Here is a 40,394-nt window from a genome sequence, read left to right as displayed (position 1 = left end):
GTTCCAAGCCCTCCGAAGAGTTCTCATCACTGCCGGGCAGCAAGAAGTAAACTTACACGAACTTGGGTTGTCCCGCAAATTGGCATACTGAAATAACGGTGGAACCCAATGATTTCGCGGTTTCTACGGCGTGTCGGTTTTTGCCGACCAAGCCCCGCTCAATTGGCCTTCACCTATCCAGGAGCCCCGCGCACTCTTCAACGAGGCTCAAACCAATATCTTCAGTTACTCATATTAGTAGATTTGGTTCTCCTCAAGAGGTATTTCCATCATGCGAATGAGCGCGTGCAGCCAGGCTGCGGTTCCTGCTTACTCATGCGCTACAAGCAGAGGGCCTTAACCGTTGCTGCAAACCGTTCTGGCTCGTCCCATTGCGGGCAGTGCCCTGACCGGTCAAAACGGATGAACCGATGCGGGCTCTTCAGTCCATCTGCAAACCGCTCAACCAGACTACCAGGCAGATGACGGTCATATTTGCCGCTGATGAAATAAACAGGAGCGCCAAAAGAGGTCTGCCCGCTGAAATCGACCTGCTCCAGCTCAGCATCCAAGCGCGCCCGTGATTGAGCCACCCCCTTGGCATGGTTGAGCAGACGCGACCAGTTGTAGTAAGGCGAGCGCAGGTAGGTCATAATCCGTTCCAGAGATCCGAACAGCATGGCAACCCCGCCACGAGACAGCAGATCATCGAGCATCAGCACCACGTCGGCAGCCCCGCTCTCTCTGCTGACGACCGAAGCGAGCCGAGAGCCCCAACTCTGCTGCCCCCAATGCCGTCTTAACCGAAGAGCGGCGCGCATGCTGACAACCTGTCCAAGACCGATATAACAGCGAACAAGCGAGGGATACCGCTTCACCATCTCCAGTCCCAGGACGCTACCCCATGAATGACCGATGAGGATCAGGGAATCCTGCCCGTAGGCACGAAGAAGCTCAAGCACGAACTGGTGAACGTCCTCAACCATCGAATCGATGGTCACTACCTCGCCAGGTGCAAAAGGATGGTAGGACAGCCCGCTACCTCGCTGATCCAGGTTGATGAAGCGGAAATCGCGCTCCAAAGCTGCGTTGTAGCGCATGGTCAGCGGGATACAGGCATCGCCCGGACCGCCATGAAGGTAAAGAATGATGGGGGCACAGCGAGGGGCTGGATTCATCGAGAAAACAAAGTGTGCGCCATTGATCTGCGTCCCATATAATCGGGAACTACTGGGAAATACCGCGATGCGACCAGTCATGGAGTCATTTTATCGGCATCTTTTCCGGCCTGTGTTGAATCACGTTCAACAAGCTCAAAACCCGTGGTATAAGTACGCACAGGGCCCGCATATCCGTTGATGCGCTCTATCAGCATGCTGACCGCCACCCGGGCATAGTCGTCAATCAAAGGGTCAATCGTCGTCAAAGCAGGGTTGGAATAGTTTCCCTCTGGGGTGTTGTCAAACCCCACTACCTGAATATCATCTGGAATCGAACGACCTCTTTTTTGGACTTGATGCATCACTCCATAAGCAACCGCATCGTTCAAGCAAATGATTCCATCAACATCGGGATGATCATCCAGAAGGAAATCGGCTGCCTTAATCCCCTCGTCGGTCATCAGGCGTGGCAGGCTGACAATAAGACTGGAATCAACCTCCAGTCCGCGCTCCTCGAAGGCCTGAATATATCCCTTGACTCGGAGTTCCTGGGTTCCTTCCACCGCAGAAAAGACCGATCTGCGACTGTACTTGGCTGGTGCCCCGACCAGAGCCAACCGTCTACAACCCGCGTCAAGAAGCCGTCCCGTCGCAAATCGCTCTGCCTCAGTATTCGGCATGGTGACAAAGTCTGCCTTGCCATATGGGCGATAGTCCCCGGTCATCACCAGAGGGTAGGTCTGCGAGAGCAGAATACCCTTGTCGCGCAAGGGCCGTTCAACGAAGAATATCCATCCATCGGCGGCCAGATGGTAGGTCTCATCGATAATGGTTCGGATACCCGACCCACCCGAGCTATAGGTACTAACTACTACGCCGTATTTACGTTCACGAGCCGTTTCTATCACCTTGTCAGCCAGATAGGCCCCAAAGGGCTGGGTGAAATCGAATATTCCCAGCCCTAGGATGCCTGTTGCTCCTGTCTTGAGCGATCTGGCTGACATGTTGATCTGATAGCCCAATTTGGTCATGGCTGTTTTGACACGTTCCCGGGTCTCGGGACGCATACTGCCTGAATGATTCAACACATTGGAAACGGTCTTTATGGAGACGTTCGCCTCTTTGGCCACATCCTTGATGGTCACTCGTCTCCGCATTGCCGCTCCTTATGGATGCAACGATTACTCCCTATTCGAGAATATACGTGCCCCCCGCCGAAACGGCGAGGGGCACAAGCGGAACATGCGAGGAAGACCTATTCTTTGACGGCACCAGCCGTCAGCCCGCTTACCCAATACTTCTGCAGGAAAAGGAAGGCCAAGACAAGAGGAATGACAGAGATAAAGGCTCCAGAGGTAATCAGGTTCCATACCTGCTCCGACCCTGAGCCCGCATTCGACTTGGCCTGCCACTGGGTCAATCCCACTGTAATCGGGAAAAGCTTGGTATCGGCAAGCACAACTTGCGGAAGAAAATAGTTGTTCCAGCAGTTGACTACGGAAAGCAGGAAAACTGTGGTTATGGCCGGGGTCATGATGGGCAGTGCCACCTGAATGAAGGTCCGGATTTCCCCGGCTCCATCAACCCTGGCCGCCTCCAGCATCTCGTCTGGCAGCGATCCCGTGCAGTACACGCGCATCAGGTATGTGCCGAACGGTGACAGCAGCGAAGGCAACAGAACCGCCCAGAGAGTATCGTTCATTCCTATCTGCGACATCAGAATGAAAGTGGGGATGACCAAGGCAGTCGTCGGAATCATCAGGGCACCCAGCACGATATCGAAATAGGCATTTCTGCCGGCAAACCTGAACTTTGCGAACCCGTAACCGGCCATGACCGAAATAATGGTGGCCCCCAGTCCTCCGACAAAGGCATATAGGAAGGAATTCAGCAGCCATCGCCAATATATGCCCCCTTCGTAGGTGCTGAGCTCCTTGATATTGTCGAAAAGCGCAAAATGCTTGTCGAACCAAAGGGATCCACCCGTACCCATAAACAGTCCGGAATTGGATTTTGTCGCGGCCACAACCAGCCACCACACAGGCATCAGGAAATAGATGATGCATACGATCAACAGAAGATTCGAACCCACGCGATGTGGCTGGGCGATTCTACGAGCCGCATCCTTTTCCTTTAGCATGCTAATCCCCTAACCCAGACTGCTTGCGGGTAACCCGCATGAATATCACACTGAAAATAACGACCAGAAGCCCCAATGCGAATGAGATCGTTGCCGAGTAGTTAATCTGGTTGTAGTTGAAGGCCAATGCCTGGGCATACATATTAGGCGTGTATTCCGGGGGTATGGCCGAGTTGGCATTATTGCGCAACACCATTGGCTCCGTATAGAACTGCAAGGTCCCAATCAACGAAAAGATCGTGACCATGACCAACGAGCTGCTGATCATAGGCGTTTTGATCCGAACAGCTATCTGCAGCTCCGAAGCGCCATCCAACCTAGCGGATTCGTATAGATCATGCGGTATGGCCCTCAGGGCAGAGTAGAGAATTACCATGTAATACCCTGTCCACTGCCATGTGACCATATTGACCAATGCTCCGAATATGCCGTTTGTACTTAAAAAATCCGGTGGTTGACGGCCGAATAAGGCAAAGATCGAAGTAAACGGACCCAGGTTCTTCGAGTAAATGAATCCCCACATCAGCGCCCCAATGACCACCGGGATGGCATAGGGAAGGAAGAACAGAAGCCGGGAAGCAGATGCTAAGCGCGTCATCATGGAATCGATGACCAAGGCTAGAATCAGCGCCAAGCCAAGTTGAATCGGCACCATGACCAACGTATAGATTACGACCCTGCCCATGCCTTTGAGGAATATTGGGTCCGAAAAGGCCCGTCGATAGTTTTCCAGGCCGGTGAAAACACTTCCACGCACTTGCGTGTAGGTGAAAAGGGACACGTAAAAGGCATAAACTAGTGGGACAACCAGAAATACAATAAAAACGATGCCGAAAGGCAACGTGAAGAACCAACCCCACACATTATCCTTGCTCAGCCGGCCACGCCTTTTGGCAGACACATATTTTGCTGACATGATTTATCCTCCCGGGGGGAGTGATCAGCTCCCCCCATGAGATCCGACCAGACTTACTGAGATACCTTGAATCCTTGCTGCTTGGCATAGTCGCTTAGCGTTTGCTGCAAGGAATCCAGGCTCGTTGATACATTCTTCCCGTCTCGGAGAATGGCGGAAAGTGTCTTGGTCTGCTCGTCATTGGCATATGTTTGGAACGGAAGGAATTGATAGCCCTTGTACCCCTGAGCCACCGGAGCAATAATCTTGTTGATCTTTTGGTTGCCGAAGAACGGCTCCTGCCTATCCAAGAAGGCCGCCGAGCCGAGTTTCTTGGTCCATGTAGGATACAGGCCGCTGTCATTGACGGCGATATCCTGAGCGGCATCATCTCCAAAAAGCTCCATGGCCACCTTCGCCGCAGCCTCGGTATGCTTGGTCTGATCAGTCACGGCCATTCCAGAGCCGCCGCAGTTGACATCCGGATCTGACTGGTCCCAAACAGGAGCTTTGGCAATCTGCCATTGCGACCCCTCCTGCACTCCGCTGACACCATTGAGGTATCCAACCAGCCAAGAAGCATGGATGATTGTCGCATAGGAGCCGTCGACGTTCTTCTTATTCCATTCCGCAGTGTCTGTATCGTCCGTCGCAACAATGTCATCCTTGGCTAGTTTCTGCCAGAAGGAGACGACTTTCTTTACCTTGTCGGAATTGATATTGATACCGACATTTTCGGGATCATTTGCCGAGTACTTGAAGACTTTTGCGCCGTTCTGATCGTAATAGGCATAGTTGAATAGCGTGCCATTAGGTTGCCAGTTGCCTATATGCCCTGTGTAACCCTTCTGCTTGAGCTCACGTCCTGCTTGTTCATACTCATCCCAAGTCGTTGGCGGCTTGACCTGATACTTGTCGAAGATATCCTTGCGGTAATACATGACCACAGGACCCACATCCACCGGCACTCCGTAGACTCCTTTAGAACCTCCCAGTTGGACATCCTTCCAAGCGCCTGCTGTGTAATTGCTCCGGATCTTATCTACGCCGAACTTCGACAGATCCACCAAATGCTTTTCCACACCTGACGCGAATTGTGGCATAACCGCATACTCGAGCTGAATTACATCGGGAGCACCAGACTTGGCCTTAATGGTGGTGTTGAACCGAGAGTATGCCTTGGCAGACTGATCGGCGCTGGTCCAGCAGACCTGAAGATCATCATGTGTTTCGTTGAAGTGATCAACCAGCTTGCCGAAAGCAGGATACCAGGCCCATACAGTCACCTTTTCGGCATTGGGCTTTTTAACTGTATTGCGGCATTTGGCAGTATCGTTGGCTTTGGCATCGTTATGCACTTGGGACGCCTCGTTATTGGACGAGCCAGAGGGCGACCCAGGAGAACCGCAAGCTCCTGCCGTCAACGCCATCACAGCTACCAGTACCGACGCACCCATGAGTCGTGCTGTTTTCATCTTTTCTCCTTTTTGAACTGTGCCGTCCACTTCCTTGTTGGGCGGCAAAACTGATTCATGCGAACAACAGCATCGTCCAAGACACAGGAGGAAGCGTGACGCATCCCTGCCTGCCATTGTTTTCGATGACTGCGGTTCTGTTCCGGTAAGGAACCACCCTTTCTTGTTTCTGAGCCGTATTCGCGGCTTGTGAATCATCATCATGGAGGGTAAAGGCTTCAACCTGTGAATATGAGGCACTCTCGCCAAGGTCAACGGTAAATTGATTGTCGCCTTTCGCCGAACGATTGACGACAAACACCGCCAGTGTGCCGTCAGAGCGCTGAACAGCTACAGCATTGACATCGGCCACCGTGCCGTAGAGGTTGGTATGGTGCTCAGAGCTTTCCAGCGGAGCAGACAATACCGTACCGCCTTTGGCATATCGTGCAGCATAAGCAAATGGATAGAAAATCGTCTGCCTCCAGGCATCCCCGCCCGGCTCGGTCATGATGGGAGCTATGACATTTACCAATTGTGCCAAAGAAGCAGACCTAACAACGTCTACATTTTGCAGAAGGGTGATCAGCAGGTCGCCGAAGACAACGGCATCAGTGACAGTATATGTATCCTCAAGAAGGCGGGGTGCGATCGGCCAGTTGTCGATACCCTCTGGATTCTTTGATTTCTCCCCATCCTGATACCACACGTTCCATTCATCAAAGGAGATATAGACCTGATGATCACTATGCCGCTCGGCTTTCACAGAGTTAATCACTGCGGACACATCCCTGATGAAGGAGTTCATATCAACCCCGGAGGCCAGAAAACTCTCCATATCGCCATTGTGAGGCTGGTAATAGGCATGGCAAGAGATGAAATCCACATAATCATAGGTATGTTCCAGCACTGTCCGTTCCCATTTGCCGAACGAGTCCATGGCATGGCTGGAAGAACCGCAGACGACCAAATCCAGATCCGGGTCAAGCTGCTTCATTCCTGCTGCAGTCTTGGCCGCCATCCGGGCATAATCAATCGCATCGCAATGGCCTAGCTGCCAGGGACCGTCCATTTCATTGCCCAAACACCACATACGAATGTTGAAAGGCCGGTCCGCCCCATTCTGGCGTCGCAAATCCGACAGAGCTGTTCCAGAGGGAATGTTGCAGTACTCCAAAAGATCCAAGGCTTCCTGAATCCCCTGTGTCCCCAGGTTCACGGCCTCCATCAGCTCATTGCCGCCGAGTTCGGCAAGCCAGTCCTCCATCTCATGCAGGCCAAACTGGTTGGTTTCAGTTGAATGCCATGCCAAATCTAGCCGACGTGGCCGGCTGGCAGGGTTACCGATTCCGTCTTGCCAGCGGTAGCCTGACACGTAGTTGCCGCCAGGATATCTAATGGTCGAAACGCCCAGTTCCTTGACCAGATCGATGACATCCTGCCTGAATCCGTGACCATCAGCTCTCGGATGGTCAGGTTCGTAGATTCCCGTATATACACACCGACCAAGATGCTCAACGAATGAGCCGAACAGCCTATCATCGACCGCCGCTAACTGATACCTCCCATCCATATGCATACACGACCGTCTCTGACGGGTTTGCGCCATAGATTCCATTCCTCTGCTACCTCCATACCGAATGAAGCGAAACAACGTTGTCTTAAACCCGGGAACCGATGCCAGTGCACCAGCGCCCTGATATTTAATACAACCTTGTACTTCTTAACTGACAATGTACTCTATATACGATTGCCTGACAAATCAAGTATTCTGAACTACTCTTTTCCTAACATACGGTGTTCAACATTTGATTAGCCGCTCAAATGGATACTAACGTTGTATCTATTTATTGCCTGCCGCAGACGCAGTCATCTCGGCGGTAAGATCGCCCCTTCCTTGCGCCCATAATCACTGCCGTATTCTTGAATATGAGAACGTTATCTATATGAAACAGAGCCTCTATAGAAATCCCATGTTTTATAGGTTTTATGACTCGATAGAAGCATATATTTGACGATAGAACGTTTTCACAATATGCTGTTTTTAGTCGCGTCGATGATATGCCAGCGACGGACATTCACCAGGCAGAACCCGCGATTAAAGGGAAGGGGGCCTTGCACATATCAACGCACCCAGCCGATTATGACCTCGCCGTTGAGGATCAGACGGCCAATGCGTGAACAATGTAGTTCTCAGCATCGCTCACTCGGATCCTGAACTATCCGAATCGAGCGATTGCTTTGCATTCCGATGGAAGAAACACATCATGGGAAAATATCAGACACTTATAGCATTAACGGCGAGCGCGGGTTTGCTGATCGGAGCATGCGTTCTGCCAGCGGCCTACGCCGATGAAGCCAAACCAGCACAAGTCCTCAAAGTCGATATGGGCAAGACAACCGGGGACTTCCTCGGCGGAGCCTCAGGAACCCTGTATGGCTTGGGCGACGAAGGATCGCCGACAGATGCTATTCTCGACGGCGCTCGTGTGGAAAATTCCTCACAGAAACCGCCAACGGGCTCCCAACACCCCAGCGGGGACGCACTGGCCTTGGAGCGCCAGTTCTTTGCCAATGGAGGACGAGAACTGGCCGTATACATGCAGGATTATTACCCAGATTGGTCCTATAACCATGGTTCACGCCCGGGAGATGACCGATCATATGTAACCAATGTGCCTGTCAGCGATCCCAGATATGGCACCTACAGCGATCAGTCCAATGGACGTTGGGATTATAGCGAAGTCGTCGAAATCGTCGTCAATAAGATATTGTCCCAATCAGAGCATCCTGACCAATACACCTTCATCCCTTTCAACGAGCCAGACGGAGGCAACTGGTACTACACGGGCGATGATGCCCAGAACCCGCTGTTCAAAACAACTTTCCTGAACGACTGGGACGCAGACTACCAACTGATACAAACCATCTGGCAACAATACAAAACCGGCGAAAAACCAAGCAAGGTGCGCCCCACAGCAGCGCACGCCCGCATAGCCGGCCCTGGGGACTCATCCTTCAGGCAGAATAGATCAGCAGCTTTTCTGCGCCACACCAAGGGAGCGGGAACCCTACCGGATATCTTCGTCTGGCATGAGCTCGGCAAAGAAAGCCTGCAGAACTATCGCACCCACTACGCGAATTACCGTGCTTTGGAACACGACATCGGCGTGCCCGCCAGAAAGATCAACATCACCGAGTACGGAGAGCTACGCGACATGTCCGTACCTGGTCAACTTGTGCAATGGATGAGCATGTTCGAGGACACCAAAGTCCAGGCCGAGACCGCCTACTGGAACTATGCAGGCAACCTATCAGACAATATGGCCAATGCCAATGCTGCCAATGCAGGCTGGTGGCAGTTCAAATGGTATGGAGACCTGAGAGGAGATCAAACTGTTCAGGTGGATTCCGATCACCGCGACAAAATCGACTCGCTCCAAGGCATCGGGGCATTGGATACCGCCAACCATAAGGGAACAGTCTTATACGGAGGCGCCAACGACGAGAACGTCGATCAGGTGAAGAATACCGGCGCCAACATTCCAGTGACCGTGCAACTGACGGGATTAGACAAGGCGGGGTTTGGCTCCACAGTGGATGTCGAAGTGCGCGAGAATGCTTTTACGGGGCCAGATGGCATCGCTGCAACCCCCCGCGTGGTCAATACGCTCTCAAATGCTCAGGTACGCAATGGCACACTCGATGTCACCACGACCAGTGTGGACCGGTATGCCTCATATCAACTCGTCGTCACGCCACACCAGGACCGGTCACTTCGCACAGATGACCAATTGGGCCGAAATCTCCAAGTCACAGAAGCTGAACGGACCAAATTATCCGGCGGCGCCCGTGCTTACGACAAAACACCTTCGGGCAATGGGTGGAGCTACTTCATGACGTCCGGCAACGGTGATGTCGGCAACTTCAAGGATGGGGCCACAGCTGACTGGGAAGTCCATACCCCTGCTGACGGCAAATACAGGCTGCAGGTAATCAGCGGAAACACAGGATTCCCCGGGACTAATAAGGTCAGCGTGGACTCCAAAGCCGTTGGCGAATTGGACTATCACGCCGAACTTGCCATGAAAGATGCCGCGAAATGGCTGTATAGGGGAAGCACTCAGCTGGAGATGAACCTTACTCAAGGACGACACATCATCAGTATCCATGGATCGACGGCCTTGGATAACACCCTTGACAAGTTCCTCCTTTACAGGATTCCCGAGGATCGCGATGGAACCAGCGATGCCGTAGACTACCCGGCTACGCAATTTCGCCTTGCCGGCGGAGCCTCACTCGATTTCTCCAATGAAGGCAGTCGCGGGTTCGCCGAACTTCGATCAGGCCATGCTCATGCCTTCATCCACGGCTGGTCCCAGGGATACCACACGATCAAACTCGTCTATCGGGCCGCCAAAGGAACACCGATTGCCCTGAACATGAATGGAAAAACCCTCCCGGGAATCACTGCCGCCTACTCAGGTCTGCAATCGACCAGTCTTGAGGTGGCACTGAGTGAAGGCATCAACAGTCTGGACCTTTCGGGAACAGGCGTAAGTCTACGCGATGTTCAGGTCGCCGCATCCAAGGATCTGCGTCACTCTGCCATCTCCCTTCAGGCAGAGGATCAACAATTGAACGGCGGGGCGAGCGCGATCACTGAGAATTCGTCCAATGCCGAAAACCACCAATACGTGATCGGCCTGGGAAATCAGTTCACCACTGCTGAAAGCGGCCCAGCCGGATACGGCGATCGCACCCGTGTAGTGGTTGAGAATAGCAACAACAGACCAAAGGTGAATACGCACAATCCCGGCATCATGACCATTCCAGCAGGCACGGTTCCTCGTGGGGACTATATGGTGGCCGTCAGATTCTCCAACGATGCCTTCATCGGCAGGCACGACTATAACCCGCAAATCGTGGACCTCGGACTGCAAATCCGCCAGGGGGATGGCCACGGCCCCGAACTTGCCAGAGGTTCGTTTAGGTATACCTATTCCGACAGCAGCTTCTTGAACCGTTCGCTGCAGGTATCCACGAATGGAGGGGCCCTATCACTGGGGAACTGGGATCCGGCTGGAACAGGCAGAGGCGCTGTCTCCTGGGGAGTGGCACCGAATATCGACTCCCTGATTTTCTACCCTGAAATCATCGGGACGCCGACATCTGAAGACCTAGAGTCCCACCCATCAGAACCAGGTTCAGTCACCATCCATGCCCCCGGTCTGGCTCAGGGCCGAATGACACTGCGTAAGGGCCAGAAATTGCAGTTGACCGCCACAGATTCGCAGAGATCATCTGATGCCGCCATCACCTGGTCCACATCGGATCCGCGCATAGCAACGGTAGACCCCCAAGGCATGCTGTCTGCCCTTGAGGTTGGCAACTGCACGATCACAGCAAGTTCCGGAAGTGCCAGATCGTCCTTCCGTCTTCAGGTGATTCCGGCGACATCCGCAGATGCGTCAACCGCGAACGATTCAAAAGCTAAACCTAGGACGAGCGCGAAAGCAGCAGGACAAAAAGGTCAGGAATTCCGACTTTCATCCACAGGGTCTGCAGTTACGCTCATCCTCCTTACAACCATCGTGCTTGTAGGAACTTCCGTTCTGACTTTCATGATGGTCCAGCATTCTCACGGCAAACAGTCATGACATACTGTGCATACTGTGAGGCCTGGTCGAATTAACGGCTTTCCTGTGGCCATTCCCCATTCCGATAGCCACAGGAAGACCGGTAGCGCCGGCAGACACACTTACAACCCGATAGAAACGACACGCTTAATTGACTCGATAACGTTTTCAAATTACTCTGTGTTTTTAGGGATTGACCTTCGCGGTCATAGGGATATGAACATTCTCCAAGACCACAGAGAGGCGATCAGCAAATAAGCAGGGAAGGTTGTTTGCGGTTATCGGTCACCACGATCTCCACCGACACCCGACTTGGCTGTAATCATATGGCAGAGGACATCATGACACATGACTTTCAATGGGGCAATAATCGTCTATCCTTGTTTTTCCATTGGGATAACGACGCTCCAGTCAGCATAGGTCGGATTACGTCGGATGACGTGGACATGAGGATCGACGACAATCTGCCCCTTGTGGAGATCATGGCCGCTGGCTTCGGTCATTGGATTGCCTGCGAAAGGCTGGTCAGCACTTCAATCGGGGCTGGCATGCGATACGTTTCTCATCATTCTGACAAATCTGAAAACGGTATCAATTCGTTGCACGTACGAATGGAGAACCGTACCGCCGGTCTTCAAGCTGACGTGACCTATCAACTTCCTACAAATCAGACTATGTTTCGGACCTTTGTAACAGTGACCAACATCGGAAACCGCCCGATCAGCCTCGAATCAGTCACCAGCTGGGTCAGTCTGTTCGGATCCACGCCCGGAGAGCAGCAAGATGCAAGCGGCTGGAAACTTCTTCACGGCGCTTTCGCCTGGTTGGGCGAAAACCGCTGGCGCTCTGAAAATACCGAGGATCTCTTCCCTCGGCTCTCTCAGGAGCTGACCGGCAACAATCCACGCAACGAGTACAAAGCAATCTCCACAGGCACCTGGTCAACTGGTCGCCAGGCTCCGCTCGCGGTCCTATGCAACAAGAGCCATACAGCCACTTGGATTTTCCAAGTCGAGCACAACGGAGCTTGGCGATGGGAGGTCGGCGACTATACCGTCGATGGATACATGGCTTTATCCGGACCCACAAATGAAGATCACTCCTGGTCAAAATGCCTTGCGCCGGGACAAACCTTTACATCCGTACCAGCCTCGGTCACTCTGGCCTCTTCCTTTCAATCGGCCTACGATTCCCTGATCGCTTATCGGCGGACTTTCGGCACGCACGTGGCCAAGGACCAACATCCACTAGTGGTTTTCAACGACTACATGAATACCATCAACGGTGACCCGACCACAGAGAAGCTGCTTCCACTGATCGACAGCGCAGCTGAAGTGGGCGCCCAAGTCTTCTGCATCGACTGCGGCTGGTATGACGATTCCGGCGATTGGTGGCCTTCGGTGGGCGAATGGAAACCCTCCACGACGCGCTTCCCAGGGGGATTCGCCGAGGTGATTGATGCCATCGTCTCGCGTGGCATGGTTCCCGGCCTGTGGATGGAACCCGAGGTCGTGGGTGTACGCAGCCCTATCGCCGCCGCACTGCCAAACGCAGCCTTCTTCCAGCGCAATGGTCGACGTGTGGTCGAACAGGACCGTTATCTACTCGACTTCCGAGCTGATGAGGCTCGCAAGTATATGGACTCGGTCATCGACAGGCTTATCGGCGAATTCGGAATCGGCTACTTTAAGTTCGATTACAACGTCTCACCCGGAGCCGGCACCGACAACCAAGCCGATAGCCTGGGAGACGGGCTTCTAGGCCATAATCGGGCCTACTGTGACTGGTTGGATGCCTTGCATGAGCGTTATCCAGATTTGATTCTTGAGAACTGCTCCTCGGGCGGCATGCGCGAAGACTTCATGCAGACCAGTCACTTCCGCGTCCAATCAACTTCGGATCAGCAGGATTATCGTCTCTATCCACCGATCGCAGCATCCTCACCCATGATGACCGTGCCGGAGCAGACGGCCAACTGGGCCTATCCCCAAGCTTCCATGAGCCTGGAGGAGATCGCCTTCAACCTGAACACCAGCATGCTGGGCAGATTTTTCATTTCGGGCTTTCTCAATGCCATGGATGAGGACCAGCGCAACCTGATCGCCCAGGCCGTACAGACCTACAAGCTTCATATACAGCCCATCGTTTCCAGAGCTGTTCCTTTTTGGCCCATGGGACTGCCCGGATGGACAGACAAAGCATTGGCCCTCGGTCTTCGCTATGACCAGAGCGCACTAGTGACGGTGTGGGCTCGAAACCCCGCCGGCAAAGAAAGCAATGTGGTTCTATCCTTGCCTGATTTCGCCGACTCAGCCGTTGACGTTCATACCATCTTCCCCACAGGCGAACGCTTCGCACCATGGAAAATCCTTTGGGACCAGAACAATGCCAAGCTGCGTTTGCAAGCGCCAGAGCGTCGATTCACGTCCCGAACCATATTGATCACAAGAAAGGAGGCCCAAGGTCAAAGTCGTCTTTAAGGAATTACCGGCAGGCGTCAACACCTACAAACCGGGGTTTCCGAGTAGCCATTCATGATGGGCAGAAGGTTCTACGAAGGATCGTGGAACATAGGAAAGGAATTTCAATGAAGATATTCAACACAACACGAGTCGGAGCGGCCATCGCCCTGACGGGTGCAATGGTTTTCTCTCTGGTCGGGTGCTCGAATCCCTCGACTGGCAGCAGTGACAGTGCCGATACAAGCTCTAAGGATTACTGGCCATCGGCAACGCAGAAACTCGACGGGGTTCAGCTGAAAATGTGGGTGGCTCAGAACTCCAACAAGATTCCGCTGAAGGTGGTCTCGAACTTCGAGAAGGCTACGGGTGCCAAAATCGATGTCCAGACCATTCCTGATCCGTACGAGCAGAATGTCCAGACGAAGATCACGACTGGAGATACACCCGACCTGGCCTTCTGGCAGCCCACCAAGTCCATGCTGGCTGGTTTTATCGCCCAAGATAAGCTGCAAAAGCTCGATAATGCACCTTGGGTGAAGAACTACACCCAAGGCATCGCCGATGCAGGTGGCGTGGTGGACGGCACCCGTTATGCGGCTCTTTTCTCCACCCCACCGGTTGAGGGCGTCTTCTACAACAAGGAAGTCTTCAAGAAGGCCGGCATCACCGAGACACCTAAAAACTGGAACGATCTAGTCGAGACTGCCAAGAAGATCAAAGCGGCCAATGTCCCCGGCGTGAACTCCCCCCTGTTCGAAATGGCAGGCTCACAATGGGGTACCCAGTACGCGGTATCCGTCCAACTGGCCGAGGCGGCTCAGAACGGCCTCTGGGACCGCGTCAATACCGGTAAAGAGAAGTTCACCGATAAGACCATTCAGACCGCAGTCGACAACTACAAGCAGCTCTTCGACGAAGGTCTCTACAACAAGGACGCAGGATCGGCCAAGGATACCGATCAGGCTGCGGCTCTCTGGGACGGCAAGACCGGAATGATCATCCAGGTCAATTCGCTGTTCAACGCCGTGGCTGCTCTGGCCAAAAATGATAAACAGGCCTTGGACGAAAGAATCGGATTCTTCCCCATTTCCAAGGATGGGAATGTCGGAACCATCATCCCCGAACAGAACAACGCGCTGGTGGCCTTCAAGAGCAAAGACAGTAAGAAGGAGGCCGCCGCTCGTCAGTTCATTAATTACTGGATGAGCACCGGATACGCAGACTTCGTCAAAGACCAGAAGATCATCTCCGTACTGAAGGGGGTTAAGTCCCCTAATTCGGTTCCTCAAGCCTTGATTGATTCCGCAGCTGCGATCAAGACCGGCGTAGGCTCCATGCAGTCTCTGGCCATAGCCAATCCTGACCTTTACATCAATTTGGCCGATATGGTCAACGGCACGAAGTCGCCCCAGGATGTGACCAAGGCGACCCAGGACCAGTTCGCTCAATTGGCTAAAGCACAGGGGGCCAAGAACTTCTAAAGGCTCCTGTCTTTGTCCTGCTTCCGGCAGCTGCTAGCACCAAGGCAACAGCCGGAAGCGGTCATCATGCACGACATCGGATGGGCATCGGGACCGGCGCTCCTGATCCTGATGCCCATCTCATGGAAGGAAAAGCAGATAAGTATGGTAAACCATGCAACCGAGGGGGTCACACCTCACGGAGGGCGAAGAAGGAACAGATCGGTCACCCCCGTCAATCCCATCAAAACACTTATGAAGCAGAACTACCCGCTGCAATTCGTCATTCCGGCATTTGTGGTTCTGCTGATCTTCTTCTTCATTCCGACGATCATGAATTTCATCTACGCCTTCACCAACTGGTCAGCCTTTGGCAAGACGATTGATTTCAACGGGGTACGCAATTTCGTCGATCTGTTCCGCTCGGGCACCTTGATGCGAGACCTGCGCATCACCCTGGTCTACGCCATTCTCGTAGCTATATTCCAGAACACCTTCGGGTTGATCCTGGCGGTCTTTCTCGAAGAAGACACCCGCCTCAACAGGTTTGCTCGTGTCATGTTCTTCGTTCCAGTCATCATGTCGGCCCTGGCGGTCGGCTACATATGGCAGGCAGTGCTCAAATCTGACGGCGCCCTCAATCAGATACTCTCCTTCTTCCTGGGACGGACAATCGACCTGGCTTGGCTGGGCAACACCACATGGACCATCGTTCTTGTCGCAGCAATCCACGGATGGAAATGGATGGGCTTGTCCATGCTGATCTTCCTGGCCGGACTCAAGACCATCGATTCGGACGTTCTGGAAGCTGCAAGCATTGATGGCGCCAGCAAAAGCCAGATATTCTGGAAGATCAAGTTCCCGCTGCTGGCTCCGGCATTTACTTTCAACGTCGCCACATCACTCCTGGGCTCCATGAACGGCTTCGACATCGTCCAGGCGACTACAGCAGGTGGACCCGGCGGATCCACAGAGATACTGAACATCTTTATTTGGAGAACCTTCGGTCAGGGACTCTACTCGCAGTCGACAACCATGAGCCTGGTTCTGTTTGTCATGGTGATGATCATCGCCATCCCCCTGATCATCTACCTGCGGAGAAGAGAGGCAAAGATCCTATGACATCGGCAACCTACACGCCGGATACGGCCACCCAGGCCCAAAGCAACACAACCATGAACAAGCGATCCAAAGCCGGCACCATCGTCCATGCAGTACTGGTGGTTCTGGTCATGCTGATACTCTTGGGTGTCCCTTTCTGGCTTCTCATTGTTACAGCCGGCAAAAGCCAGGCCGAGGCGATCCGCCCCACGATGAGCCTGCCCAGCCATTGGCAGCTTTTGCAGAACTTCTCGACTGTCATCACCGATGGCAAAATGATCAAGGCTTTCTTCGGATCGGTGATCGTAACGGTGCCCTCGGTCTTCCTGGCTCTCTTGCTGGGCTCCATGGCATCCTGGGTGCTTGCCCGTCGAGCCACCAAGCCAATGACGGTGGTGTATGCCCTTTCCATCTCTGGCCTTGTCCTGCCGCCGGCAGTGGTGACCGTTATGATGCTGCTCAAGATCATCGGCCTATCAGGAACAGCTCTGGGGATGATCGGAGTCTACGTCGGAATCTACCTGTCTACGGTCATCTTCTTCGTCACTGGATTCATCCGGACGATACCGATCTCTCTTGAAGAGGCCGCACGCATGGACGGGGCCAGTCCTATGCGGATATTCTTCACGATCATCCTCCCCCTCCTGGGACCGACGCTCGCCACGGCAACCATTCTGGTCACTCTCTACATCTGGAACGACGTCTTCTACTCGCTCTTCATACTTTCCGGCAAGATGGATCTGCTGCCGCTGAACCTTTACAACGTTGCCTCTGCAGGTCTGTACTTGAACAACTGGCATCTGATCTTCGCCTACATCATTCTGATGAGCCTGCCGCTGCTGATCATCTTCGCACTGGCACAGCGCAAGATCATTTCGGGCATCACCGGTGGAGCAGTGAAGTAGTCCAAAACAAGAGGTCGGACACTGACGGCAAGGCATCAGCATGACGCCGTCTGCGTTCGACCTCCTCATGTACTATGAAGTGGCCGGGAACAGGTCGGCAGTGGAAGTCGGCCAAAAGGACGGACGAACAGATGCCGGTCCGTCAGTCTGATTCTGCGGGTTTGCATTAATCCCATCCGATGGTCAGACATAAGGCGGCATACGGGTATGGGAGTTGCTATGGCTAGGACAGTCGATCACAATAAACCGGCATCAATCAAAGATGTTGCCGTCCTGGCCCAGGTTTCTGTTCCTACTGTTTCCCGGTATCTGAATAGCCCAGAACGGGTCAGCAAGGAAAAACGGGACAGAATCGCCAAGGCAGTGAAGCTTCTGCGCTACCGCCCCAACCCCATTGCTAGAGCCTTGGTCAAGGAACGGACCAAAACCATCGCTGTTCTATCGACGAATACCACCCTGTTCGGCCAATCGCAGACCATCTTCGGCATCGAGGAGAGAGCACAAAAGGCTGGATACACACTGAATATCGGAGTTCTGAGCCCAGAGGCGGGCGAGCAGTCGCGCCAGCGCATCCAATCGATTCTGGACCAGAATCCGGCAGGCATCGTGCTCCTTGATTACGATCAGGTTAGCGACGATGCCTTCGCCTACGTGAACAAGGATCTGCCCATCATCCTCATTGCTGGCAACCGGAAATCGGATGTCACTCAAATTTCCATGCAGGAGCGCGACGGAGGGTATGCGGTAACCTCCTATCTGTTGGGGTTGGGACATAAAACCGTGTATCACGTCAGCATTCCCGGTGGTGCTGGCGGGTACAGCCGCCTGGCCGGTTGGAGATCCGCCTGTGAAGATGCCGGGGTGCCGGCGCCAGCACCCATAAAGGCTGATTGGGATCCTGAGTCCGGCAAGCGCATAGGGTCAGCCTTGGGGCGAAAGCCTGAGGTCACCGCCATTTTCGCCGGCAATGACGAGATCGGCATGGGCATCATCCGAGGCCTCAACGATGTGGGCCGACGAGTGCCCGAAGATGTATCAGTAGCAGGCTTTGACGATCACCCCATTGCCAAGATCTGGAATCCCTCACTGACGACGATCCATCAGGATTTCTTCAAGGCCGGAGAAAAGGCCTTCGACCTATTGAAAACAGAAATTGATGACATCGATCAAGGGCGGGGCAGGACCGATGACTGGAACAGGCTGGTGGAGCTGCCAGGCCACCTGATCGAACGAGAGTCGACCGGAGTTCCTAGATCGTAGTAACACGGGGTATGGGAATCCGTTCCCATAACACCTGCAAATACACGCCGCAAAACAAGTCAGGTTATGCGGCAAATTCGACAGTTCGCGCATGTACAGTCACAGAAACACGTCGTAAATGATTAACTGAAATCGTGGCATAAAGGCGTGTCGATGCAGCTGAAGGTCGCTCGCCCACCCAGGAGGCGGATCACAGTTCAAGCGCTCCGTCTACTTCGTGACCGGCCCATAGTCGTGACCGGGTGAAGCTTCGGCAGAGAACAGAGGAAAGTAGCGAACATGTTCAGTGTCAATCTGAGCGATGTGGTCGCCGTACTCAAGTCGCTGATACCCCAGCTGGTGGTCATCGGCGTCTTTCTGGTACTGGCCCTGCTGATCACGATCGCCGTGAACAAGCACACAGTCAAAAACGTAGCCAACCGTAAAATGATCCACTCCCAGTCCTGGCTGGTGGCCTTCGTGGCTGTCGTTGCAGCCCTGGCAACCATGCTCCTGGGACCCTTGTCCAACCTGATCACCAAGTCCACCAGCAAGCACGAGCTGCAGCCGGCAACCGTTACCGCAGCCCGGAACCTGGCCAAGGACATCCAGCGTGAATCCGTCACCATGCTGCAGAATTCAGATGGGACACTCCCCCTGAAGTCCGACAAGGTCAATGTCTTCGGCTGGGCCTCGACCAACCCCGTCTACGGCGGCACAGGTTCCGGCTCCATGTCGGCAGACAACCCCACCACCAGCCTGCTTGATGGCATCTCCTCAGCCGGTCTAAAGACCAACAAAGAGCTGAGCGACTTCTATACCAAGTACCGTGCAGACCGCCCCAAGGTCGAAATGTTCGCCCAGGACTGGACCCTGCCCGAGCCCACGGCAGACAAGTACACCAGCAAGCTCATGGATGACGCCAAGCAGTTCTCCGACACCGCTGTGGTGGTCATCGGTCGAGTGGGCGGTGAGGGCGCTGACCTGCCGAAGGACATGAAGGCCAAGGACATCACCTATCACGACAATGACAAGGCCAATCCGGACTTCAAGCAGGGTCAGAGCTTCCTGGAGCTGTCCAAGCCCGAAAACGACATGATCGCCAAGGTCACCAGCTCCTTCGACAAGGTGGTCCTGATCTACAACGGCGCCAACACCTTCAACCTGAACTTCGTGGGTCAATATCCGCAGATCAAGTCCGTCCTCTGGTGCCCGCCCCCGGGGCAGGCCGGCTTCACCGCCTTGGGCGAGGTTCTGAAAGGCAAGGTCAACCCTTCGGGCAAGACTTCCGACACCTTCGTGCGCGACCTGACCAAGACGCCGACCTACAACAACTTCGGTTCGTTCACCTACACCAATATGGACGACCACAAGGCCACCTTCACCGGTTTCACCGGCAAGCCCGAAACCAGTACGCCTACCTTCGTGGACTACAACGAGGGCATTTACGTGGGCTACCGCTTCTGGGAAACTGCAGCCAAGGAAGGCCTGATCAACTACGACGATATGGTCCAGTACCCCTTCGGATACGGCCTGTCGTACACCACCTTCAGCCAGAAGATGGGACCGATCCATCATGCTGACGGGAAGATCTCCTTTGATGTGACCGTCACCAACACCGGCGCCAAGGCTGGCCGCGACACGGTCCAGACCTACTTCGAGCCTCCCTACACCAACGGGGGCATCGAGAAGGCCAGCGCCAATCTGGTCTCCTTCAAGAAGACCAGGATCCTGGATCCCGGCAAGAGCCAGACCATCCCCGTGAGCTTCAAGGATGAGGACATGGCCTCCTATGATGCCGACCATGCCAAGGCCTACGTGCTGGACCAGGGCGACTACGGCATCTCCATTCGTTCCGATTCCCACCGTCCGATCCAATCAGACACGGTCAACATCGCCCATACGGTCACCTACGACAAGAGCAACCCCCGCTCCGTCGACAAGGTTGCGGCCACCAACAGGTTCGACGATGCCAAGGGCACGGTGACCTATCTGTCCCGGGCCAACCACTTCGCCAACTATGAGGATGCCGTGGCGGCGCCCAAGAGCACTGAGATGCCCGAGGAGGCCAAGGCCCACTTCTACAACAACAGCAACTACGACCCCAAGAAGTTCGACAAAGACAGCGACAAGATGCCCACGACAGGCGCCAAGAACAACGTCAAGCTCTACCAGCTGCGTGACAAGAAGTACGACGACCCCATGTGGGACAAGCTGCTGGACCAGCTCAGCGTCAAGGACATGGACAGCCTGATCGCCATGAGCGGCTATGGCACCCAGGCTGTCAAGGGCATCGGCAAGATCGAACTCACCGATGCCGATGGCCCCGCCGCCCTGAACAACAACTTCACCAAGGTCGGCTCCCTGGGCTTCCCCTCATCCACCTCCCTGGCCTGCACCTGGAATCCCGGTCTGGCCACCCGCTACGGCGAGATGATCGGCACCATGGCCCATGACATGGATGTCTCCGGCTGGTACGCACCCGCCTTCAACATCCACCGCAGCGCCTTCTCCGGACGTAACTTCGAGTACTTCTCCGAAGACCCCCAGATTAATGCTGTCATGGGATCCAACGAGGTCGCAGCGGCCCGGTCCAAGGGCGTCTACTCCTTCATGAAGCACTTCGCCATGAACGACCAGGAGACCAACCGTACCAACATGCTGGCCACCTGGGCCAATGAGCAGACCATCCGCGAGATCTACCTGAAGCCATTCCAGGCTGCTGTGGTCAAGGGTGGCGCCCAAGCTGCCATGAGCTCCTTCAACTACATCGGCACCACCTACGTGGCCGCCTATGCGCCGCTGATGCAGGATGTGCTGCGCGGTGAGTGGGGCTTCCGCGGCATGGTCCTGACCGACTACTTCGGCGTCTATGGTTACCAGAACGCCGACCAGTTGATCCGCAACGGAAACGACGCCATGCTGGCCACCACCGAAGTGACCAACCATGTCAAGGACAAGAGCGCCACCTCGGTCAAGGCCATGCGCCAGGCCAGCCACAACATCCTCTATACGGTCGTGCATGGATACAAGTACGCCAACGGCGACCCCAAGGTGCAGACCCCTGCCTGGCAGATTGCCCTCTACGTGGCACTGGTTGTGCTGGCCTTGATCTTCCTGGCCCTGGAGTACCTGGCCTTCAGAAGGTTCAAGGCACGTCGCAGCGCTGTCGATGTGGGCACCCTGAGTGATCTGGCGGACGACGCCCGGCAGACCCGCGCCCAGGATCCGGCCAGCATGGAGACCACACCGTCCGAGGACAGCTCCGACCAAGGGCCGACAGCCTGATCCTCCATCTGAAGCTGATTTGTTCCCCGGCAGACGGACCTATGCACCGTCCGCCGGGGAGCGGATCAGCACACCTGTTGATATATAGGCAACATTCATGCCAGGAAAACGACAGGTTATGCAACCCACTCGTATAGGCCTCGGCAGTCCGGGAATAATGAAATTCAGCGACCAATCCGAGGCCAATCGTGGAAGCAACGAGGGTTCCCGCCGCAGGATCAGCCCCCGTCACGGAAAAGGAACACTATGGAAGTCAAGGATCTGACAGTTCTGGAACGGGCATCGCTGCTCTCCGGAAAATCCACCTGGGCGACCCGTGCCCTGAAGAGGGCGGGCATCCCGAGCATGGTCCTGAGCGACGGTCCGCACGGCCTGCGCCGCCAGACCGGATCAGGAGACAATCTGGGCATGGGCAAGTCCAAGCCCGCCACCTGCTTCCCTACAGCCGGCACTGTGGCCTGCTCATGGGACCCGGAGTTGGCCAAAACCATGGGACAAGCGCTAGGCAACGAGGCCAGAAGCCTGGGCGTCAACATGGTCCTGGGTCCGGGTATGAACATCAAGCGCAATCCCCTGTGCGGCAGAAACTTTGAATACTATTCCGAGGACCCCCAGGTGGCCGGTCATATGGCTGCAGGCCTGATCGAAGGCATCCAGTCCCAGGGCGTGGCCGCCACCCCCAAGCACTTCGCCATGAACAGCCAGGAGCTCCGCCGCCAGGCATCCGACTCCGTGGTGGACGAGCGCACCATGCGCGAACTCTATCTGACCGGATTCGAGATCGCCGTGCGTCAGGCCCACCCCTGGGCCATCATGACCTCATACAATATGGTCAACGGCACCTATGCCAACGAGAATCCCCACCTGCTCAAGGACATCCTGCGCAAGGAGTGGGGCTTCGACGGCATGGTGGTCTCGGATTGGGGCGGCTCCAATAGTGCGGTCGCCGCAGCCGCCAATGGCTCCTCCCTGGAGATGCCCCAAGCCGGATACGACTCCGTGCGACAGGTTGCCAAGGCCGTACAGGAGGGCCACCTGGACGAGGCCGACCTGAACGCCCGGGCCGAAGAGGTGGCGCGGCTGGCCAAGTTGACCTACCACTCTGACATGGATCCTGATGGGAACCTGACCGCAGAACAGATACGGGATCACCATCAGGTGGCACGGAGCATCGCCGAGGGATCCGCCGTCCTTCTGGTCAATCGGGAGGGACGCCTGCCCCTGGCCGCCGGCACCCGGATCGCCCTAGTCGGGGATATGGCCGAGACTCCAAGGTTCCAAGGATCCGGATCCTCAAAGGTCAACGCAGCCAAGCAGGAGAGCATGCTGGACCTGCTCAGGCAGGGCAACGGCGACGGACTGGAACTGGCCTCCTACAGCCAGGGCTACGAACGGCATGGCGAGAAGAACCAGTCTTTGATCGACCAAGCCGTGGCTGCCGCTGGCCAGGCTGACGTGATTGTCGCCTGCGTGGGCCTAGATGAACGCAGCGAATCCGAGGGCCTGGACCGCTCCCACATGGACATTCCCAGCAACCAGGTCGACCTGATCAAGGCCTTGGGCGCGACAGACAAACCCCTGGTGGTCGTCCTGGTGGCGGGCTCCCCCGTTACTACCGACTGGATTGACCAGTGCGATGCCGTTCTCTACATAGGGCTGTCCGGGCAGGCTGGAGCCTCAGCCACCCTGAACATCCTGACCGGCCGGATCAACCCCTCCGGCCACCTGGCTGAAACCTGGCCCAAATCCTACACCGACTGCCCCAGCGCCGACTGGTACCCCGACCCTGCACACGAGTCAATCTACCGGGAGGGCCCCTTCGTCGGCTACCGCTACTACCTGACCGCCGACGTGGAGGAACGCTTCCCCTTCGGCTACGGTCTGTCTTACGCGCACTTCGCTTACTCCGATCTGACCGTGGACGACAAGGGAGTCACCTTCACCCTGACCAACGATTCGGACAGGCAGGGGGCCACTGTTCCCCAGCTCTACGTTCAGGCGCCCAAGGGTGGCGTGCTCAGGCCGGTCCGCGAACTGAAAGGCTTCAAGAAGGTCAGCCTGGATGCCGGCCAGTCAACCCAGGTCCGTATCGACTTCGATCAGACGACCTTCCGGCACTTCGACACGGCCAGTAACTCCTGGCAGGTCGAGTCCGGCGACTGGACCATCATGATCGGGTCCGACGCCCGCAGCATGGAGCTGAGCGAACATCTGAGCGTCAAGGGCACCGTCGATCCGCAGAGTCCCGACCCTGCACTGGGCGCTTACCTGACCGGCCGGGTCAAGGAGGTCGACGACGCCGCTGTGACAGCGCTCTTCGGCCACCCGGTGGTTCGACAGGGCGCCGTCAGCACCTTCGGTGTCAACGATCCACTCTCATCCTGGAAGGACTCCAGAAGCGCTCTGGCCAGGTTCGTGGCCAACTTCCTGGCCAAGAGCGAGAACCGCCACGAGGCCAAGACCGGCAACCCCGACCTGAACACCCTCTTCCTGCTCAACATGCCTCCCAGGGCCATGGCCAAGATGACCAACGGGCTGATTGACACGGCCATGGTCGAGGCCATCGTCCGCATCCCCAACGGCCACCTATGGAGGGGGCTGGGCGGATTCATCGCAGGATTCTTCAGAAACATGTCCGCCAACCGCAGGACCGGAAAGGAGCTCAATCATGAGTGATCAGCACAGCCAACAGGCCGAACAGCCGGCCCAAGGGAAGGCGACGACAGCCTCGCAGTGGGCAATTGTCCGCTGGTGGCGGCGGTTCAGCGATCGGCACACCACCCTGGCCCAGTTCATCGTCTTCTTCATCCTGTCCAACGGGGTCACTGTCCTGCAGCTGGTGCTCATGCCCGTGCTCAAGGCCATCTTCAACGGCACCTCCCTGGTGGGCACCAACTTCCAGATCTGGCGCATGGGAACCGTCGGCGGCAAGCCCTACTACCTGTTCGACTACGCGGCCGGGTCCATCGGCCACGGCGGCGGGGGCGGCCTGGCCTACTTCCTTGCGGTGGAGATCACTCTGCTGATCGCCCAGATCATCAACTTCTTCCTCCAGCGCAACATCACCTTCAAGTCCAACTCCTCGGTCTGGAAGGCGGCCTTCTGGTACCTGGTGGCCTACGTGATCATCACCATCATCGCGGCGGCGCTGCAGGGTTGGTACAAGGACCCCATCTACGGCTTCTTCCAGCACACCCTGAACTGGGGCAGCCTGGGGACCACTATTGCCGATCTGGTCACCATGATCATCAACTCGGCCATCTCCTTCTGGGTCTTCTTCCCCATCTTCAAGGTCATCTTCCGTCAGGAACCCACCGAATCTCAGGCAAGCGCCCAGTAAAATTCCGGCCCCACTCCCCCGGCTGTCAATGAACCGGCATGCATCGGCAGCCAGAGGGGCGGGGCCTTTTCCTCAAACCCATCATGTACAGTGGTCGCATACAACGGCCGCCGACGGGATTACGGCAACCCCGCCGACATACCCGCCGACCCATTCTTTTGCGAAGTGATCGTTCATGACAGCTGACCGACCGGCCTCCACGAGCCCGCCCGTTCTCACCTTCATCGTCCCTGCCTATAACATGGCCCAGCATCTGCCGACCTGCCTGGATTCCCTCCTGAGCCGGGAGGGGGACGATCTGGAGGTCATCGTGGTCGACGACGGGTCCACCGACGCCACAGCGCAGGTGGTGCAGTCATACCAGGAGCGCCATCCGCAGACTGTCCGTCTGATCAGCCAGACCAACAAGGGCCACGGCGGCGCTGTCAACACCGGCCTGGCAGCCGCCCAGGGCCGCTACGTCAAGGTGGTCGACGCCGACGACTGGGTGGACACGACCTCCCTGAGTCTGGTCCTGGACCAACTGCGGGACCAGTCGCGACGTACGAATCCGGTGGACATGGTAGTCACCAACTACGTCTATGAAAAAGAAGGCCGCAAACATAAGCGGGTCATCAACTTCCGCAGTGTCATGGACCCGGGACGGGTGCTGGACTGGAACCATCTGCGCCGGTTCGGGCTGTCCCAGTACATGATCATGCACGCCCTGATCCTGCGCACCGAGGTACTCCGCCAGGCCCACACCCACCTGCCCGAGCACACCTACTACGTGGACTTCATCTACTCTTATCAGCCCCTGCCCTGGGTGCACACCCTGCTCTACCTGGACACGAATTTCTACCGTTATCACACCGGCCGTCAGGGCCAGTCAGTGCAGACCTCGATCATGATCGCCCGGGTCTCACAACTGCTGCTGGTCAACGGACTCATGGCCGAGTCGACACCTGATCCAGGGACGGTTCCACGCGGACTTTATCGTTATATGATCCACTATCTGTCCATTAACTGCGTGGTGACCTCGGTCTTCCTTATCCTCTCTCGCAATCCAAGCAATTATCGGAACAAGGACATGCTCTGGCGAAGGCTGGAGCACCGCTCCCCCGTCATCGCCTCCGACGTGCGTTCCACCCTGCTCTGCAGGATGATCAACATGCCGGGCAGGCCGGGCCGCTTGGCAATCCGGCTGGGTTATAAGGCCGCCGAAGCCGCCATGGGCTTCAATTGATCGCCTACCCGAGGCAGGAGTACGCAGAGGCTGAACCAGTGATGCTCGGTGCGCAGGGTTATCTCGCCCTGGTAGCGATGGGCTATGTGTCGAATGGACTTGACCCCGTATCCATGCAGGCCATCGTCTGTCCTGGTCTTGGTGGTGGCCAGTTCGCCATTGCCCTTCCAATTCAGATGCGAGGCGAAGTAGTTTTCAATGCGGATCACCACGAATTGTCCACGGGCGTATAGAGCCACCTTGATTAGACGGCGGTCGGTCTCTTTGACCTTTCTCAAAGCCTCAATGGCATTGTCCAAGGCGTTGCCGAAGAGGGTGGAGATGTCCATGGGCGACATTCCCTCCAAGAGGGAGCCGTCGGCCACCATGGTCAGAGTGATCCCTTCTTCGGAACAGATGCGCTCCTTGGTCGACATGACCACGTCCAGGATGGGGTTGCCGGTGTGCTGCTGCGACCCATACCGTCCGACCGCAGCCTCCAGCTCTTCGAAATCCTGGGACTTGCGCTCAGGATCCATCTGCGAGCGCAGGGCCGCAATCTGATGCTTGAGGTCGTGGGCAAGCCTGCCCATGGCCTCCAGATTCTCTTTGGATCGTATGTACTCCCGGTGCTGGCTGTAAGCCCGGGCGTTGATGGAGGCCAGCTCGGCGCTGGTATGGCTCTCCCGCAGCTGTTCCTGCTGGGCATAGAGCATGGCGAACCCGCACAGATCCACCAGGGTACGGATGTAGAAGACCTCCAGGCCGACCCGACCAGAGAAGGGGGTGTTGGTGGAAACGAAACTCAGATTGGACATGGCGAAGGTGACCACAGCGATGACTGCGGCTATGAAGACGCTGCGTCCTGGCACGGAAGACTGGGCATTGGCGAAGTTGCGTCGTTCCGCCAGCCAGGCCAGCAGCCCTACGCCGCCATAAATCAGCACCAGCAGAATCAAGGAGGCCGGGTCGTACAGGCTGTGGTTCGAGGGCCGCATGAAGGAGTCCAGCTGCCAGTGCAGAGAGGCGACCAGCTCGGCCAGGACGAAGGCACGGGCCAGCAGATAGGCCCCATCCAGCGCCCCCAACCCCGAAGCCAGCATGATGATGGCGTACATGCAGACCACGGCCAGGCACATACTGATGATCCAGAAGGCAATAGGCAGGGTGCCGGCCCAGTACTGGACCCCGATGAGCACAGCCAGACCTGGCAGAAGCACAGCCACCATTCTTAGGCGTGAGGTCCTTACCCTGATAGCCAACAGATAAACCAGGCAACCCAGCCACTCGCTGATGGCCGTATAGAGCCGGGGGATGTCGGGCAGGGCATTGAGGATGTGCGTGGTGGTCATGGCCGACCTGCCACATAGGCGGTCAGAGCCGTCATGAAGGCCTTCTTGCGGGGTCGGCTGACCCGCAGCCGCTGACCGGTAGACATGATGCAGTCCTGGTCCTCCATACCCGTTACATGGGCTAGATTGACCAGATAACAGGAGTTGGAGCGGAAGAATCCCCGCTGGTCCAGCTGACCCTCCAGGTTTTTCAGCGTGCTGTTCGTAGTCAGTGAGGAATCCAAGGTGTGAATGACGCTGCTATGGCGGACGGATTCGATAAAGACGATGTCCTTGAGGGGGATCCGGGTGGATCGCGCACCCTCGGTGATCAGGATGGACAGGTCCACGCGCCTGCGCACCTGGGCGATGGACCGGTCCAGTTCCTGGGAGAAGGCGAACCAGGGCAGGGGCTTGAGCAGGTAGGAGAGAGCGCCCACCTCATAGCCGTTGATGGCGTACTGGGGGGCGGAGGTGATGAAGACGATGACCACCGACTCGTCACGATCGCGCACCCGGCGGGCCACTTCGATTCCGTCCATGGGGGTCATCTGAATGTCCAGAAGGAGGATGTCATACATGGGTCGATAGCCGTCCGCAAAAGCCTTGCCATCGGTGAAGACGCTGACCGTCAGTTCTTCCTGACGTTCCTTGCGGTAACGGCTCAGGTAATTGACCATGGTCCGACAGCTGATGGAATCATCATCCACCACTGCGATTCTGATCATCCTGGCACACGCTCCTTACCCCGTCGGCCAAGGACCCATGGCCGCCGTCATCACCGTTCTTCAATGATATCGGAGATGTCCGCAAGGCAGACCCCACTTGCCTGAAGCCGAACGCTGACAAGCAGGAGGGTTGGTTTGAAAAAGCAAACAAGTTTGAACTGCTCATTTTTTACCTTGCGAATGAATTCTCACTTGTGGACGGGAACGATTAGAGTCGAAACATGTCTACCTTCGCACCCTCTTCGTCCTGGAAACCGTCCACCTGGCTGGCTCGTCTGATGCTGCTGATGGCCGCGGCCGCCTGGGGAGCCGGATACACCTTCGAAAAGGTTGCCATGGAGACCCTGACCGTGCGCTGGCTGATGGGCATTCGCATCCTCTGCGCCATCGTGATCATGACGCCCTTTTTGCTGCCCCGACTGCGCAGAACCGGGGCCATACATACCCTGGTACCGGGGCTGATCCTGGGGGTCAGTTACTGGGCGGCCTTCAGCCTGCAGATGATGGGGCTGACCACCATCGCTCCGGGCCGCAACTCCTTCCTGACGGCCACCTACTGCATCTTTGTGCCCTTCCTGGTCTGGATCATGGCCCGCCGACGGCCTGCCCTGCGGCACTTCGTCGCGGCTGCCATCTGCATCCTGGGCGTGGCGCTGATCTCGCTGCCGGCCCACGGCGGGGGACAGGGGGCTGGCTCTGAGCACTGGCGACCTGCTGACTCTGGCCGGTGCCCTGCTCTACGGGGTCAACCTGGTGATCACCGGGTTTCTGACCAAGAAGTTCGACGCCCCTACGCTGACCTATCTGGAGCTGCTCTTCGGCGGTATCCTCTTCCTGATCTGCGCGCTGATCTTCGATCCCTTGCCCACTGCGGCAGACTTCACGCCCTCGACCCTGGGCTCCATGATTTATCTGACGCTGATCTCGACCCTGATGGCCCAGAACTTCCAGAACATCGCCTTCTCTAGAGTCCCTGCCGCCCAGGGTTCGCTGATCCTATGCTCTGAGAGCCTGTTCGGCATGCTGGTCTCGGTTCTGGTCCTGCACGAGGAGCTGACGGCCACCCATCTGTTGGGCTTCGCCATCATCTTCGCCGCCATCATCCTATCCGAGGTCAGGCTTCATCCGCGCCGGCTATCGAAGGGCTCCTCGGCAGCCGGGTCCTCCCGGTAGGCTGTCCCGGGCAAGAGGTCGTAGGGCATCTGCCGCTTGATCAGGTAGAAGACCAGCAGGAGCAGGGCCAGGATGCGCGTTGCAGTCTGAACCCTGCCGGTCCAGGGGCCGAAGACAGCCAGGATGACTGCGGTCCGGAACAGATAGAAGAGGAAGCGGGACCAGCCATGCCGCTGCTTGGTTTCGACGGTCATGTGGGTGAAGGTGGCGCCCAGCGTCCGTCCCCGGCGGGGCAGGGGTATGAGCAGTTCAAAGATCAGCAGCATGGCCAGATCCACCAGGGTCCCGAACACATCCAGAGCGGATGGGGCGATCAGCAATCCGCCAAAGCGGTAGTGACCATCCAGCTGATAGGCGCTCAGACGATGGACCGCATAGGTCACACCCATCCCCAGAGACAGGGACAGAATGGTGGCCAGAAGCAGATCCAAAGCCAGGGAGACGGCACGGTGTATGAACCCGGGATTGGTGACCAGCTGGGCAGCGTCAGCCTGACGAGTGGGAACGAGCTTGTTGGCCGCCATGGCCACCAGGTAGCCGATCAGAGCGCCTGATGTATTCCAAATCAGGTCGTCCACGTCGAAGAGACGGTAGGCGCAGCCCACGATGCCGAACACCCCGGTCAGCTGGGCCGTTTCGATGAAGAGGGAGACCAGGAAGGCAACCGGCAAGGCCAGGATGAAGCGCCAGCGGAAGACCCGCCCCATGATGAAGCCCAGGGGCAGGAAGAAGGCCACATTGAGCAGGATCTGCAACATGGCCATCCGGCCGCCTGTGCTCAGGTCGGTCAGGAACTGCAGGGGGTTGAGCTGGGGGGTCAGATGATGGGTGGCGCAGAAGGCGGCACGGTCATCGGGCATGGGCCAGAGGGTGAAGAAGACCAGGGCCAGCAGATATAAGACGGTCAGGTAGGCCGCCATGGCTGCTGTCAGCCGGAGTCGGTGATAGCGGTTGTAGATCAGGGCAAGAATGGGCAGGGTCAGGATCAGCGAGGCCAAGGGCCAGAAGACCAGAGATATGCCAAAGGAGCCGCTGAAGTAGTCCAGGTATGTCGAGAGCACAGTTCCAGTCTAAATCGCGCTTAAGCCTATCGACCGATTGACTGCGCCGACGAAGAGCTCAGTCGTCGCCCAGGGTTACGTGGATGCCGCCAACCAGGGAGCTGACCAAGTTGTAGAGAAAGGCGAAAATGGTGACCAGAGCCACTACTATGACAATCTCGAAGATAGAGAAAATGGTCACCGAGCTCAGGACCGTCCCCAGGCTCAGCACCTGGCCCAGGTCGAAACCACCCGCATCCAGGCCTGTCTTGGAGATGACCTGGGTCAGGTTGTCAAAGAGCCCCATAGCGTTGAGCAGAATCCAGAGCAGGGCGGCGGCCACCACCTGAATGATGGCCCCGGCGATGGACAGCAGGAAGGTGACCTTGGCCACCGACCAAGGTTCCAGCCGGGTCAAGGACAGCTGCATGCGCCGGGCCCGAGGCACGTGAGGACGTGTCGCTGAAGAGGCCTTGACCGGACCGGCAGCCGAAGCTGCGGTTCTTGCGGAGCGCCCTGCTGCCGTCCGGCCGGCAGCAGAAGCCGGGGGAGTGGCCGATGAGGGTCGGCGGGACTCGCCCTTTTCGGATTCATCAGCCTTGGTCTTTCCGGCTTTGGGCTTTTCTGTACCCTTCTTACCGGTACCGGCCTTGGCCTGCTTCTGATCATCCTGGCTCATGGGCACTCCTTGATCCTTGCATTCACCAGTCCGCGCACACCGCCGCAGGACCTGCACAACTTCTTACGAGGCTACCAGTCTTGTCAGACTGGTAGCGGACCTGCTCAGTCCTCTTGGGCCAGACCTTGGCCGTCGCCGGTTCCGGTGGTGGCGATGGGCTGATCCTTGGCCGCCAGGGGAGCGGCAGGAGCCAAGTCAGCCTGACCGCCATTCTCCTCCTGGTCGTCACGCTCGGCATTGCGGGCGATGGAGAGGATCTCATCGCCCTTGTCGGGCTTGGCCAGGGTGACTCCCTGGGTGTTGCGGCCGGTCCGCTTGACCTCGGCCACATCGGAGCGGATGACCTTGCCGGACTTCATGATGGCCATGATCTGATCGTCCTCGTTCACCACCAGGGCGCCGACCAAGGATCCCCGGCCCTCCACCATGGCGATGGCCTTGACGCCGTAGCCGTTGCGGCCCTGCAGGCGGTACTCGCTCAGGGCAGTCCGCTTGGCAAAGCCTTCATCGGTGACCACCAGCAGATCATTCCCGGACTCCTTGGCGATCACGTCCATGCTCAGCAGTTCATCGCCGGGGCGGAACCGCATGCCTTGGACGCCGGCGGTCTGCCGTCCCATGGGCCGCAGGGTGGAGTCGTCGGCCGGGAAGCGCACGCTCATGCCCTTGCGGGAGACCAGGATGATCTCATCGTCGGCATTGCAGAGGGCGGCACCCACCAGCTCATCGCTCTGGGGGACCTCTTGCCCGTCCTCGTCGGTGACGGTGCCCAGCTCCATCAGCCGCACGGCGATCAGGCCGCCCTGGCGGGGCGAATCATACTCGGTCAGGCGGGTCTTCTTGACCCGTCCGGTCCGGGTGGCCAGGACCAGATAGTCGGCATCGTCATAGTCGTGCAGGGAGAGGACCTGTTCGATCCGCTCGCCCGGGCCCAGCTGGAGCAGATTGGCTACATGCTGTCCCTTGGAGTCGCGGGAACCCTCAGGCAGCTCATAGGCCTTGAGCCGATACACCCGGCCCTTGTTGGTGAAGAAGAGCAGCCAGTTGTGGGTGCTGGTCAGGAAGAAGTGGTCCACCACGTCGTCCTCACGCAGCCTGGCTCCGCGGATGCCCTTGCCGCCACGGTGCTGGGCCCGGTACTCGTCGGCCTTGGTCCGCTTGACGAAGCCGGAGTGGGTGACGGTGACCACCACCTGCTCGTCGGCGATCAGGTCCTCCACGTTCATCTCGCCTGAGTAGGGGACGATCCGGGTCCTCCGCTCGTCGCCGTACTTGTCGACGATCTCGTCCAGCTCATCGCCCACGATGGTGCGCTGGCGCTCGGGGTGGGCCAAAATATCGTTGTAGTCGGCGATCTTGCGCATGAGATCCTCATGCTCGTCCAGGATCTTCTGCCGTTCCAAGGCGGCCAGACGGCGCAGCTGCATGGCCAGGATGGCATCGGCCTGGACCTCGTCCACATCCAGCAGCTCCATCAGGCCAGTGCGGGCCGTCTCCACGTCCTTGGAGGCGCGGATCAGGGCGATGACCTGGTCGATCATGTCCAGGGCCTTCAGATACCCCTGCAGGATGTGGTCGCGATCCTCGGCTTCCCGCTTCAGATAGCGGGTGCGCCGCTCGACCACATCCAGCTGGTGATCCACCCAATGGCGGATGAAGGCATCCAGGCTCAGGGTCCTGGGGACCCCGTCCACCAGGGCCAGCATGTTGGCCCCGAAGGTCTGCTGCAGCTGGGTGTGCTTGTAAAGGTTGTTGAGGACCACCTTGGGCACGGCATCACGCTTGAGCACCAGGACCAGGCGCTGGCCGGTACGGCCCGAGGTCTCATCGCGCATGTCGGCGATGCCCTGGATCTTGCCGTCGCGCACCGCCTCGCGGATGGAGGAGGCCAGCCGGTCGGGGTTGACCTGGTAGGGCAGCTCGGTGACCACCAGGCACATCCTTCCGCGGATCTCCTCGGTGTTGACCACGGCCCGCATGGTGATCAGGCCGCGTCCGGTCCGGTAGGCCTGCTCGATGCCCTTGTGACCCAGAATGGTGGCGCCGGTAGGGAAGTCCGGTCCCTTGATGATGGCGATCAGGGCGTTGAGCAGCTCCTCCTTGGAGGCCTCGGGATGCTCCAATGCCCAGTGCACGCCCTTGGATACCTCGCGCAGGTTGTGCGGAGGGATGTTGGTGGCCATGCCCACGGCGATGCCGGCTGATCCATTGACCAGCAGGTTGGGGAAGCGGGAGGGCAGAACCGTAGGCTCCTGGGTTTTCCCGTCGTAGTTGGGGATGAAATCGACCGTGTCCTTGTCGATGTCGCGCACCATCTCCATGGCCAGGGGGGCCATACGGCACTCGGTGTACCTCATGGCGGCCGCCGGGTCGTCGCCGGGGGAGCCGAAGTTGCCCTGGCCGTCCACCAGCGGGTAGCGCATGGACCAGGACTGGGCCAGACGCACGATGGTGTCATAGATGGCCGCATCGCCATGGGGGTGGTACTTGCCCATGACGTCGCCTACCACGCGCGAGCACTTGTTGTAGCCGCGGTCGGGCCGGTATCCGCCGTCGTACATGGCGTAGATGACCCTGCGGTGGACCGGCTTCATGCCATCGCGGACATCGGGCAGGGCCCGCTCCACGATCACGGACAGGGCATAGGACAGGTAGGATTCCCGCATCTCCTGCTGGAGGTCGATGGGCTGAATCCGCTCGCCCTTAAGGAGGCCGTAATCGGTGTTGTCCATCTCCTGGGGGCTGAGCGGCTCGCGGGACCCGTCGGGCAGGTTGAGGCCGTCCTGGTCCGGGCTGTTGTCATTGTTGTTATCGTCTGCCAAAATCGATCCTTAGCTCAAATGGTGAAAAGGGGAGGCTTCCGTCTCAGGCGTCGATGAAGCGGGCGTCGTGGGCGTTGCGTTGGATGAACAGACGCCGAGGTTCGACCTCGTCGCCCATGAGCATGGTGAAGGTCTCGTCGGCCTGCTCAGCGTCATCGATGCGGATCTTCTTGAGGATGCGGTGATCCGGATCCATGGTGGTCTCCCAGAGCTCCTGGTAGCTCATCTCGCCCAGACCCTTGTAACGCTGGATCCCTTCGCCCTTGGGCAGCTGTCGGCCGGAGGCCTTGCCCTCGGCCAGGACCCTGTCGCGCTCGGCATCGGTGTAGACGAAGCTGTGGGGCCCCTTGGTCCACTTGAGCCGGTAGAGCGGGGGCATGGCCACGTAGACGTAGCCAGCCTCGATCATGGGCCGCATGTAGCGGAAGAAGAGGGTCAGATTCAGGGTGGCGATGTGGGCGCCGTCCACATCGGCGTCGGCCATGATGATGACCTTGTGGTAGCGCACCTTGTCGATGTTGAAGTCCTCGCCGTATCCGCCGCCCACAGCCGTGATCAGGGATTCGATGGTGTCGGACTTCATCATGCGGTCCAGACTGGCCCGCTCCGTGTTGAGGATCTTGCCGCGCAGGGGCAGGATGGCCTGGGTCATGGGGTTGCGCCCCTGGATGGCCGAGCCGCCTGCGGAGTCGCCCTCCACGATGAACAGCTCGCACTCCTCGGGGTCGCTGGACTGGCAGTCCTTGAGCTTGTCGGGCATGCCGGCCGTCTCGAAGATGGACTTGCGACGGGTGTTCTCGCGGGCCTTCTTGGCCGCGATCCTGGCCCGGGAGGCCTCCATGGCCTTCTGGATGATGGACTTGGCCTCGCCGGGGTGGGCGTCGAACCAGTCGCTCAGCCTCTCGGTCATGACCCGCTGAACGAAGGTCTTGGCCTCGGAGTTGCCCAGCTTGGTCTTGGTCTGGCCCTCGAACTGCGGATTGGTCAGCTTGACGGAGACCACGGCGGTCAACCCCTCGCGCACGTCATCGCCCGAGAGGTTGTCATCCTTGTCCTTGAGGATGTTCTTGTCCCGGGCGTAGCGGTTGATCATGCTGGTCAGAGCTGCACGGAACCCCTCTTCGTGGGTGCCGCCCTCGGTGGTCGCGATGGTGTTGGCGAAAGTGTGGACCGACTCCGAGTAGGCGGTGGTCCACTGCATAGCCACCTCGGCGGAGATGCCCAGCTTCAGGTCCTCGGCCTCGAAGTCGATGACTTCGGCCTCCACAGGCGTGGCCTTCCTGACCTTGACCAGATAGTCCACATAGTCCTTGATGCCGTTGGCATACTGGTAGCTGACGGACTGGCCCTTCTGCTCAGGGGTCTGCTCCTCGCCCGCCACCTCGTCACCGGCCTGGTTGTTGGGGCGCAGATCGGTCAGGGTGATTCTCAAGCCCTTGTTGAGGAAGGCCATCTGCTGGAAACGGCTGCGCAGGGTCTCGAAGTCGTAGACCGTGGTCTCGAAGATTTTGGGATCGGCCCAGAAGGTCACCGAGGTGCCGGTGCCCTCGTCCGGCCCCATGGCCTGATCCTTGGATAGGGGAGCCGTGGGCTTCTGATTGCGGAAGCTCTGATGCCAGTGGTAACCCTGACGGCGCACCTGGACGTCGATCCGGGTGGACAGGGCGTTCACCACGGATATGCCCACGCCGTGCAGGCCGCCTGAAACCGCGTAGCCGCCGCCTCCGAACTTGCCGCCGGCATGCAGCTTGGTCATGACCACTTCGACGCCGCTCTTGCCCTCGCCCGGCACCTCGTCCACAGGTATGCCACGGCCGTTGTCGTCCACCCGGATGCCGTTGTCGGGCAGAATGGTGACTTCAATGTGGTCAGCGTACCCGGCCAGGGCCTCATCGACCGAGTTGTCGACGATCTCGTAGACCAGATGGTGCAGGCCCCTGGGACCTGTAGAACCGATGTACATACCGGGACGGACGCGAACCGCCTCCAGCCCCTCCAGCACTTTCAGATCGCTGGCGTCATAGTGTTCGGGGGAGAGCGAGTCATCCAGCTGCGCGTCGTCCAGCTGATCCTGGCCCGTCATGCCGTCATCCTGAGGCTTGTCCTCCTCATGCTCCCGGCCCTCTTGCGGGGTCCGGGACGGGTCAGTGTTGAGATCTGCCACGGATAGTCCTTTCTGCACCCCCATGGTCGCCCACTGACGACAAAGCAGCTTCCGTTCGTGGTCGAGCGGGGGATCGAGTCATGGTCACCAGGTTCCAAATCGTCCATAAAGGGGCCTTGGAAGCGTTTGACCCTATAACCTATAGATTACCAGCGCTAGGGGACTTTAGGCTGACAGAAAGCTGGGAAGACGGTATCCGCAGATTATGGGTTCACCCGTAGGTGTCGCGCACGCCTCGGCCCGGCGGATCGAACCGTGAACGGCGAAAGCTGTAGTTGTGGGGGCCGGTCACCCGGATCTGCTTGACCGGCATGCCCAGCCGCTTGACAATGGTCGCCTTGAGCTGGGGGACCAGGTAGGTCAGCTGGGTGGCCCAGACTGTGGTCTGCGCCTGGATGATCAGCACGCCCTCCCGGTAGGAGACCACTCTCGAATGGGCGGCGATGCCGGGTCCCACCACACTGTCCCACTGGTTGCGCAGCCGGGCCACCTTCAGGTGACTGGTCCACCCGCTCCCGGCAGCCAGGCTGGTCACCACTCCTCCCAGTTTGGCTGGGTCACGGCCTGGCTTTCCGAATGCATACCAGGCCTTACGGGAGTTGTCCTCCCGCTGCCGACGAGTGGCCGCCCGTCGTGTGCAACCCTCGAAGACCAAGGCCGGCAGTCGACGCTGGTCCAGGTGCAGAGTCTCAACCATGGGCGCCTTCATGACAGATCGTTCCCCTCTGGCCCATCCTTCGTATCCGAGTCGTCATGAGCCGTCCCTCTGGTTCGACGCAGATCCTGCATGGCACTGGCGATGGCCGGATCCTGAGCGGCCGGATCGGATGGCTGCACAGGCCTCAACCTGGACACATCCACCAAGCTGGCACCCTGAAGGGAGGGGATATCGCTGTCGGCGGCCACAGTGATCAGCACCTGGTCCTGCTGGCGGGCAAAGTCCAGGATCTGATCCCTGCGGCCCCGATCCAACTGGGCGAAGACATCATCCAGAATGACGATCGGCTCCAGGGCGCGACGATCCTTGACCACCTGCAGCAGAGCCAGCCTCAGAGCCAGGGCCAGGGTCCACATCTCACCGTTGGAGGCGAACTCCCTGGCAGGCATGCCGTTGAGGGTGAAGGCCAGATCATCGCGCTGGGGGCCGATCAGATTGGTGCCCCGGGCCACTTCTCCCGGATATATCCGCTGAAAGTGGCGGCTGACGGCTTCGGCGACCTCGGAACCGGTCTGCCCATCGGGTCCTATCTCCTCCAGGGAGGGCCGGTAGGTCAATCGAGCATCCTGATCAGGGCCTGCCAGCCGACCATACAGATCACTGAAGGGCCGGTCCAGAGCCTCTACCAGAGCCGCCCGTCGTCGGCTCAGATCCAGCCCGGTGCGAATAAACTGCCCAGTCCATACCTCTAGGCCGGACAGGGCTGCGTCACGCCCATCACCCGAGGGGTCGCGGCCCGGCTGTGAGAGCTGCTTAAGCAGGGCGGCGCGCTGCCTGGCCACATGGCGAAAATCCTGCCGAACCTGGAAGTAGTCGGCATCGAGCTGGCTGCCGGCCTGGTCCAGCACGGCACGTCTGGCTGCCGGCTCTCCGGAGACCATCAGCTGATCCTCGGGGCTGAAGGTCACGCAGGGCACCCGGCCCACCAGGTCACGCTGATAGAGGGAAGGCCCGCCGTTGATTCTTCCCCGGTTGGCCCCCTTGGCGGCAATGGTCAGCTCATAGTCGGTGGCGGTCCCGTCCTGCTCCAGCCTGGCCCTGACAGTGGCCTTGGACTGCCCACGCTCTACCAGGGGCAGCGAGGATGAGGTCCTATGGCTACCGCCGGTGGACAGAACTTCGATGGCCTCGACCAGGTTGGTCTTGCCCAGACCGTTGCGCCCCTCCAGAATGGTCACTCCGGGCTCCAGATCGAGGACGCAGTGCTCCCAGGAACGGAAGTGATCCAGAACCAGACGGGAGATGTGCACGGCGATCGTTCCTCGAACCTGCCCGGGTGTCAGTTGTTGAAACGCATGGGCACCAGCAGGTAACGGTAGTCCATGGACTCCTCGGAATCCTGCTCCTGCTGGCCGTTGAACTCCACGGCCTTGACCGCCGAGGTCATTTTGATACGGACAAAGGGCTCGGCGATGGCGCCCAGCCCGTCGATCAGATAGCTGGGATTGAAGGCCACCGTGATGTCTTCGCCATCCAGATCCGCCTGCAGAACCTCATGGGCCTGTGCCTCGTCAGCCGTGCCTGCGCTCAGTGTCACCTCGTTGCCGGAGAAGACCATGCGAATGGGGGCGTTGCGTTCGGCAACCAGGGCCACGCGCTTGATGGCGTCGATCAGATCCTGCCTGGCGATGACCGCCTGGATGGGGTACTCGTCCGAAAAGAGACGGTCCACGGCCGGAAATTCCCCGTCAATCAGCTGGGTGGTGGATATCTTGCCGGCGTTTTCCACGCCCATGATGGTGGGGTTGTCAGCCTCGTAATCCATGGTCACGTTCTGGTGCTCGTCGAGGGAGCGGGCGATGTCTCGCAGCAGAGAACCGCGGATCAGCATCGATGTGGAGAAGTCGGCGTCGCGAGGAGTCCAGGTGAAGCTCGAGCGGGACAGCCTGAAACGGTCAGTGGCGGTCATGACCACCTTGTCCCCGGTGATTTCGGTTTTTACGCTAGTCAGGACTGGCCGGCTTTCTTCCCGGGAAACAGCGACGATGGATTGGGAGATGGATTGGATAAAGGTCTCAGCATCCACCTGGCCCATGGGTTCGGGAACGGCAGGAAGGTCGGGATACTCGCTGTCAGGCATCAGCTGCAGGGAAAAAGTGGATTTGCCTGAAGTGATGGTCATCTTGGATCCCTCGGTTGATAGGTAGGTCTTCTCCGAGGGCAGTGATTTAGTGATGTCCGCTAGAAGTTTGCCCAACACCAGAGCCGTTCCGGATTCGTCGATGCCTGCCTCGATGTGGTTTCTCGCCGAAACCTCGTAATCGAAAGCAGAGAGCTTCAATGTTCCGTCAGAGGCTTCCATTCTCACGCCCGCCAGAATCGGCGAAGCCGGTCGGGAGGGGATGATGCGGGTGGTCCAAGCCACTGCATCCGAGAGTGCGGATGAATTCACTTCTACTTTCATGGGAGCCTTCTTGTCGATGAATGAACTGGATTCATTCTATCGAATAGGCCAGGGGATGTGGTTGGAGTGAGGAAGTGTGCTTGAATATGACGATGACTATTGCATAAATATACATAGAGTCATCGTAATAAGCTCGGTGGATGGTGTGGATAAGTTTCCAAATCCTTGCAATGCGGTGGATATACCTCATCCAGGCGCTGTGGATAAGTGGTGAGATCGATGTGACTAAAAAGCCAAATTATCCACAAGGACGGATTTTTGCTGAGTTATCCACAAAAGTATGGTGGTTATTCGCTGAAGATCCACCACTTGTCCCCGGAAAATCGGTGGGTTATTCCCAAGGTTTGCCCACATCTGGGGATAAACAGGTGGATATCTTTTTCTGTCGATCCACACCGGTTCCTGCGTGTCGCATCAGTTCTGAGGCTGCTTGAGCCGGACCGTCAGCTCCATGACGTAGTTGTAAATCTCCCGCTTTTCCTGCATCTCATTGGAGATGCGCGTATAGGCATGCATGACTGTGGTATGGTCGCGGCCGCCGAAGACCTCGCCGATGTCTACCAAGGACATGCTGGTCATTTCCCGGGCCAGATACATGGCAATCTGGCGGGCCAGGGCGATGTTCTTGGTGCGCGTACGGCCGACGATATCGTCAAAGGTCAGATGGAAGTACTTGGCCACCTGGGAGATGATGTCGGTGGGCTTGATTTCTACGTCCGTGGAGAAGAAGTCCTGCAGGGTCTGTTCGGCCAGAGCTGTGGTGACCGGCTGATTATTCAGACTGGCCACGGCGGTGACACGGGTCAGAGCACCCTCAAGCTCTCGGATGTTCTCAGTGAAGCGTTCCGCGATCAGATCCAGGACCTCGTTGGGAATGCTGACCCCGTTCATGGAGGCCATCATCCTCAGGATGGCCACGCGGGTCTCCCGGTCTGGCGGCTTGACATCCACGGTCAGGCCCGAGTCGAAGCGCGAGATCAGTCGTGATTCGAAGCCTTTCAGGTTCTTGGGGGCCACGTCCGAGGCGATGACGATGCGCTTGTTGGCATCATGCAGAGCATTAAAGGTG

General features: G+C 57.8%; 27 protein-coding genes and 1 pseudogene (1 of these 28 only partly in view). 12 read left to right on the top strand and 16 right to left on the bottom strand.

What is annotated here, in order from left to right:
* Window positions 1–320 precede the first annotated feature (320 nt).
* From P273_RS0103695 to P273_RS0103670, 6 genes are all read right to left on the bottom strand, one after another.
* Entirely contained in the window at window positions 321–1,238 is a 918-nt protein-coding gene (locus P273_RS0103695) for an alpha/beta fold hydrolase (RefSeq protein ID WP_081709244.1), read from the bottom strand.
* Window positions 1,235–2,296, bottom strand: a complete 1,062-nt coding sequence (locus tag P273_RS0103690; protein WP_024627138.1) for a LacI family DNA-binding transcriptional regulator — start codon at window positions 2,294–2,296, stop codon at window positions 1,235–1,237. Before P273_RS0103690 ends, P273_RS0103695 begins: the two co-directional genes overlap by 4 nt.
* Window positions 2,297–2,394: 98 nt before the next feature.
* Window positions 2,395–3,279, bottom strand: a complete 885-nt coding sequence (locus tag P273_RS0103685; RefSeq protein ID WP_024627137.1) for a carbohydrate ABC transporter permease — start codon at window positions 3,277–3,279, stop codon at window positions 2,395–2,397.
* A gap of 1 nt (window position 3,280) precedes the next feature.
* Window positions 3,281–4,195 (bottom strand): carbohydrate ABC transporter permease, encoded by a 915-nt coding sequence (locus tag P273_RS0103680; protein ID WP_051354111.1) that lies wholly within the window; start codon window positions 4,193–4,195, stop codon window positions 3,281–3,283.
* 53 nt (window positions 4,196–4,248) lie between these two features.
* Window positions 4,249–5,649, bottom strand: a complete 1,401-nt coding sequence (locus tag P273_RS0103675; RefSeq protein ID WP_029676110.1) for an ABC transporter substrate-binding protein — start codon at window positions 5,647–5,649, stop codon at window positions 4,249–4,251.
* 55 nt (window positions 5,650–5,704) lie between these two features.
* Complete coding sequence (locus P273_RS0103670) at window positions 5,705–7,237, bottom strand: alpha-N-arabinofuranosidase (protein WP_024627134.1); 1,533 nt, start codon at window positions 7,235–7,237, stop codon at window positions 5,705–5,707.
* A 658-nt stretch (window positions 7,238–7,895) separates the two neighbouring features.
* Between P273_RS0103670 and P273_RS0103665 the strand changes: the two genes are divergently transcribed.
* From P273_RS0103665 to P273_RS0103620, 10 genes are all read left to right on the top strand, one after another.
* A complete protein-coding gene (locus P273_RS0103665) occupies window positions 7,896–11,288 on the top strand; it encodes an Ig-like domain-containing protein (RefSeq protein WP_081709243.1) in 3,393 nt (1,130 codons plus the stop codon).
* A gap of 674 nt (window positions 11,289–11,962) precedes the next feature.
* Entirely contained in the window at window positions 11,963–13,747 is a 1,785-nt protein-coding gene (locus P273_RS0103660) for a glycoside hydrolase family 36 protein (RefSeq protein WP_253269562.1), read from the top strand.
* A gap of 107 nt (window positions 13,748–13,854) precedes the next feature.
* Window positions 13,855–15,210, top strand: a complete 1,356-nt coding sequence (locus P273_RS0103655; protein WP_024627131.1) for an ABC transporter substrate-binding protein — start codon at window positions 13,855–13,857, stop codon at window positions 15,208–15,210.
* Window positions 15,211–15,354: 144 nt separating this feature from the next.
* A complete protein-coding gene (locus P273_RS0103650; RefSeq protein ID WP_024627130.1) occupies window positions 15,355–16,311 on the top strand; it encodes a carbohydrate ABC transporter permease in 957 nt (318 codons plus the stop codon).
* Window positions 16,308–17,195 carry a carbohydrate ABC transporter permease gene (locus tag P273_RS0103645; protein ID WP_051354109.1) on the top strand — a complete coding sequence of 296 codons (888 nt, stop codon included), beginning with the start codon at window positions 16,308–16,310 and terminating at the stop codon, window positions 17,193–17,195. The genes P273_RS0103650 and P273_RS0103645 overlap by 4 nt, the downstream gene beginning before the upstream one ends.
* 219 nt (window positions 17,196–17,414) lie before the next feature.
* Window positions 17,415–18,455, top strand: a complete 1,041-nt coding sequence (locus P273_RS0103640) for a LacI family DNA-binding transcriptional regulator (RefSeq protein ID WP_024627128.1) — start codon at window positions 17,415–17,417, stop codon at window positions 18,453–18,455.
* A 279-nt stretch (window positions 18,456–18,734) separates the two neighbouring features.
* Window positions 18,735–21,722, top strand: a complete 2,988-nt coding sequence (locus tag P273_RS0103635; protein ID WP_024627127.1) for a glycoside hydrolase family 3 C-terminal domain-containing protein — start codon at window positions 18,735–18,737, stop codon at window positions 21,720–21,722.
* Between the two features lie 246 nt (window positions 21,723–21,968).
* A complete protein-coding gene (locus tag P273_RS0103630) occupies window positions 21,969–24,398 on the top strand; it encodes a glycoside hydrolase family 3 C-terminal domain-containing protein (RefSeq protein ID WP_024627126.1) in 2,430 nt (809 codons plus the stop codon).
* Entirely contained in the window at window positions 24,391–25,062 is a 672-nt protein-coding gene (locus P273_RS0103625; protein ID WP_024627125.1) for a hypothetical protein, read from the top strand. The genes P273_RS0103630 and P273_RS0103625 overlap by 8 nt, the downstream gene beginning before the upstream one ends.
* A gap of 175 nt (window positions 25,063–25,237) precedes the next feature.
* On the top strand, window positions 25,238–26,287 hold the full coding sequence (locus tag P273_RS0103620; RefSeq protein ID WP_024627124.1) for a glycosyltransferase family A protein: 1,050 nt from the start codon (window positions 25,238–25,240) through the stop codon (window positions 26,285–26,287).
* Here the strand turns inward: P273_RS0103620 and P273_RS0103615 are convergent.
* Together P273_RS0103615 and P273_RS0103610 are read right to left on the bottom strand one after the other, a co-directional pair.
* Window positions 26,251–27,618: a sensor histidine kinase gene (locus P273_RS0103615; protein WP_024627123.1), complete on the bottom strand. Its 1,368-nt coding sequence runs from the start codon at window positions 27,616–27,618 to the stop codon at window positions 26,251–26,253. The two genes, P273_RS0103620 and P273_RS0103615, sit on opposite strands and share 37 nt — an antisense overlap.
* Window positions 27,615–28,325 carry a LytTR family DNA-binding domain-containing protein gene (locus P273_RS0103610; RefSeq protein ID WP_024627122.1) on the bottom strand — a complete coding sequence of 237 codons (711 nt, stop codon included), beginning with the start codon at window positions 28,323–28,325 and terminating at the stop codon, window positions 27,615–27,617. The genes P273_RS0103615 and P273_RS0103610 overlap by 4 nt, the downstream gene beginning before the upstream one ends.
* Window positions 28,326–28,546: 221 nt before the next feature.
* On the opposite strand from P273_RS0103610, the pseudogene P273_RS10250 reads away from it, so the two are divergent.
* Window positions 28,547–28,927, top strand: a pseudogene (locus P273_RS10250) (EamA family transporter); the annotation flags it as partial.
* An 88-nt stretch (window positions 28,928–29,015) separates the two neighbouring features.
* Entirely contained in the window at window positions 29,016–29,498 is a 483-nt protein-coding gene (locus P273_RS10155; RefSeq protein WP_081709241.1) for a DMT family transporter, read from the top strand.
* Here P273_RS10155 and P273_RS0103600 read toward each other — a convergent pair.
* The 8 genes from P273_RS0103600 to dnaA all read right to left on the bottom strand — a co-directional run.
* Window positions 29,447–30,559 carry a VanZ family protein gene (locus P273_RS0103600; RefSeq protein WP_024627121.1) on the bottom strand — a complete coding sequence of 371 codons (1,113 nt, stop codon included), beginning with the start codon at window positions 30,557–30,559 and terminating at the stop codon, window positions 29,447–29,449. The two genes, P273_RS10155 and P273_RS0103600, sit on opposite strands and share 52 nt — an antisense overlap.
* A 58-nt stretch (window positions 30,560–30,617) precedes the next feature.
* The gene (locus P273_RS0103595) at window positions 30,618–31,217 is read right to left on the bottom strand and encodes a DUF3566 domain-containing protein (RefSeq protein WP_024627120.1); all 600 of its coding nucleotides are present in this window, start codon (window positions 31,215–31,217) and stop codon (window positions 30,618–30,620) included.
* Between the two features lie 104 nt (window positions 31,218–31,321).
* Window positions 31,322–34,039: a DNA gyrase subunit A gene (gene gyrA / locus P273_RS0103590; RefSeq protein WP_024627119.1), complete on the bottom strand. Its 2,718-nt coding sequence runs from the start codon at window positions 34,037–34,039 to the stop codon at window positions 31,322–31,324.
* Between the two features lie 43 nt (window positions 34,040–34,082).
* Window positions 34,083–36,122: a DNA topoisomerase (ATP-hydrolyzing) subunit B gene (gyrB, locus tag P273_RS0103585; protein WP_216476353.1), complete on the bottom strand. Its 2,040-nt coding sequence runs from the start codon at window positions 36,120–36,122 to the stop codon at window positions 34,083–34,085.
* A gap of 292 nt (window positions 36,123–36,414) precedes the next feature.
* Window positions 36,415–36,912 carry a DUF721 domain-containing protein gene (locus P273_RS0103580; RefSeq protein WP_024627117.1) on the bottom strand — a complete coding sequence of 166 codons (498 nt, stop codon included), beginning with the start codon at window positions 36,910–36,912 and terminating at the stop codon, window positions 36,415–36,417.
* Window positions 36,909–38,171: a DNA replication/repair protein RecF gene (locus tag P273_RS0103575; RefSeq protein WP_024627116.1), complete on the bottom strand. Its 1,263-nt coding sequence runs from the start codon at window positions 38,169–38,171 to the stop codon at window positions 36,909–36,911. Before P273_RS0103575 ends, P273_RS0103580 begins: the two co-directional genes overlap by 4 nt.
* Before the next feature lie 29 nt (window positions 38,172–38,200).
* On the bottom strand, window positions 38,201–39,325 hold the full coding sequence (gene dnaN, locus P273_RS0103570) for a DNA polymerase III subunit beta (protein WP_024627115.1): 1,125 nt from the start codon (window positions 39,323–39,325) through the stop codon (window positions 38,201–38,203).
* Window positions 39,326–39,739: 414 nt separating this feature from the next.
* Window positions 39,740–40,394, bottom strand: partial view of a chromosomal replication initiator protein DnaA gene (gene dnaA, locus P273_RS0103565; RefSeq protein ID WP_024627114.1) — the 3' end only. Its footprint extends 1,091 nt past the window's final position; 655 of the gene's 1,746 nt are visible here — the last part of the coding sequence; the start codon falls outside the window, past its right edge; it ends in the stop codon at window positions 39,740–39,742.

It is taken from the genome of Bifidobacterium sp. A11, from assembly GCF_000499185.1.
GTDB classification, from domain to species: Bacteria; Actinomycetota; Actinomycetes; order Actinomycetales; family Bifidobacteriaceae; genus Bombiscardovia; species Bombiscardovia mizhiensis.
The sequence above is the reverse complement of the archived record's forward strand: the minus strand, read 5'-3'. Positions and strand labels throughout refer to the sequence as shown.

Excerpts from the sequence above, each read along its gene's own strand:
- P273_RS0103695 (WP_081709244.1), bottom strand. The coding sequence starts at position 1,238 with ATGACTGGTCGCATCGCGGTATTTCCCAGTAGTTCCCGATTATATGGG.
- P273_RS0103690 (WP_024627138.1), bottom strand. The coding sequence starts at position 2,296 with ATGCGGAGACGAGTGACCATCAAGGATGTGGCCAAAGAGGCGAACGTC.
- P273_RS0103685 (WP_024627137.1), bottom strand. The coding sequence starts at position 3,279 with ATGCTAAAGGAAAAGGATGCGGCTCGTAGAATCGCCCAGCCACATCGC.
- P273_RS0103680 (WP_051354111.1), bottom strand. The coding sequence starts at position 4,195 with ATGTCAGCAAAATATGTGTCTGCCAAAAGGCGTGGCCGGCTGAGCAAG.
- P273_RS0103675 (WP_029676110.1), bottom strand. The coding sequence starts at position 5,649 with ATGAAAACAGCACGACTCATGGGTGCGTCGGTACTGGTAGCTGTGATG.
- P273_RS0103670 (WP_024627134.1), bottom strand. The coding sequence starts at position 7,237 with ATGGCGCAAACCCGTCAGAGACGGTCGTGTATGCATATGGATGGGAGG.
- P273_RS0103665 (WP_081709243.1), top strand. The coding sequence starts at position 7,896 with ATGGGAAAATATCAGACACTTATAGCATTAACGGCGAGCGCGGGTTTG.
- P273_RS0103655 (WP_024627131.1), top strand. The coding sequence starts at position 13,855 with ATGAAGATATTCAACACAACACGAGTCGGAGCGGCCATCGCCCTGACG.
- P273_RS0103650 (WP_024627130.1), top strand. The coding sequence starts at position 15,355 with ATGGTAAACCATGCAACCGAGGGGGTCACACCTCACGGAGGGCGAAGA.
- P273_RS0103645 (WP_051354109.1), top strand. The coding sequence starts at position 16,308 with ATGACATCGGCAACCTACACGCCGGATACGGCCACCCAGGCCCAAAGC.
- P273_RS0103640 (WP_024627128.1), top strand. The coding sequence starts at position 17,415 with ATGGCTAGGACAGTCGATCACAATAAACCGGCATCAATCAAAGATGTT.
- P273_RS0103635 (WP_024627127.1), top strand. The coding sequence starts at position 18,735 with ATGTTCAGTGTCAATCTGAGCGATGTGGTCGCCGTACTCAAGTCGCTG.
- P273_RS0103630 (WP_024627126.1), top strand. The coding sequence starts at position 21,969 with ATGGAAGTCAAGGATCTGACAGTTCTGGAACGGGCATCGCTGCTCTCC.
- P273_RS0103625 (WP_024627125.1), top strand. The coding sequence starts at position 24,391 with ATGAGTGATCAGCACAGCCAACAGGCCGAACAGCCGGCCCAAGGGAAG.
- P273_RS0103620 (WP_024627124.1), top strand. The coding sequence starts at position 25,238 with ATGACAGCTGACCGACCGGCCTCCACGAGCCCGCCCGTTCTCACCTTC.
- P273_RS0103615 (WP_024627123.1), bottom strand. The coding sequence starts at position 27,618 with ATGACCACCACGCACATCCTCAATGCCCTGCCCGACATCCCCCGGCTC.
- P273_RS0103610 (WP_024627122.1), bottom strand. The coding sequence starts at position 28,325 with ATGATCAGAATCGCAGTGGTGGATGATGATTCCATCAGCTGTCGGACC.
- P273_RS0103595 (WP_024627120.1), bottom strand. The coding sequence starts at position 31,217 with ATGAGCCAGGATGATCAGAAGCAGGCCAAGGCCGGTACCGGTAAGAAG.
- gyrB (WP_216476353.1), bottom strand. The coding sequence starts at position 36,122 with ATGACGGGCCAGGATCAGCTGGACGACGCGCAGCTGGATGACTCGCTC.
- P273_RS0103580 (WP_024627117.1), bottom strand. The coding sequence starts at position 36,912 with ATGAAGGCGCCCATGGTTGAGACTCTGCACCTGGACCAGCGTCGACTG.
- dnaN (WP_024627115.1), bottom strand. The coding sequence starts at position 39,325 with ATGAAAGTAGAAGTGAATTCATCCGCACTCTCGGATGCAGTGGCTTGG.